This window comes from Enterobacter vonholyi, assembly GCF_008364555.1.
Classification (GTDB): domain Bacteria; phylum Pseudomonadota; class Gammaproteobacteria; order Enterobacterales; family Enterobacteriaceae; genus Enterobacter; species Enterobacter vonholyi.
Map to the genome: position 1 here is coordinate 1 of NZ_VTUC01000014.1, position 54,111 is coordinate 54,111.

Genomic DNA, 54,111 nt, shown 5'->3' on the forward strand with positions numbered 1-54,111 from the left:
AGCGTTCAATCTGAGCCATGATCAAACTCTTCAATTTAAGTTTGATGCTCGTGAATTAAACTTCGTAATGAATTACGCATGTTCACTCAGAGACTTGGTATTCATTTTTCGTCTTGCGACGTTAAGAATCCATGTCACTTTGAGTGCCCACACAGATTGTCTGATAAATTGTTAAAGAGCAGTGCCGCTTCGCTTTTCGCAGCGGCGCGGGGTGTGCATATTACGCTTTCCCGCTTCAGAGTCAAGCGTTTATTTACGCTGTTCTCTGCTGACCCGGCGGCGTGTGTGCCGTTGTTCCGTGTCAGTGGAGGCGCATTATAGGGAGTAATTCTGAACCTGCAAGGATAAAGTGAAATTTATTTACTGACTGCTCACTTTCCAGGCAAAACCAACTCCAGACCTCAATTTTCGCCTGGTTTTTAAACAAAAACGAGCCGCAAGCGGCTCGTTTTTGCGTTTTGTGACTTACTGCACTGCCACAATGCGATCGTCGTTGGCTTCCAGACGGATAACTTTGCCAGGAACCAGCTCCCCGGAGAGGATCTGTTGCGCCAGCGGGTTTTCGATCTGCTGCTGGATAGCGCGTTTCAATGGACGCGCACCGTACACCGGATCGTAACCGTTCTTACTCAGCAGCTTCAGCGCATCGTCGGAGATGTGAATTTCATATCCACGTTCTTCCAGACGTTTGTACAGACGCTGCAGCTGGATCTGCGCAATCGACGCAATGTGTTTCTCACCCAGAGGATGGAATACCACCACTTCATCAATACGGTTGATGAACTCCGGACGGAAGTTATGGCTTACCACACCCAGCACCAGATCCTTCATGTGGCTGTAGTCCAGTTCACCGAAACGTTCCTGAATCAAATCGGAACCCAGATTCGAGGTCATAATGACAACCGTATTACGGAAGTCGACCGTTCTCCCCTGCCCGTCGGTCAGACGACCATCATCCAGCACCTGAAGCAGGATGTTGAACACATCCGGATGCGCTTTTTCCACCTCATCCAGCAGGATGACGGAATAAGGACGACGGCGCACCGCTTCCGTCAGGTACCCACCTTCTTCATAACCCACATATCCCGGAGGCGCCCCGACCAGACGCGAGACGGAGTGTTTCTCCATAAACTCGGACATGTCGATACGCACCATCGCATCGTCGCTGTCGAACATAAAGTTAGCCAGCGCTTTGCACAGCTCGGTTTTACCGACACCCGTCGGCCCCAGGAACAGGAACGAACCAATCGGGCGGTTTGGATCGGACAGCCCTGCACGGCTACGACGAATAGCGTTCGATACCGCCTCAACCGCTTCGTTTTGACCAATCACACGATTGTGGAGATCGTTCTCCATGCGCAGCAGTTTTTCACGCTCGCCTTCCAGCATGCGCGCCACGGGAATACCGGTCCAGCGCGCCAGGACTTCCGCGATCTCGGCATCCGTCACTTTATTACGCAACAGACGCATCGTTTTACCTTCTGACTGCGTCGCTATCTCAAGCTGTTTTTCCAGCTCAGGAATTTTGCCGTACTGCAGTTCAGACATCCGAGCCAGATCGCCCACGCGTCGCGCCTGCTCAATGGCAATTTTTGCCTGTTCGAGTTCAGCTTTAATGGTCTGCGTACCGGAAAGGGAGGCTTTCTCGGCTTTCCACTCTTCTTCCAGCTCAGAATACTGGCGCTCTTTATCGTCCAGCTCTTCATTGAGCATATCGAGGCGTTTCTTACTGGCTTCATCAGACTCTTTCTTCAGCGCCTGCTGTTCCAGCTTGAGCTGAATGATGCGTCGGTCGAGTCGGTCCAGCTCTTCCGGCTTCGAGTCAATCTGCATACGAATGCTCGACGCCGCTTCATCAATCAGGTCGATCGCTTTATCCGGCAGCTGACGGTCAGCAATATAACGATGCGAAAGCGTCGCCGCCGCAACGATGGCCGGGTCAGTGATCTGCACATGGTGGTGCAGTTCATAGCGCTCTTTCAGACCACGCAGGATCGCGATGGTATCTTCAACGCTTGGCTCGGCAACAAACACTTTCTGGAAACGACGTTCCAGCGCAGCATCTTTCTCAATGTACTGACGGTACTCATCCAGCGTAGTGGCGCCAACGCAATGAAGTTCACCGCGCGCCAGCGCAGGTTTCAGCATGTTTCCGGCATCCATCGCGCCGTCAGCCTTACCGGCACCGACCATCGTGTGCAGCTCATCGATAAACAGGATAACGTTGCCTTCCTGCTTCGCCAGGTCGTTAAGCACGCCTTTAAGGCGCTCTTCGAACTCGCCGCGGTATTTCGCACCGGCCACCAGCGCGCCCATATCCAGCGCCAGTACGCGGCGGCCTTTCAGCCCTTCCGGCACTTCACCGTTCACAATACGCTGCGCCAGTCCTTCAACAATCGCGGTTTTACCAACACCCGGTTCACCTATCAGTACCGGGTTGTTCTTGGTACGACGTTGCAGTACCTGAATGGTACGACGAATTTCTTCATCACGGCCGATCACCGGGTCAAGTTTGCCCTGTTCAGCACGCTCGGTCAGATCGACCGTAAATTTCTTCAAAGCCTGACGTTGGTCTTCGGCTCCCTGATCGTTCACGCTTTCACCTCCGCGCATGTTCTCAATCGCCTGAGTCACATTGGCGGTGGTCGCACCGGCAGATTTCAGCAGGTCGGTCAAGGTACCGCGTGATTCAAGCGCCGCCAGAACAAACAGCTCTGACGAAATAAAGTTGTCCCCACGTTTTTGCGCCAGCTTGTCGCAAAGGTTCAGGACGCGTACCAGATCCTGCGACGGCTGAACGTCGCCGCCGGTCCCTTCGACCTGCGGTAAACGGCTCAGCGCCTGATCGATAGCGGTGCGTAACTGGCCAGCATTAATGCCAGCGGACGTTAATAAAGGACGTACCGATCCCCCTTCCTGATTCAGCAAGGCGCTCATTAAATGAAGAGGTTCGATAAATTGGTTGTCGTGCCCCAGTGCGAGGGACTGGGCATCGGCGAGAGCAAGCTGGAATTTATTAGTAAGACGATCCAGACGCATAACTCCTCCCATAACAGGTCAAATTTGCTACTGGAGATTAAATGAGGTCATCCCTCAATTATTCAAGGTTAATGACCTGAATTATGTGAAAAGAAAACGGCACGTGCCGGATCGTCTTGATTCTTTAGGTTATATCAGCCAAATGAAACTTGCCATACGCCCCGTCGTCTTGTCGCGGCGATAAGAGAAAAAATCACCCTTTTCGGTGAATGTACAGCGATCACCGCCGAAGATCTGCGTTATGCCGACGCTGTTCAGGCGCTGACGAGCAAGCTGGTAAATATCGGCCAGATATTTATCTCCAGAAGGCAGGAAGGCGTCCACCGCTTGCGGATCTTTATCCATAAAGGCTTCGCGAACCTCCGGCCCCACTTCAAAAGCGCGAGGACCAATGGCCGGGCCAAGCCAGGCCATAATATTGGCGGGCTCATCCTTAAAGCAGGCAACTGTCTCTTCCAGCACGCCTTCACACAGTCCACGCCAGCCCGCGTGTGCTGCAGCCACCTCAGTGCCTGAACGGTTACAGAAAAGCACCGGCAGACAATCTGCGGTCATCACGGCACAAACGGTTCCCGGAGTATTGCTGTAAGAGGCATCAGCGCGTTTAGAAGCAAAGGGTTCCTCCGTCAACTTCAGCACCGCCTTGCCATGAACCTGTTCCAGCCAGACCGGTTTCGACGGCAGGTTCCCCGCAGCAAACAGACGTCTGCGGTTCTCTTCAACATGTTCCAGGTTATCGCCACAGTGAGCGCCGAGGTTCAACGACTCCCACGCGCCCTGGCTAACACCGCCAATACGTGTTGAACTGCAGGCGGCCACGCCGGCAGGCAATGGCCACTCCGGGACAATCAGTTTGGTCATAACCAGTCCACTTGATCCTTATGTTCTTCGAAATCAGTACGCATCGCGTCAATAAGGTCCACCATATCCTGCGGGATAGGCGCATGCCACTCCATCTGAATACCGGTGATCGGATGGTAAAGGCGCAGCATGGTCGCGTGCAGCGCCTGACGATCGAATTTACGCAATACGCTGATGAACTCATCCGACGCGCCCTTAGGCGGACGTGGACGACCACCGTAGACCTGATCCCCCACCAGCGGATGGGTAATGTGGGCCATATGCACGCGGATCTGGTGAGTACGTCCGGTCTCCAGACGCAGACGCAGGCGCGTATGAATACGGAAGTGCTCCATAATGCGGTAATGCGTCACCGCCGGTTTACCCATCGGATGCACCGACATATGGGTACGCTTGGTTGGGTGACGGCTGATAGGCTCTTCTACCGTACCGCCTGAGGTCATATGCCCAATGGCTACCGCCTCATATTCACGGGTGATTTCGCGCAGCTGTAACGACTCCACCAGACGTGTCTGAGCAGGAACGGTCTTCGCCACCACCATCAGACCGGTAGTGTCTTTATCCAGACGGTGCACAATGCCCGCGCGCGGAACATCCGCGATCGGCGGATAGTAATGGAGAAGCGCGTTAAGTACCGTACCGTCAGGATTCCCCGCGCCCGGATGAACAACCAGGTCACGCGGCTTGTTGATTACCAGAATGTCATCATCTTCATAGACGATGTCCAGTGGGATATCCTGCGGCTCGAAGCGGATTTCCTCTTCGATTTCAGCATTGATGGCGACAGCTTCCCCACCTAAAACTTTCTCTTTTGGTTTGTCCCAGATCTTGCCGTTTACCATCACGCGCTGGTCAAGGATCCATTCTTTTATGCGTGAACGCGAATAATCAGGGAACAATTCGGCCAAAGCCTGATCTAAGCGTTGACCGAGCTGATTTTCGGAGACTGTTGCGGTGAGTTCTACTCGTTGTGCCATAAACTGCTTCTTCGTTTAACGTTGGGTTTTACGGCTTTGCCGTTTAATATAGTGTGCTATTGTAGCTGGTCTTAATCGGGAGCAGGAACAGAGTTTCTCCCGGACAAACATTTGAGGAAAGTCAAAACGTCATGACGCGCATGAAATATCTGGTGGCAGCGGCCACGTTGAGCCTGGCTTTGGTGGGCTGCTCCGGTTCAAATGAACAGGTCCCTGACAATCCGCCGAATGAAATCTATGCGACTGCACAACAAAAGTTGCAGGACGGTAACTGGAAACAGGCGATAACGCAACTGGAAGCGTTGGATAATCGCTATCCATTTGGTCCGTATTCGCAGCAGGTACAGTTAGATCTCATCTACGCATACTATAAAAATGCCGATCTGCCGCTGGCTCAGGCAACCATCGATCGTTTCATGCGTCTGAACCCGACTCATCCTAACATCGACTACGTCATGTACATGCGCGGCCTCACCAACATGGCTCTGGACGACAGTGCGCTGCAGGGCTTCTTCGGCGTGGATCGTTCTGACCGTGACCCGCAGCATGCGCGTGATGCCTTCAATGACTTCTCCAAGCTGGTGCGCGGCTATCCGAACAGCCAGTACGTGACTGACGCTACCAAACGTCTGGTGTTCCTGAAAGATCGTCTGGCGAAATATGAATACTCCGTGGCGGAATATTATACCCGCCGTGGCGCATGGGTTGCCGTGGTTAACCGCGTAGAAGGTATGCTGCGCGATTACCCGGATACTCAGGCAACGCGCGACGGCCTGAAGCTGATGGAAAATGCTTACCGTCAGATGCAGATGACCGCTCAGGCTGAAAAAGTGGCGAAAATCATCGCCGCGAACAGCAGCAACACCTGATTTTGCCTCAATGCAAAACGGCAGCCCGCTGGCTGCCGTTTTTTTATTCGTTTCTGAGCGTCGCTGAAGCGCGTTAGCCTCAACACATCTTGTCAACTATGGCCCCAATTTATGCCTTCTACAAGGTAAATCTCACCTCTTCCTGCCCTGCCTCACAAAAAAGATTCCCTGACAAAAACCGACAAAATAACGTGATCTAAATCACACATTTTGACATTGGGTCGGGTATGCTGGAATCACCAAGACGGAAAGACAAGAGGTAAAATTTATGACAATGAACATTACCAGTAAACAAATGGAAATTACTCCGGCAATTCGCCAGCACGTCGCAGACCGTCTCGCCAAACTGGATAAATGGCAAACTCATTTGATTAATCCACATATCATCCTGTCCAAGGAGCCGCAGGGTTTCATCGCTGACGCAACTATCAATACTCCAAACGGCCATCTGGTCGCCAGCGCAAAACATGAGGATATGTACACCGCTATTAACGATTTGATCAACAAGCTGGAACGGCAGCTCAATAAAGTGCAACACAAAGGTGAAGCCCGTCGCGCCGCAACGTCGGTGAAAGACGCCAGCTTCGCGGAAGAAGTTGAAGAAGAGTAATCCTTTAAATTGAGTGTACCGCCAACGCGCCTTCGGGCGCGTTTTTTGTTTTTTATTGACAGGGTGAAAACAGTACAGGTACTTTAACGGTATCAATCGCAGGATGACTTTATGAAACTTACGCCGTTCTTCTTCGCATTCTTTTTTACCTTCCCCTGAACGGGAGGCGTTTCGTCGTGTGATAAAGAATGCGAAGACGAACAACAAGGCCTCCCACACCGGGGGGCCTTTTTTATTGATAACGATAAAATGAGACAGGCAACACTATGACACCGGAAAACCCGTTACTGGATCTGCGCGTAAAAATCAGCGCGCTGGATGAGAAACTGCTGGCGCTGCTGGCCGAACGCCGCGCCCTTGCCGTTGAAGTAGGCAAAGCCAAGCTGGACTCCCATCGTCCGGTCCGTGATATCGACCGCGAGCGGGATCTTCTGGAACGTCTCATTCAGCTCGGCAAAGCGCATCACCTCAATGCCCACTACATAACCCGGTTGTTCCAGCTCATCATTGAAGACTCCGTTCTGACCCAGCAAGCGTTACTCCAGCAGCACCTCAATAAAACCAATCCACACTCTGCGCGTATCGCCTTCCTGGGACCGAAGGGCTCTTATTCTCACCTGGCCGCACGTCAGTACGCTGCACGCCATTTCGAAGAATTTATTGAGAGCGGCTGCGCGAAGTTTGCCGACATTTTTAACCAGGTCGAGACCGGCCAGGCGGATTACGCCGTGGTGCCGATTGAAAACACCAGTTCCGGCGCCATCAACGACGTCTACGATTTGCTGCAGCACACCAGCCTGTCGCTGGTCGGCGAGCTGACGATCCCTATCGATCACTGCGTGCTGGTATCCGGCTCAACGGACCTGAACACGATCGAAACGGTTTACAGTCATCCGCAGCCGTTCCAGCAGTGCAGCCAGTTCCTGAACCGCTATCCGAACTGGAAAATTGAGTACACCGAAAGCACCTCGGCGGCGATGGAAAAAGTGGCGCAGGCTAATTCCCCCACCGTCGCGGCGCTCGGCAGCGAAGCGGGCGGCGCGCTGTATGGCCTGCAGGTGCTGGAACGCAACCTGGCAAACCAGACGCAAAACATTACCCGCTTCGTGGTGCTGGCCCGCAAGGCAATCAATGTGTCTGACCAGGTACCGGCCAAAACCACGCTGCTGATGGCAACTGGCCAACAGGCCGGTGCGCTGGTTGAAGCCCTGCTGGTGCTGCGTAATCACAACCTGATCATGACCAGGCTGGAATCACGCCCAATCCACGGTAACCCGTGGGAAGAGATGTTTTACCTCGACATCCAGGCCAACCTGGAGTCCGCTTCCATGCAGAAAGCTCTCCGCGAGCTGGGCGAGATCACGCGTTCCATGAAGGTGCTGGGCTGCTACCCGAGCGAAAACGTCGTGCCGGTCGATCCAATCTAACGTTCGATAAAGCGGCTTTTCTTCATCCCTGCCACGCCCACCGGCAGGGTGAAGATGGCCCCGGAAAGCGGATATTTCGCCACCTCCTCCGCCTCCATATTCTCCCGCGTGGTGGTAATAAACAGCGTTTTCATGTCATCGCCGCCAAAGCAGACCATCGTCGGGCAACGCACCGGCATGCGATACTCTTCCAGCTGCTCCCCTTGCGGTGAAAAACGCGCGATGCGCCAGCCGTCAAACAGCGCGCTCCAGTAACAGCCTTCCACATCCATCGCCGCGCCGTCCGGTATCCCCTCGCCCTCTTTAAACTGACGAAACACCTCTCGCTTACCCGGCTCGCCCTGCTCATCAAGCGGGGTACGGTAAATAACACCGTTGGGCGTGTCTGAGGAAAACATCCACTGCTTATCCGGGCTAAACGCTAAGCCGTTATGCCCGTGGATATCGCACTGGATCACCTTCGGCGTCAGGTCGTTGTCGATGCGCATCAGCAGGGCGCCGTTGTAATCTCCCGGCCCCCAGAACGTGCCCGCATAGAAGCGGCCCTGGTGATCGGTACCTCCATCGTTAAAACGCGCCAGCTGCGGGTTAGAGGGGTTATCACACACCTTGCGGCGCAGCAGGCCGTGTTTATCGGTCAGCCAGATACCCGTTCTCATCGCAACGATAAAACCACCCTGCTCGCGCAACGCGAAACAGCCCACCTCCTCGTGGAAAGAGAGTACGGTGTGTTCCGCCGTCGGCAGATGGTAGCGGTGGATCTCTCCTTCCAGAATATCGGCCCAGTAGAGTGCCTGCTCTTCGGCGCTCCAAGTCGGGCATTCAGGCAAATGCCCGGTGTAATTCAACAGCAGCTGCGGTTCGGCCATGACAGTTCCCCAAAATGAAAAAAGCCAGCATTGCTGGCTTTCAGTATATACATCATCGCATTACTGGCGACTGTCATTTGCCTGGCGCAATAAAGTCCGACTCTCATTCTGGAAACGCTGCGCGTAATCGCCAAACCAGTGCTCGACCTTGCGGAAGCTATCGATAAACGCCTGCTTGTCTCCGTGCTCCAGCAGCGTAATGGCTTCACCAAAGCGCTGATAGTAGCGCTTGATCAGCGCCAGGTTGTTCTCGGAGGACATAATAATGTCCGCGTAAAGCTGCGGATCCTGCGCAAAGAGACGCCCGACCATCGCCAGCTCCAGACGATAGATAGGTGAAGAGAGCGCCAGAAGCTGTTCAAGCTGTACGTTCTCTTCCGCCAGATGCAGACCGTAGGCAAACGTGGCAAAGTGGCGCAGCGCCTGAATGAACGCCATGTTCTGGTCGTGCTCAACCGCGCTGATGCGGTGCAGTCGTGCCCCCCATACCTGAATCTGTTCCAGGAACCACTGATAGGCTTCCGGCTGACGACCGTCGCAGTAAACCACCACCTGCTTAGCCAGGCTGCCGCTGTCCGGGCCAAACATCGGGTGCAGACCCAGCACCGGACCCGTATGAGCAGCCAGCATTGCCTGCAGCGGACCATTTTTGACGGAGGCCAGATCCACCAGGATGCAATCTTTCGGTAAAGGAGGCAGCTTCCCGATGATTTGCTCCGTCACGTGGATCGGCACGCTGACGATAACCATCCCTGCATCTTTCATGAGTTCCGGAGCATGCGCCCAGTCCTCTTTTTCCAGAATGCGCACCTGATAGCCAGAAAGCGTAAGCATCTTTTCAAACAGGCGCCCCATCTGCCCAGCACCGCCGACAATCACGACCGGACGCAGGGAAGGACAGAGAGTTTTAAAGCCCTTGTCGTTTTCGCTGGAATAGGACTCCCGCATCACGCGACGCAGAACATCCTCAATCAAATCCGGCGAAACGCCCAGCGCCTGCGCCTCTTTACGGCGGGAGGCGAGCATAGAGGCTTCGCGCTCCGGGACGTAAATCGGCAGGCCGTATTTGCTTTTCACCTCACCGACTTCGGCAACCAGCGCCATGCGGCGCGCCAGCAGATCCAGCAGCGCCTTATCCACTTCATCAATTTGATCGCGCAGTGCGGTCAATTCAGCAACCATAACTACCCTCTTAAGCCAGACGCGTCGCCAGCTGGCCGTTTAAATCTTTATGGATCTCACGCAGCAGTGCATCGGTCGTCTCCCAGCTGATGCAGGCATCCGTCACGGAGACGCCGTGCTTCATGGCGCTGCGCGGTTGTTCAGATGATTGATTGCCTTCATGAATATTGCTTTCAATCATCAGACCGATAATCGAACGATTGCCATCTTTGATCTGTGCGACCACGGATTCCGCAACCGCAGGCTGGCGACGGTAATCTTTATTCGAGTTACCATGACTGCAATCTACCATCAGTGCCGGGCGCAGTCCCGCCTGCTCCATCTCTTTTTCACACTGGGCCACGTCCGCCGGGCTGTAGTTAGGGGCTTTACCGCCGCGCAGGATCACGTGGCCGTCCGGGTTACCCTGCGTTTGCAGGAGGCATACCTGGCCTGCCTGGTTGATACCGACGAAACGGTGCGGCATGGCGGCAGCGCGCATGGCATTAATCGCCGTCGCCAGGCTGCCATCGGTACCGTTTTTAAAGCCAACCGGCATCGACAGGCCAGACGCCATCTCGCGGTGGGTTTGCGATTCCGTGGTACGCGCGCCAATCGCGGACCAGCTGAACAGATCGCCCAGGTACTGCGGGCTGTTCGGATCCAGCGCTTCGGTTGCCAGCGGCAGCCCCATGCTGACCAGCTCCACCAGCAGGCGACGCGCAATCTTCAGGCCTGCTTCCACATCAAACGAGCCATCCATGTGCGGATCGTTAATCAACCCTTTCCAGCCGACGGTAGTACGTGGCTTCTCAAAATAGACGCGCATCACCAGATAGAGGCTATCGCTGACCTCCTCCGCTAATGCTTTAAATCGACGAGCGTACTCAATGGCGGTTTCAGGATCGTGAATGGAGCAAGGACCACACACCACCAGCAGGCGCGGATCGCGGCCGGCGATGATATTTGAGATGGTCTGACGCGAGTGCTCAATCTGAGCCTCCTGCGCGACGCTCAGCGGAAATTCTGCTTTCAGTTGATCCGGGGTAATTAAAACCTGTTCGTCAGTGATATGTACGTTGTTCAGCGCGTCTTTTTGCATGATGGCGATCCTGTAAAGCTCGTTTGCGATAGTTGTTTTCCTCAATGAGGTGAAACCACGATACCATAAAAAGTAAACATTTCAATCCAAAATACGTACACATTACTTTACATAAGCCAATTTATTGCAAAAAACAGCCGCCAAAAACGTAAACTTTAAATTACAGACATATATTCTTAAGCCAGGCTATGCTGAAGAAAAAAGGAGAATGGCTATGCGTTCAATTGCTCTCATGCTGTTGTCGCTGTTTTTAACGGGCTGCCAGATCAATCCTTATACCTTTCAGCCCGACTGGACCAGTCCCTCCTGGTTTGATGCAGGTAAAGAAGACGCCATGAATGGCCTGCCGGTTAAAGATAACCAGACCCTGGCCGATAGTTTTAACGACACCCACGTTGATCGTAGTGAATATCTTCGCGGCTACGCTGACGGCCAAAAGAAAGTCTGCGAAGAAGGGTTTATTCACGCCTGGGGATTAGCGGGCAAATCTTTCCCTGCCAGTTGCGATACTGCCGAAAACGCGGCAAAACTGCGTGCGTCATGGCAGGAAGGGATGGATGAAAGTATGCGTTCCAGCAGACTTAATTAAGTCTATTTTTATCCACCGAAAAATAAACAACTGTAGGATTTAGCTTAGATTGGCCTGATGCTATTTCTGACATAATGACGGCTCTGATAAACAATGGTATTCTGCCCGCAACTCTCAAGGACATCTATTTCCGGAGCGATGTGGCGGATTCTGGTGAGAAATTTATTCTTGATCTCTTTTTTCCGACTCACTCTGGTGTTAATGCTGTTCCTTATGGTGGGCCCTGCGGCGGCAGGCACGCTTACGGAAACGGATAAATCGGTACGCTCGATTGTCTCAGGCATTGTGAGCTATACGCGATGGCCGTCACTTTCCGGGCAGCCTAAACTTTGCGTCTATGCCACTTCTCACTATACGCACGCGCTCAGCGGCGACGAAGGGCACAACGAGTTACCCTATACTCCCGTTATTGTACGTAACGATCAGGAAGCTCTGGCCGCGACGTGTGATGCGATTTATTTCGGGTCTGAATCACCGGCAAAACAACTTGAATTAATAAGTCAATATCAGGGCAGAGCGTTGCTATTAATCTCAGAGCAAAATCCGGAATGTGTAATTGGCAGTGCCTTTTGCCTGATGATCGATCGCGGCCAGGTACGGTTTTCCGTCAACCTGGATGCGTTGACGCGCAGTGGCGTAAGAGTCAATCCGGATGTATTAATGCTGGCACGGAATAAGCAGCATGGATAAAGATTTCACTTCAACGCCACGTCCGACGTTTAAAAGAACGTTGAGGCGAAACAGCATGATAAGCGTCATTATCACAATGACGTTAATATGGCTGTTGCTCTGTTTTGCTTCCGTCGTGACGTTAAAACAATATGCGCAAAAGAACCTCGAATTAACCGGCGCCACAATGAGCCACAGCCTGGAAGCCTCGCTGGTTTTCAACGACTCGCTGGCGGCAAACGAAACGCTTGCAGCCCTGGGCAAACAGGGGCAGTTTGCCGCGGCGGAGGTGATTAACGCGCATAAAAAGCGGTTTGCCTACTGGTCCTGGAACCCGGAAGATAACAACGACACGCTGGGCGCACTGGTCAGCCGCTGGCTTTTCCCCGTACCGGTTGCGCAGCCCATCATGCATAACGGCTTAAGGATCGGCGAAATCCGCCTTACCGCGCGTGACAGTTTGATCAGCCACTTCATCTGGACGTCGTTTGCCGTACTTACCGGCTGCATTCTCTTTGCCGCCGTCGTCGCGCTTATCATTACCCAGTCTTTGCATCGTGGGATGGTTATGGCCCTGCAGAACATTACCGACGTCGTGCATGACGTACGCACAAACCGCAACTTCTCCCGCCGGGTGAAAGACGGGCGTATCGAAGAGTTTCACCAGTTTGGCGAAGACTTCAACAGTCTTCTGGATGAAATGGAAGAGTGGCAGCTGAAACTCCAGGCGAAAAACGCCCAGCTGTTGCGGACCGCCATGCACGACCCGCTCACCGGTCTTGCCAACCGCGCAGCGTTTCGTAACAGCATTGCGGCCTTAATGAACGACCCTTCAGCCAGAACAAACTCGGCCCTGCTCTTCCTCGACGGTGATAACTTTAAGTTTATTAACGACACCTGGGGCCACGCGGCAGGAGACTGCGTGCTGATCGAAGTCGCCAGCAGGATGATGGAGTTTGGCGACAAACGTCATCAGTCTTACCGTCTTGGCGGTGACGAATTTGCCATGGTGCTGTACGGCGTTCACTCTGAGCTTGAGGTTCAACACATTTGTGCTGCGCTTTCGCAGCAGTTTATTCGTCCGTTTGATCTTCATAACGGGCAAAAAGCATCGATGTCACTCAGCATTGGCTTTGCTCTGGCGTGGGAAAATGCTTCCGTGGAAGCATTACTGGAGAGGGCTGACCGCAATATGTACCAGGTTAAAAACCAGCGTACGAAAACAATAAGTTAGAAAGGATACACTATGTTAAAACGTTACTTCGCGCCGTTAGTACTGGCCTCACTGGTTCTGGCAGGCTGTCAGTCGCCGCCGGAAGGCAAATTCACTCCTGAGCAAATTGCGGCGATGAAGTCTTACGGTTTTAACGAACTGAACGGTGACTGGTCGCTTGGCATGTCGGACACCATCCTGTTTGATAAAAATGACGCCAGACTGCGTTCTGAGAGTGAAACGCAGATCCAGTCCATGGCCTCTCGCCTGGCGGAAACCGGCCTGACCCATGCGCGAATGGACGGTCACACGGATAACTACGGGGAAGAAAGCTACAACGAAGCGCTGTCGTTAAAACGCGCCAACGCCGTGGCCGATGCCTGGGCGAAGGGTGCAAATATCCCGCGCAGCAATCTCACCACGCGAGGATTAGGTCAAAAATACCCGGTGGCGAGCAACAGTACCCCGCAAGGGCGCGCTGAAAACCGCCGCGTCGCAGTGGTGATCAGCACGCCATAGGGTTATTTAGCGGATGATTCGGCGAGCGTCACCCTGGTTGCCGCTCGCCAGCGCAGCCAGTCCACCAGAATAAACAGCGCCAGACTCACGCCCATCACCGGCAGGGCCAGCCCCAGCAGTACGCTGATTATCAGCGTAACCCCTCTTCCCCATCCTGACAGCGCCAGCCAGCTCTGACAAAGCGTCTGTACCGGACTCACTGCCGATTGCGCAGGACGACGCATCCACCACATCCGGTATCCCCAGATAATGAGCACGCACAGGGCGAGGCCGAACGCCACGAGCAGCAGCTGATTCACCAGGCCGAATAAGATCCCCATATGGAAATCCACGCCCCAGCGGGTCAGTTTTGCCATTAACGGGAAATCCTCGAATCGGGTTCTGTCCAGGACCTGCATCGTATGGGGATCTACCGCAACGGCGTCCACCTGAGTCGGCCAGCTGCGATCGATTTCCGTTACGGTCCAGGCACGATCCATTGTTTTCGCCGGGCGGATCTCCAGCTTGCTGGCATCAATCCCCGCGTTACGCGCCGCGCTTAATACCCCGTCAAACTGCGTCAAATCCATCGCCATTTCCGGCATCATCATCCCACCGTGATGACCGCGATGGTCGGCATGTTCATCCATAACCTCATGTTGGCCGGATAGCGTCGTGTTCACCTGCGGGGTGAGCCAGTTCATCTCTGCACGCAGCTTATCCACGTTCCCGCCAGCCCACTGGGACCAGGTCAGGCCGGTTGCGGAGAACAGCAGCATTCCACCCAGCAGAACCCAGCCCAGCGTCACGTGCACCCGACGCCGGTTCTGGAAGCGATTGTTGATCCGCCGTTTGGGTCGGGTATAAAACCACAGGGCAATACCGCCCAGCGCGGCAACCCACATCCAGGAGGCTGCAAGCTCGCTGTAGAGCCTCCCCACGTCGCCCAACATCAGAGAGGTGTGGAGGTAATCAATGGTCTGACGCAGCGGTAAAATCCCGCTGGTGCCGTATACCGTCATATCTCCCAGTACCGTCAGGCTTACCGGATCCACGAAGATAGCGCGGTTCTCCGATGGCCCAAGTTTCGGGTCAGCGAACATCACGCGGGTGGTTTCGCCTTCAGCCAGCCCCGGACGAACGGCGTGCAAACGTAAATCTGATCCAACGGTTTTTTCCGCCACGGCGATTTGTTCGGCCAGAGGCTGCGGCTCGCCCACGGAATCCGCGTGGAGCGCGTGTCGGTAGAGCGCATTCTCCAGCTGCGGGGTCGCCACATACAGCGTCCCGGTCAGCGCGGCGAAGAAGATAAACGGGCCGACAAACAGCCCAACGTAGAAATGAAGGCGACGCAGCAGGTTTCCCCATGCCGCGCGCGAGGTGCAGGTAGTCATACTTTTCCTTTTTAAGGCAAAAAGTTATCGATTTTGTTTTTAAAGGGAAAAAGCAGACTGCCGCGGCGGCGCGCGGGTATCCGGGTAAAGCCAGGGGAAGAAGTGCCAGTGGTTGACCGCCTGACGCGGCGGCTTAACGCGAAGCCTCTGCAGCACCACGCTGAGCAGGACGATGAGCGCCAGCATCACGCCAGGGACATGCGCTAACAGCACGCAGTAGCCACAGGCTTCCGCATGGTCGACAGGCATCGTGTGCGGCATATCAACGTGATGCTCGTCCATCGACATCATGCTCATGTCATGATGCATACCCGGCATGGCGCTCATGGGATCTTTCTGCAATGAGACGGAGATCAGCGGCGCCACCACGATCAGCAGGATCGCAAACAGCGCGATCAATGCCGCTGCGCGTTTCCGGTCAGGCTGATGCAGTACGTTATCCACTTCCCCTCCACTCAAGAGGCAAGCATTGTAAATGATTTATGAAGAAAGGGTTAACTCGAGAGGTGCGATGGGATAAAAAAAGGGCCAGCCTTTCGGCCAGCCCTTTCTAACAGGATGTCGCTTAAGCGAATCTTAGTTCAGACGCTCCTAATAACACCCTTTCAAAAACATATACTTACCATAAAAAACAACTAGTTAAGTTAATTTTTAATGCAGCGAATTGTAGTGTTATGCAACCTCTGCCGCCATATTGCCGCCAACATAGAGAGAAAGAGGATTGAGAGAGACGGCTTGCTCTAAATGGTCAGGAGCAAAGTGCGCGTATCTCATTGTTTCGCGAATGTTGGAATGTCCGAGGATTTTCTGCAGTACCAGTATGTTTCCGCCGTTCATCATAAAATGCGCACCAAATGTATGCCTCAGGACATGCGTCTTTTGCCCTTCAGTTAGCTCGATATTCGTGAGTTTGAGCATCTTTTTAAACTCCTGATAGCAGGGCTTGAACATTCTGCCCTGACGTTCGGCTAGCTCGTCATACAACCATTTAGGAATGGGAACGGTGCGATTTTTCTTACCTTTGGTTTTTGTGAAAGTCAGTTTGCAGGGAGAGAGTTGAGGCCGCGTCAATCTCTCGGCCTCCCCCCATCTTGCGCCGGTTGCAAGACAGACTTTGACAATCATCGTGAGATCCTCTTTGCCGTATTGCTCGCAGGCTCTAAACAGCTCAGGGATTTGAGAAAGAGTTAGCCAGGACATTTCTTTCTCGGCTTCTTTGAATACGCGTACCCCTTCCAGTGGGTTGGGTAAACTCCACTCCCCTAACCGCCGCAGCTCATTAAACACAGCTATAAGATATTGCTGCTCACGATTCACGGTTATTGGTTTGGCGACCCATTTCGCCGGGTCTTTATGATATCCGTTGTCTATTTCCCCACGGAGTCGACGGTCGCGGTAATGAGCCCAATCTTTAGCGGTAAAGCGGGATGCAATTGGGTCGCCCAAACCGTTACACACAATTTGCAGCTTTGCTAACCGCGACTTACTGGCGACTAAAGCTTGTCCGTGCAGGTTATGCCAGAGTTGAATCAACTCGCTTAAGCGTCGGCGATCTTCTTTCTTGCCGAGCCAAGGCTTGTCCTCACTTTCATTCTTCGTAAATGTTTCGAATGCCTCGGCCTCACCTTTTGTATTGAAATGCCGACGAATACGCCGCCCTTCCCTACCGTTTGGATAAAGCTCGCATAACCATTTACCGTTTTTTTGCTTACTAACTGTCATAGCTACACCGAGGCCAAATATTTTTATTCACAAAGCGCAATGGCTTCACTGAAAACAGGAGCAATATCAGCTCGTTCTAATGGATCGTTAGGGTCTTTTTTCAGAACTTCTTTTAAATCTCGCCCTTCCATTTTTCCAGACTTGACGGCGTTCTTAGCCATGCCGCTTAAGGGATAGCGTTCATCCGTATCAGTGTCATAAACAAAAACGTAGTGACTATTTACACAGGATACTTTTGCATGCTCAAAGGTAAGCGGCCATTTATCACCAAGAGATTTACTATCAATCTCTTTAAATTTCTCAGCGGCTAAGGCTGAGGAAGAAAGCGCGATACCGGCCATCAAAAATAATAACTTTTTCATAACTGCTCCTTAAACATGCTTTTCCAAAGTAAAAATCACTGCACCTGATGGTGTGATGTCTGAAAGATTACATTCAAACTCCGCAGACTTATTTGAAAGCCTGACCTTTCCACCTGGTAACCTGATGACATCAAAAACATCGAGCGCACCATCAATGCCAATAAGCCAACGACCATTACCGATCTTTGAGTTAGAACAATCAACAAGCCAAGATGCGCCTACTCCATCAATAAAGATCAATTCATCAATATTTTCAGGAACCATTGTAAGGTCTGGAGTCCAACGCCCAATATCTTTAAGCTCGCCAGCTTCAAGGCGACATTTTCTTACTGTTAAGGCGCTAAGAGATTCACTTTCCCTGCCGTCTCGCATCTTGCCTTTGCCTGTAGAAAGCCACTCCAACGAAACGCCAGTGTCAAGTGCGCAGGTCACCACCACATCGCCCGGGAAAAAGTCACGCCTGACCCAAGTGCTTATAGTGCCGGAAGAAATACCCAATAAATCACCAAGCTCTTTTTGCATCGTAAACCCATAAGCATCAAGAATTCTGCGCAAAACGGTTTTGCCCCCGTTCGTCATGATCTCGTCATAGAGTTCTTTGCCCTTTAGCTTGCAACCGACTCGCTCATGTTTTGCATTTGCAAGCTCACCACTTACAAGCCAATTGATATCAGCACCCGTATCAAGACAACACCTAACTATGACATTGCCGGGTATTGCATCGCGTTGAACCCAGCCACTAACGCTGTGTTTAGCGATGCCCAACAGGTCAGCTAAATCCTTTTGCATCTTGACGCCATAGGCTGACATTACGCGCTCTAACACGCCATTTGATGCACCTATACGCCACTGAACATCGAGTTCAGAACTCATAAAAACCCCTACAGATAATTTTATGGGTGTTTACAGATAACTTTTTACGATCTATAGTGGCGCTTATCGACCAAGATGCACACCACTGCACCACATTTCAAACAACAGGAGATAATGCGATATGTCAGATGCAAAATCAATCTCGATGCACGACTCGCAAAACTCACAAAATCAAACTGTGCTGTTAGACCCGACTCAGTTTGACGCCATCGTTACAGCAATGCTGCCAGCCCTGCAGACAATGATTCGCTCTGCAATGTCCGACACCATGACAGTGAAAGACTTTGCCGCCACTCGCGGCGTTAGCGAGCGTCTGGTCTGGCAATGGCTTGATGAGGGCATTCTTCTTAAAGCTCCGACCAAAGACTTTTCCAACAAAGAGGAAGCCGGTAAACGAAGCCGCACCCTCGTAAACGTAAAAGCATGGCGCGACAAACTGACTCAACAAGCGATTGATTGTCGCTACATCGACCAGCGCACCGCTCTTAACTGAATTTGATTATGCAAGTTAGAGGGAACTTAACCATGTTTGATTTTCAGATTTCCAAACATCCCCATTATGACGATGCGTGTCGTGCTTTCGCTCAACGTCACAACATGACGAAGCTTGCCGAACGTGCGGGAATGAATGTTCAGACGTTACGTAACAAGCTCAACCCGGAACAGCCTCACCAGCTCACCCCACCTGAGTTATGGCTGCTGACAGACCTGACCGAAGACTCAGCCTTAGTTGATGGTTTTTTGGCTCAGATTCATTGCCTGCCATGTGTACCGGTCAACGAGCTGGCAAAAGACAAATTACAGTCTTACGTCATGCGTGCTATGCGGGAACTCGGCGAACTGGCGAGCGGCGCGGTCTCTGATGAGCGTCTGACCTCTGCCCGTAAGCACACCATGATTGAAAGCGTTAACTCCGGTATTCGCATGTTGTCTTTGTCGGCACTGGCGCTGCATGCACGTTTGCAGACCAATCCAGCAATGACGAGTGTTGTCGATACCATGAGCGGTATTGGCGCGTCATTCGGTCTGATTTGAGGTGCTCATGCTGAAAAATGAACCGTCATTCGCGTCTTTGCTCGTTAAGCAAAGCCCCGGCATGCACTGCGGCCACGGCTGGATTATTGGTAAAGACGGCAAGCGCTGGCACCCGAGCCGCTCACAGGCTGATTTACTGGCTGGCCTGACCACCAAAAAACAGGGGGAATCATGGCTATCGAAGCTGTTTCCGCGAATGTTCCGCTAAAGGCAGGCGCGCGTCTGGCTGGTCTCAACCACGTAGCTGAATTACGTGCGAGATATTGGGGTGATAGCTGGAAAGAGGTTGAGCGTTTTGTCGATGATATGCGCGATAAACGCGATCCACAATTTGAAGAAAATACTCGGGCGCTGGCCGCTATTTTCTTTCTGGCAAAAATACCGGCGGCTCGTCATGAGCTCGAATTAAGTGAGCTGACTACTGACGAGAAAAAGGCATTGATTACAGCGATGAATCATTTTCGTGCAGTAGTGAGCTTATTTCCAAAACGGCTAACCATGCCGAATTAATCCAAACAGAAAGTTAATGGCGTAAACCCGCCGGGCTTCTTATTGCCCGAAATCAGGAGAGTCAATTATGCGTAATACCGAAACCCGCAGCTTTCACACCGATAGCGATGCACTGGCCGTACTGCTGACCGATGCCAAAAAAGAAGAGCGTAAAGACCGAGCTCTGGCCGTTTCCATGCGTCTTGAGGCGCTGGCTATCCATATTACCAAAGAGGGTATGAGCGGCACCGAAGCCGCCGAACTGCTGCGCCGTGAAGCAACCCGCTTTGAGAATGAATCACAGGAGCTGCACTAATGGCCGACGCAATGGATTTAGCACAACAGCGTGAGCAGGAAGACCGCGAGCGTCACATCAGCAACGCGCGCAGCCGTATCGCTGCGCCCTCTCGTTTCATATGCGAAGAATGTGAAGCACCAATCCCGGAAGCGCGCCGCATTGCGATTCCGGGCGTGGCTTTATGCGTGACCTGTCAGCAAATCGCCGAACTTAAATCGAAGCACTACATGGGGGCGATATGACAATCAAAAATTTGACCGAGGAAAGCCGTTTAACCAAAGAGCAGTTAATAGCGCACATCACCCAAAGGCTGGCGCGGATTAAGCCACATTCACAGGTTAACGATAACCTCCGCAATGAAGCACTGATGAATAAGCGCGTATTGGAAATCGCACTGGCAGCGCTGACCGCGCCGGACTACATCCCGCCTCACGTACTGGACGCGATGAGCAATATGTGTGACGGAGGCTTTAACGCGAAAGGAATTTGGGATTTATGCCGGGAGTCAATTTTGCCCCCTGAGCCTTGCCCTCGTTGCGGGACAGTATCAAGCAGACCAGACGGTGCTCATTATTGCCATGCCGCTGATGCATAACACTACGGTTGCTTATGCTTATCCGTGGAATGCCCCACGGTCGGCAATAGCCAGCCCGTATCTTACTTATGACCAACAGCATCGCCGCGATCGTATGTTCGCGGCTTTGCTGCATGCGAGAAAGGTGCTTTCTCTGCAGCCTGAGTGCGTGCGTTTTGATGTATACCGCACCGCTGCGGTGTTGGAACAAAATCAGGGCAGTCAACGAGCCAATGCTTTTTTAATCAGCTTCTGCAAAAAGGCATTGCCGCGTCTGGAACTGGTCGCAAAAAAATACGAGTGCACGGGCATCGACAGCAAAGTGTCAGCCGCTGTTTTCGGTGGTCATTTCGATACTGAACTCATGCAATATCTGGCGTCACGTATGGTAAATATGGTTGCCAGATATAACCGCCTCCCTGATATGTCGCGTGCCGATATTGACCTGCTGGCCGCTGATATCGCTAATTTCATTCGCGCTGAACTGGCTGACAATGATGACGCTGAGTTTAGCGAGCTTAAAACGCTGTATACCTGGTATATGCGCGCCGGTTTTATTTCACTGCAATTTAACGTTACCCCGCCGCATTGGGAGCGCGTGACAAAAAAGTATGTCGGTCAGGATGAGATAGCACCGGCAGTAATGCGCATGTTTAATGAGGCTTGGTGGCGTGGCCGTCTGCGACGCATTGCTGCGTCATGGCGGGAGCATCTGCAAATTGCAGTCGGCAACGTCAGCAAGAAACGACACGCCTATGCGAGTAAAAACTGCGTGACCGACTGGCGTGAGCAGAAGCGCCGCACGCGTGAATTTCTCAAGGGGCTGGATCTCGAAGACGAGGACGGCAACCGCATTAGCCTTATCGAAAAATACGACGGGTCTGTCGCTAACCCTGAGATACGTCGCTGCGAGCTGATGACCCGCATCCGTGGGTTTGAAAATATTTGTAATGAGCTCGGTTATGTCGGGGAGTTTTACACCCTGACCGCGCCGTCTAAATATCACGCCACAACTAAAGCAGGCTACCGTAACAGCAAATGGAACGGAGCCAGCCCGTCGGACACACAAAGTTATCTCACCGGTCTTTGGGCGCGCATCCGTGCAAAACTGCACCGCGAAGAAATTCGTATTTTCGGGATACGTGTTGCCGAGCCTCATCACGACGGAACCCCACACTGGCACATGCTGATGTTCATGTTGCCGGAAGACGTTGAGCGCGTGCGATTAATCATCCGAAATTATGCATGGGAGGAAGACCTCAACGAACTTAAAAGTGATAAGGCTAAAAAAGCCCGCTTTCATGCCGAAGCTATCGACCCGGAGAAAGGCAGTGCCACGGGTTATGTTGCTAAATACATTTCTAAAAACATTGACGGCTATGCTCTCGATGGTGAAACCGACGACGAAAGCGGTGAACTACTGAAAGAGACGGCGCCCGCTGTTTCAGCATGGGCGGCTCGCTGGCACATACGTCAGTTTCAGTTTATCGGCGGTGCTCCTGTGACGGTATATAGGGAGCTTCGAAAAATGGCTGACCCAGAAACAGCAAGAGCGCTTAGTGTTGAATTCGCCGAAGTACATGATGCTGCTCATTTTGGCCGCTGGACTGACTATGTTAACGCTCAGGGCGGACCTTTCGTCCGTCGGGACGAATTACAGGTGCGTATTCTTTACGAGCCGCGAACAGAGCTCAATCAATATTGTGAGGAAATTGTCTGTATCAAAGGTGTGTACGATTCCGCCATTGGCGCAGGCACTCCGATTTTAACCCGGCTTACGCAGTGGAAAATTGTTCCTAAGCGTGTCGTTGATTTGGCCGTTGACCTTCAGGACGGCTTCGCCGTCCCTCGGAGTTCTGTCAATAACTGTACGGGAAGCGAAAGCGATCCACCGATATTGGATTTAACAAAACCGCTGAGTCGTCGTGAAAGACGAGAGCTGGCGAACCGACTGAGGAAGCAAAAACCATCAACACGACGAAAATTCATCCATGGAACGGACGAACAAAAAGCAGCTTTGTCGAAAACTATCGACGAGGTACAGCTCACAACCGGCATCACCATCAGCCGGGGCGAAGCCCTGCACCTTATGGCAGGTGGTAAGAGTTGCTTTAACGGTAAATGGTTGCGCGGAACGGCTAAGGGAGAAGTATTTTCCGCAGCGCCATCGCATCAGGCTCAAGCCAAGCGAATACTAAGACGCGTTGCGGCTTTAGCGGGAGCAGTAACAAACAATGGCACTTAATATTCATCCATATCATGCACATACAACATTCACACGTTTTTTTTCTCTTCCCATCTTTTGCTAATACGTGATACTGTACAAACATACAGTAAAAACTCTATGGGAGGGATTTCATGGTTGGCGAACATTTCAGCCGAACTCAGCAAAAGTGGGCATGCGTGCAATTTATTGCCGAGGTATCTCTGATTGCAAACTGCAAACCAACAGACTTAAAGCTCGCGCTCACTCTCATTGCGGATCTTGCAAACAGCGAAAATAACGAAACCGAAGATGATATTTTTTATAAGGCTGAATAGTTTATGAGAATCAATATCACGCTGGATAAAGAGCAAAAAATTAGCCAAACGACGTTGGATGCACTTGAGGCTGAGTTGTACCGCAATCTTCAACCTATTTACCCAAAGACTGCGATCCGCATTCGCAAAGGTTCTGCAAATGGTGTTGAGCTAAGCGGTTTGAAACTGGACGAAGATAAAAAGCGAGTAATGGAAATCATGCAGCAGGTATGGGAGGACGATAGCTGGCTGCATTAACAAACTCCGCCGATGCTGAAACTTGCTTTCAGTGCCGGTGGCGTTGAACAACGAGCCCGGCGAGGCGTTAGCATTTCTGGAGGGGTTATGGCGGGTCATGACTTAGATTTTCAGGTGGTCTATCGGGGTAAGACCTTAGAGTATTACCGCCCCGGAGGGTGGGTTTTCTTCCAGCGGCCTAAAGATTGCGGCGGCGGGTACTGGCTGGGGCGCACTTATGATGGCATTTTTATGATTGAGTACGAGCGACCGGTATCGCTAAATGATGGTATGGACTTTCTGGCCTCAATGAAAAAAGTAGAGGCAAAAAGCGAGGAGTTTGACCCGAATTATTCACTTTTTTAGCGGCGCATGCATCAGGTGCATGAGTTTGCATTCGTTTTTGATTCCAGTATTTGCGAGCCAGCGCCAGCGCTGGCGCGGCTCGGGGCTCCTGATGCACCTGCATTTAAAGCGACCCGTTAAGCGGGCAGGCGAGGCGGGGATAGCACTGCGCGCCAGGCGTGGAGACAGGATTTATTTTGCGCGTCTGTGCGCGTCGTGGCGGCGCGCTGTGAGGTGAGGTTTAATCGTGGGCGGTGACGGGATTGCGTGGCGTGTGCGGCGTCTGGTGAGGTCTGAGGGTGTACCGCCCGTAGGCGGCATTTTGGGCGGGGTTACTCGGTATCGATGCTGTAATCCTTAAAGCGGATCACCTCCATTCCTAACCAGTCGTTTATCTCTTTAAACCGCTCCTGCAGCGGCGTCAGCTCGTTACGTACAAACACCCGCGCCACCTTCTCGATATCACCCATCGAGCCGATATTTTCAGGCTTGCCGCCCATGAGCTGGAACGGCACGCGGTGCGCATCGAGCAGGTCAGCGGCGCTCACCTTCTTGATGTTAAAAAAATCATCCTTCGTGGCGACTTCACTCAGCGGAATAATCTTGATCCCGTCCGGTTTACCGTTAGGAGCATGGAGGAAAATATTTTTAAAATTCCCCATACCCTTCGAGTTAGCCATGGCTTTTCTAATTGCTTCAATGTCGGTGCTGTTTTGAGCCGCATCGGTCACATACATGATGTAGCCCGCGTGTGCGCCGTTCTGGTAATACTTTCGACGATACAGCGTAGCGGATTCATTCAGCCAGGCGGAATTGAGCGCGCTCAGGTATTCCGGCATCCCGTAGAGCTCCTGATTGATATCCGGCTCAAGCAGATGGCACACCGAACCGGGGGCGAACTGGTGCGGGTGTGTGTAGTCCGACACGTACCAGTAAACCCCCTCCTCTACTCCCCGGCGGGTGTATTTGGCCGGGGAAGTTTCCAGTTTAAAGAGCTGGCCGGTAACGCTCATTCGCTTTTCAAGGTAGCCGTTAGCAAACACCAGATAATCGAGCACAAGGCGGCTGAAGTCCTGACGAGACAGCAACGGGTGCGGAATAAAGGTGCTGGTCAGAATGTTGCGCTTGACGTAAATCGGGGAGCTGTGGTGTACGGCTGCGCGCAGGCTTTTTGCCAGTCCCGAGAAGTTGACCGGCGGCTCGTACCATTTGCCGTTATTGATGCATTCGACATAGTCGAGGATGTCGCGGCGATCCAGAACGGGCGACGGCTCACCAAAAGTGAAGGCCTCCATTTTCTGCGGCGCGCTGACAGTCATGCTGGTTTGTTTTGGCTGTTTCTTTTGGCTTTTTTTCATCAGTAGTTAATATCCAGAATTGTAGTTGATTGCATACCGCTACCGGCTGATAGCGGCTCGTTTACCAACGCATGCATGGTCGCCCACGCGACATCCGCGTGGCTGGATTCCTCGCTGCGGCTGGCTTCATAAGTGGCGCTGCGGCCACTGCTGGTCATGGTTTTGCGGATAGCCATAAATGACTGCGTGATGTCGGTCGCACCGGCGTCGTATTCCAGACACCCGCGCCTGATGGTGTCTTTCGCTTTCAGCACCATTGCGGTTTTCATTTCCGGCGTGTAGCGGATAGCGCGCGCCGCCGGGAAGAATGAGCGCACGAGCTGGTAAACACCCTGGCCGATGCCGGTCGCATCGATGCCGATATAGTCGACGGTGTACTTCTCGGTCAGCGCCCGGATGGCCTCGGCCTGTGCGGCAAAGTCCATGCCTTTCCACTGATGACGCTCAAGGATGCGGAACTTGCCACCGGCAATGAGCGGCGGAGCCAGTACCGCGCACCCGGCGCTGTCGCCGGTGTGTGACGGGTCATAGCCAATCCAGACCGGGCGCCAGTTAAACGGACGGTCGGCGAACGGCTCGAAGTCCTCCCATTCTTCCATCGCATCGACCATGCAGCGCTGCAGCTCCTCGAACGGGAATACCGACGCCTTATCGTCGACGAACTCGCACATAAACAGGTTACGGAAGTCATCCGCGCTGTTTTCCTGCCTGAGCTGGTCGAGGTTAAACAGGGTGCAACCACCGGCGAGCGCGTCCTCAATGGTGACAATCTGCCGCCACTGGCCGTCTCCGCACAGCACGCCACCGGCAAGCGCCTGATGACTGATATCAATGTCGACACGTTCGTCGCGGTTGCTGCGGCCACGGTTAAACAGCTCGCCTGACCAGAACGGGTAAGCGCCATGAGCCAGCGTCGACGGCGTCGAAAAATAGGTTGTACGGAGGTGTGACTGCGAGGCCATACCGGAGGCTACTTTGCGCAGCTTCTGGAAATTGGGGATCCAGAAAATTTCATCGACGTACAGGTCGCCGTTGTGGCTCTGCGCGGTGTTGGAATTGGTCCCGAGAAAAATCAGCTCAGCGCCATTGTTGCCGATGACGATCGGGTCGCCTGACAGGTCGACGTCAACCAGACGGGCAAAGGCGATGATGTACTTACGGAAAACGTAAGCCTGCGTTTTACTGGCCGACAAAAATATCTGGTTTTGCCCGGTCTTAAGCGCGCGCAGGAGGGACTCACGGGCAAAGTAGAACGTCGCGCCAATCTGGCGCGATTTCAGGATGTGGCGGATGCGGTGCTCTAACCCTGCTTTATGCCATCGGAGCTGATACTCAAACGACTGGTCGAAGAAAATCTCTTCCAGTTTCTCTATGGCCTCCTCGCTGAAATAATTACGTTTCGGCTTTTTGCGATCGCCTTTGTTGCGGCTGGCGATATTAGGGTTTAAATCCACCTCGTTTCCGGTCTGGCCGTAGCGGTTAACGCGCGCGAGCCGCTCCATCTGGCGCGACAGAAAATCAGCGACTTTGAAGTCATGCGCGGTCAGGTCTGGCTTTGCGTAGAGCTGGATAAGCCGCGCCTCCAGCGTCGATTCCACGCGGTTAATCGGCGCGGTTTCTTCCCATCCATCGCGCTGTTTCCAGCTCTGTACGGTCGGGCGCTTGAGCTGCAGCATGTCGCAGATTTGCGGCACGGCGAACCCCTGCCAGTACAACAGGCGCGCCTGTCGTCGCGGGTCATTGAGCAGTGAAAGGTCAGTTGAAATGGTCATGCTTGCCTCGTTTTTGGTGTTACGTGGCAAGGCTAAGGAAATGGGGTGTTATAAGCGCTAAGTGCCTGTTGTGTCACATCTAATCAGATCGTAAGCGGTGGCTGATACGGGTCAGAGTCGGGAAACTAAACCCGACCCGAAAACCCAACATCAGGACACCTGAACAATGGCAAAGAAAGTCTCTAAATGGTTTCGCATCGGCGTCGAGGGTGACACCTGCGATGGCCGCGTCATCAGCGGCGATGATATTCAGGATATGGCCGACACGTTCGACCCGCGCGTCTACGGCTGCCGCATTAACCTCGAACATATCCGGGGGCTGATGCCCGACAGTCCGTTTAAACGCTATGGCGATGTGACCGAGCTTAAGGCGGAGATTATCAGCGATGGCTCTGCGCTCGAGGGCAAAAAAGCGCTGTACGGCAAAATCCAGCCGCTCGACGAGTTGGTCAGCATGGTTAAGGCCGGGCAGAAGGTTTACACCTCCATGGAGATCCGCCCGAACTTTGCCAACAGCGGCAAGTGTTACCTCATCGGGCTTGCCGTCACCGATGACCCGGCAAGCCTCGGCACCGAATACCTCGAATTCTGCAGCCGCGCCGCGCAGAACCCGCTCGCCGGTAAAAAAGACCAGCCGGACGACGTTTTTTCTGTGGCCTCACTGGCTGAGCTGGAGTTTGAGGACGTCCCCGACACCAGGCTCAACAGCCTGACCGATAAGGTTAAAGCCATTTTTGGCCGTAAGCAGGCCAGCGATGACGCGCGTCTCGCTGATGTGCATGAGGCGGTGACCACCGTCACCGAGCAGGTGCAAACCAATCTCAACGCTACCGACCAGCGCGTCACCGAGCTGGAGACCGCTTTTGCACAGCTTAAGCAGGACGTGAACAGCAAAGTCGATGAAAACGCGCAGGCGTTCACCTCCCTGAAAAGCTCTCTCGACAGCACCGAAAGCCAGCGCCAGCCGCGCCGCGAGCTTTCAAAAGGCGGTACGGGCGACGAGCTGCTGACCAACTGCTGATAACACGCCGGGCGCGTTGCCCGGTCTCAACCTTTTTACCCGAACAGGAAACACCATGCGTAAAGATACCCGCTTTAAATTTAATGCCTACCTGTCCCGCGTCGCGGAGCTGAACGGCGTTTCCACCGATGACGTGGCGAAAAAATTCACCGTCGAGCCGTCGGTCACGCAAACCCTGATGACCACCCTGCAGATGTCATCTGCGTTTCTGACCAAAATCAACATCGTGCCGGTCGACGAGCTGAAAGGCGAAAAAGTCGGGGTAGGCGTTAACGGTACGATTGCCAGCACCGCCGACACCGCCGGTGATGATGAGCGTACGACCGCTGACTTTACCGCGCTGGAGTCGAATAAATACGAGTGCGCGCAGATTAACTTTGACTTCCATATCCGCTACAAACAGCTCGACCTGTGGGCGAGATTCCAGGACTTCCAGACCCGTATCCGTGACGCGATTATCAAGCGCCAGTCACTCGATTTCATCATGGCCGGTTTCAACGGCATCGAGCGCGCGGCGACCTCCGACCGTAAAAAGAATCCGATGCTGCAGGACGTGGCGACGGGCTGGCTGCAGAAGTACCGCAATGAAGCACCAGCGCGCGTGATGTCGAAAATCACCGCCGAGGACGGTACGGTTATTTCTGAAGTGATCCGCGTGGGTAAAAACGGCGACTATGCGAACCTCGACGCGCTGGTCATGGATGCCACCGGTAACCTGATTGACGAGATTTATCAGGATGACCCGGAGCTGGTCGTCATCACCGGCCGTAAGCTGATGGCTGATAAGTATTTCCCGATCGTCAACAAAGACCAGGAAAACACCGAGTCGCTGGCCGCTGACATCATCATCAGCCAGAAGCGAATCGGCAACCTGCCAGCCGTGCGCGTGCCTTACTTCCCGGCAGATGCGCTGATGGTCACGCGTCTCGATAACCTGTCGATTTACTTCATGGATGACGCACACCGCCGCGCCATTATCGAAGAGCCGAAGAAAGACCGCGTAGAAAACTACGAGTCAATGAATATTGACTACGTGGTTGAGGCTTACGCCGCCGGTTGCCTGATTGAAAACATCAAGCTCGGTGACTTCACCGCACCTGCAGCACCGGAAAGCGGAGAGTAAACCATGACGAGTCCCGCAGCGCGTCACATGATGCGGGTCTCGGCCTCTGAAACAGCGCAGCGGGCTGCTGTCCCGCTGCGTAATGCAACTGCCTATGAGCAGATGCTCGTTAAGCTGGCCGCAGACAACCGCACGCTAAAACAAATCAGCTCCAAAGAGCGCAAAGCTGCGAAAAAGCGCGAGCTGCTGCCGTTCTACCTGCCGTGGGTCGCTGGCGTCCTCGCAAACGGCAAAGGCGCGCAGGATGACATCGTCATGACGGTGATGCTCTGGCGTCTCGATGCTGACGATATCGCCGGGGCGCTGGAAATCGCCCGCTATGCGATGACCTACGGCCTGACCATGCCGGTCGGTCGCCGTCCGACGCCGTGCCTGCTGGCCGAAGAAGTGGCACTGGCCGCGCAGCGCCTGCTCACGGCAAAACAGCCGGTCAATCTGGCGAACCTGCTTGACACTATCGCGCTGACCGAGCGCGCGGATATGCCCGATATCGTGCGTGCGAAGCTGCACAAAATCACCGGCTACGTGCTGCGTGATGCGGAGCAACTGCCGGAGGCGATGGCACACCTGCAGCGTGCGATCCAGTTAGAAAGCACTATCGGGGTGAAAAAGGATATCGAGCAGTTAGCGCGCCAGCTCAGGCCAAAACCCGAACCGGCGCCGAAAACCAAAACGACTCAACCGCGCACGCGCAAACCTGCCGCCAAACCGGCGGCACGGCGCGGGCGTCCACCAAATGCGGCAAAAGCCGCAGGTTAAACGAGCGCTCCCCGAGCCGGGCGGCACGCCGGTCAATGCGGGTATCAATTGCCCTGACTGCGACCGGCGTCCACCGCCCACCCATTACCCGAGGTTGTCATGACGACACTGATTATTGAGCCAAAAAAAGAGCCGCAGGATGTGCCGGGCGTGGTGATACCGCCGCCGGGCGTGAGCGAGCCGGTAATCAAAAACACCCCGTTTTTTCCTGACGTTGATCCGAAGCGCGTGCGCGAGGAAATGCGTTTAGAGCAGACCGTTTCCCCCGTGCGCCTGCGCCGGGCGATTAAAAACGCGATCGCGGAGACAAACGCGGAGCTGAGCGACTGGCGCGAAAGTCAGCTCGATGCCGGTTACGCCACGCTGGCGGATGTCCCGACCGACGAGCTCGACGGCGAGAGCGTGCGCGTTTTCCACTACTTCAACGCCGTGTGCTCGATGACGACGGCCACGCTATATGAGCGTTTTCGCGGCGTGGATGCGACCGCCAAAGGAGACAAAAAGGCTGACAGCATCGACAGCACCATCGATGAAATGTGGCGGGACATGCGCTGGTCTGTGGCGCGCATCCAGGACAAAGCGCGCTGCATTGTGGGGCAAATCTGATGAAAGCGTATGCGCTGCAGGGCGACACCCTCGACGCGATTTGCGCCAGGTACTACGGGCGCACTGAGGGCGTGGTCGAAACCGTCTTAGAGGCTAATCCCGGCCTGTCTGAGCTCGGCGTGATCCTGCCGCACGGCACGGCAGTTGAGCTGCCCGAGACCGAAAGCGCGGCCAGAACAGAAACGGTGAATCTATGGGACTGAGTATGGAAAAAATCACCACGTTTATTGCCTACTGGCTGGCCGTGGGGCTGGCGTATGTCGGGGCAATGTCCCCCGAAAAGATGGCGCTTTACGTGGGCGGCGGATGCGCCATTTTTACCGCGCTGACGAACTACTGGTTTAAGCGCAAGACGTACCTCTATCTGACATCGCTCGGACTCGATAAAGGGGCTATTCGTGAAATCAATCGTTAAAAAATGCAGTGTGGCCGCCGTGCTGGCGCTGGCAGCGCTGATGCCTGACTTTCGTCTGCTTAACACCTCGCCCGGGGGGCTGGCGCTGATTGCCGACCTCGAAGGCTGTCGCCTGACGCCTTACCAGTGCAGCGCGGGAGTGTGGACATCGGGCATCGGCCACACTGCAGGCGTCGTGCCAAAGGGGGAAATCACCGAGCGGCAGGCGGCGGCGAATCTCGTCGCGGATGTGCTGAACGTCGAGAAACGTCTGGCCGTATGCGCGCCGGTGAAAATGCCGCCGCAGGTTTACGACGCGCTGGTCAGCTTCTCATTCAACGTGGGAACCGGCGCGGCCTGCCGGTCGACGCTGGTCTCGTTTATCAAACGCCAGCAATGGCCGCAGGCGTGCGACCAGCTCACCCGCTGGGTTTACGTGAACGGTGAAATTAACAAAGGGCTGGAAAACCGCCGCGCGCGCGAGCGTGCTTACTGCCTCAGGGGGATTCAATGAAAGTGATGTTGTTTTTACTGGCCGCGCTTATTGCGGTTGTGCTCTGGCAGCGTCATGAAAACGGCAACCTGACGCGCTCGTTTGAACGGGCGAACAGGGTCGCCACGGAACAAAAAACCGCGATCGGCATGCTGAAAAATCAGCTTTCCGTTTCGCAGGGAATTGCCAGGCGAAATGAAACCGCACAGGTCAGTTTACGCGGCGAACTGCTGGCCGCAGGTGCAATGGCCGTGCGACGTGAACAAACCATTACGAGGCTGATTAATGAGAATGAAACACTACGCCGCTGGTATGCCGATAAGTTGCCTGATGTTGTGCGCAGGCTGCACACCCGCGCTGGTTGCGCCTCCGCCGGTCATTGTTTACAGCGCCTGCCCGAAGGTGAGCTATTGCCCGATGCCGGGAAGCGACCCGGGCACTAATGGCGACCTGAGCGCCGATATTCGCAGGCTTGAGCACGCGCTCGCCGCCTGCGCGCTGCAGGTTGAAACCGTCAAAGACTGTCAGGATAAACTCGATGAAGAAAGCACGCAGCCTGCGCGAAGCTCTGATTAAAGCCGTTCCGCAGCTTGAAACAAATCCCGAAATGATGCGCATCTTTGCCGATGAGGGGAATATCGATGCGCGTCTCGCGGCCTCGCTGTCGCACGAGAAAATTTATACCCTGAATGTGATCGTGTGTGACTTTGTGGGCGACCCTGACCTGATTTTCGTGCCTGTGGCCGCATGGCTAAGGGAAAACCAGCCGGATATCTGCACGCTCGATGACGGGCGCAAAAAGGGCTACCGTTTCCAGATGGATTTGAACGACGGGGACAGCGTCGATATCAGCATCAGCCTGCAGCTCACCGAGCGCACCATCATAAGGGAGGAAAACGGCGCGCTGCACGTGAGCTATGCACCTGAGCCTCCGCTGCCGGAGCCAGTAACCCCACCAAAAGAGCTCTATCTTGACGGAGAGCTGGCGAGTAAATGGGATGAGTGAATTTAAGCCCTTTGATGACCGGCTCAATAGTCTGATTGCTGCCCTGTCACCTGCTGCACGCCGTAAGCTTGCCGGAGAGATAGCAAAGGAGCTGCGCAAGTCGCAACAGCAACGTATCAAGCTGCAGAAAGCACCGGACGGCTCACCGTATCAGGCGCGAAAGCGTCAGCCGCTCAGGGCTAAAACCGGGCGGATTAAACGGGCGATGTTCCAGAAGCTCCGAACAAGCCGCTACATGAAAGCCACTGGCCGCGAAAACAGCGCGGTGGTCGAATTCACCGGCAAAGTGCAGCGTATAGCGCAGATACACCAGTACGGACTAAAAGACAGACCAAACACACATGGTAAGGAGGTTCAGTACGCGGAACGTCCGTTACTTGGTTTCAGTTTTGAAGATGAAATACTCATTCGAGATTTGGTAATTAATAGCTTTAATTAACAATTTTATTACTTGAAGTGGGTGTTTGGAAATATTACAAACACCCATTTGCTATGATGTTCTTTGTGATGTTGTCTATTTTTTAAATGATATCCAAGGTGAGTTATAAGCAATTATCGTTTTATCTTTATACTTGCAATAGAGTTTGCCGATAATTTCAAGGCAAAATATTCCATCCAAATGGTAGTTTTCATATATATAATTGCAAAAACCCTCTGTAGAGAACGTTCGGCCTCTTGAAGTTCTAAAATATTCCATCATGTCAATCAACTTCGGATCGAAAAAACTAAGACTGTTTGTTTTTTTATTTTCTAAGACTGGGAAGTCAAAGGCGAATACATTATTCATTTTTGAAAAGGTATCGTAATCAATATCGATCACCTTGCCTTCTCCTATGTAAATATCCAATTTCATCTCATCGAGAAGAGCATTCATTTTTATATTGTTATGTGAGGCTGATATCATTTTTGCAAAATGCTTTTCCGTGATGCCTAACTTTTTAAATGCTAAACATGTAAGTAGTAATGCTAATTTGTTTAGCAATATATTTATCTTGCTGGGGGAGTTGTCCTTTCCTTTATCTGATGTGAACTCTATAGGTATGCCATGTGCAGCAGCATCTCTAATTTTTTTTATTGTGATGAAGTCCTGCTCTGTGAAGTTTATAATCTCCAATAAATCATTATCGATGGTTTTTAAAGCGTATTGATATCGCTCTTGAAAATTTGGCGTGATGGTGTTTTTGAAGTTTATTATATGCTTGCTGAGCGAGTCTAATATTATCTTGTTAGTGGGGTTATTCAGATCCAAAAGTTTTGCTTTTTCATCCAGTAAAGAAATTAGATCGTTTTTTATCTCTTTCATTTTGGATGGAGGGATTCTAACTTTTGCACTGCTATCAACTAGTTGTTGGCTGTAAACATCTAGAATGCTTGCGAGTCCCAGTATTTTATATTCCCAGTAACCATTGTAAGAATGCATGCTAACGAGTCTAGCCCATACATTTTGAAATTCAGATGAATTTTCATCTGAAAAATAATTTTTAAAAATTAAAGCCCACTGTTCATTGGTTATGTTTAATGGGTGGGTTATTAATGCCTTGGCTTGATAGGTTATATTGTTAGCGTCTGAATATCGATATGGGAAATAAAAAGGAGAGTAAATGTTATTCTCACTACCTAGTGAAACGTATTTAATGGAGAGGCCCGCACCCAAGATTAGTGAGAAAAAATTAACCATCAGTATTGATAGTTTCTGTGCTTCTTCAAGGGATAGTGTACCATTATTTTTTTCAATGCAAACTGTTGAATCCTCAGATATTGTGGTGTCATTTTCATTATGGGAGATAGAAAAACTGTGGGAGATAGTTAGTTCGTACTCTGCTTTATTATGTTTGAACTTTGTATTAAGAAATTCACTTTTTATTTTCTTGCTCAGACAGTCGTTTTCTGCATGAAATCCATTTAGACCATTAAAGAAAGTAAATAGACCTGGTATGGATATGTATATTTTGGAATACGAGTGATGAGCATTGTTTTTAATGATGAATTTAGGGTATATGCAGTTGGAATGTATGCTGCATGAGTGCAGGAGAAAGACATCATTTTTGTGAGAGCAGCTTATCACTGATTCGGTACCTTTAAAGCTCTTGGTTCTTTTTAATTCAAGCATCCCTGGAAAATCAATGCTTAAAAAAGGTACAGCGTTGCTCTTTATAATAAATACACCTTTGGTGATGAAGTTATCATCAATGTAAACATCAACATCTAGCTCTATGTTTTCAGAAAAATGTAATTCATCATTTTGCATGCATATGTCCTTGTAAGTTTAAATATTGGTAAGATTTGATAATGCTTGTTACCAATTAAAAGAAGAGTTGAATGTATCAATATTAACGAATGATCTTTTAAAAGATCAAGATGAGTTTTTACTGGGTGAGATATCGACATTGGAAAAATTGCAACGCTTTAGTAAAAATTTCGGATTTGACTTTTTTAGGGGGGATAGTGATGGCGCTTCGTTGTAGGAGCGTTCAAAGAACTCTTGTACGTAGTCAGAATTCTTGCTCTTCGTCATCATTTCCCCATGAATAATCTAAATTCTCTGCAGGAAATCGCTCGCGCGATCCGCAACCTTATCCGCACCGGCATCGTCACCGACGTCGACCACTACGAGGGGCTTTGTCGTGTCCAGACCGGCGGCATGGAAACCACCTGGCTGAACTGGCTTACCAGTCGCGCCGGTCGATCACGCGTATGGTGGGCTCCGTCCGTTGGTGAGCAGGTGCTTTTACTGGCGATAGGCGGCGAACTCGATACGGCCTTTGTTCTGCCCGGCATTTTCTCGGATGACAATCCTGCGCCGTCTGCCTCCCCTGATGCGCTTCATGTTTCCTTTCCTGACGGGGCGGTCATCGAGTACGAACCCGAAAACGGGGCGCTCACCGTGTCAGGCATCAAAACCGCTGACGTCACCGCATATGATTCCATTACGGCCACCGTGCCGGTGGTGCTGGTGAAAGCGTCGAGCCGCATCACGCTCGATACGCCGGAGGTGGTATGCACCAACAAGCTGACGACCGGCACGCTCGAAGTGAAGAACGGCGGGGAGATGAGCGGGAACATCGAGCACACCGGCGGGACACTGAAATCAAACGGCGTGCAGGTGGATAACCACGACCACGGCGGCGTCGAACGGGGCGGAAGCTGGACGGAGGGCATCAAATGACGGTGCGTTATCTGGGAATGAACAGCCAGACCGGCCTCAGTATCTCTGAGGTTGAGCATATCCGGCAAAGCGTGCGCGACATTCTGGTAACGCCGGTAGGCTCGCGCGTCATGCGTCGTGAATACGGCTCGCTCCTGTCGCAGATGATTGACCAGCCGCAGAACCCGGCGCTGCGCCTGCAGATTATGGCCGCGTGCTATTCCGCAATCCAGAAGTGGGAGCCACGCGTAGACCTCGCGACCATTACCTTTGAACGGTCGGAGACCGACGGCGGGCTGTATGTCGACATCACCGGCACCCGTTCGACCGGCGGCCAGCCATTTTCCATCACCATTCCACTGAGCTAATCACTATGGCAACCGTTGACCTGAATCAGTTACCCGTTCCCGATGTGGTGGAAGAACTGGACTTTGAAACCATTCTTGCCGAACGCATCGCGACGCTAATATCGCTTTATCCCGAAAATCAGCAGGAGGCTATCGCCCGGACGCTGGCACTTGAGTCAGAGCCGATTGTGAAGCTGCTGCAGGAAAACGCCTACCGTGAAGTTATCTGGCGTCAGCGTGTGAATGAAGCCGCGCAGGCGGTAACGCTGGCCTATTCAACCGGTCACGATCTTGACGTCGTGGCCGGGAACAACAATACCGCGCGACTGACCATCACCCCGGCGGATGACACTACCATCCCGCCGACGCCTGCTGTTATGGAGTCCGACACCGACCTCCGTCTGCGTACGCAACAGGCATTTGAAGGCCTGAGCGTGGCGGGTCCGGTCGGTGCTTATGAGTATCACGGCCGCAGCGCCGACGGGCGGGTCGCTGACGTCTCGGTCGAAAGCCCGTCGCCCGCCTGTGTGACGATTACCGTTTTATCGCGCGAGGGTGACGGCACCGCGAGCCCTGAATTACTGGCGATTGTTGATAAGGCGCTGAATGCCGAGGATGTGCGCCCGGTGGCCGACCGGGTAACCGTCCAGTCAGCTGAAATTGTGCCGTACCAGATTGACGCGACGCTCTACGTTTACCCCGGTCCCGAATCTGAGCCCATCAGGCAGGCATCAGAGCAGAGGCTTCAGAGCTATATCAGCGCGCAGCACCGCCTCGGGCGTGATATCCGGCTGTCAGCCATTTACGCGGCGCTGCATGTTGAGGGGGTGCAGCGTGTCGAGCTGGCATCACCGCAGGCCGATATTGTGCTGAGTAAGTCGCAGGCGTCGAACTGTACCGAGTACCAGATAACTATCGGGGGCTCGGATGAGTGACCGGCTGTTACCCGTCGGCTCGTCGCCGCTGGAGGTTGCCGCCGCTGCCGCGCTCGCTGAGATTCAGCGCGTGCCGGTACCGCTGCGCACCCTGTGGAACTGGCGCACCTGCCCGGTAAACCTGCTGCCGTATCTGGCGTGGGCGCTGTCGGTCGACCGGTGGGATGAGAAGTGGCCGGAGGCGACAAAGCGCAGCGTCTGCGCGTCGTCGTTTTTCGTCCATCAGCACAAAGGCACCATCAGTGCATTGCGTCGGGTGGTCGAGCCGCTCGGCTTTCTGATTGAGGTGCGCGAGTGGTGGCAGCTCAATGAGGAGCCTGGAACATTCCGCCTCGTTGTCGGCGTGCTCGACAGCGGCATCACTGACGAAATGTATCAGGAGCTCGAGCGCCTGATTGAAGACGCCAAACCGGCAAGCCGCCACCTGACGGGGCTTGCTATCAGCCTGAGTGCGACCGGTGAGCTGTATGTCGGCGCGGGATGCTACGACGGCGACGCGCTCACCGTTTACCCCTACACCCCCGAGGAAATTGTCGTCGGCGGTGAATATTACCCGGCCTCGGCCATCCATTTGATTGATAACCTGAGAGTGAACGCATGACCGCAAAATATCTTGCCATTCTGACCAATCAGGGCGCGGCGCGGCTGGCGAACGCGGCGGCACTCGGTACCAGACTAAACCTGACGCAGATGGCCGTCGGTGATGCGAATGGTACGCTGCCGACCCCTGACCCGGCGCAGACGAAGCTCATTAACCAGAAGCGCATCGCGCCGCTGAACCAGCTGAATGTTGACCCGGCCAATACCAGCCAGATTATCGCGGAACAGATTATTCCCGAGAATGAGGGCGGTTTCTGGATACGCGAGATTGGTCTCTACGACGATGAGGGGATTCTGATTGCTGTGGCAAACTGCCCGGAGACCTACAAGCCGCAGCTGCAGGAGGGGAGCGGCCGCACGCAGACCATCCGAATGATTCTGATTGTATCGAGCACGTCGGCCATTACCCTGAAAATCGACCCGTCGGTGGTGCTGGCAACGCGGCAGTATGTCGACGACAAGGTTATCGAGGTGAAAGCCTATGCTGATGATTTGCTTAAAAAGCATGTCGCGGGAAATAACCCACATGCACAATACCTGATGATTGCGAACGCATTAAAAGAAATGGCCGACGCCGGTTTGGTTGGTGAAGTTCTAAAAAACCTCGGTTTGCAATACTCCATTAGCGAACCCGATGCAGAAACAGTTGTTTACACGCTGCCCGGCGGTTATAAGCTCATGGCTTTTAACCGATTGGTGAATAACTCAACTACCGTTGGGACGGGAGTTACAACTCCAATAACGTTTCCTCAGTCGTTCCCTTTGAGATTGATTGCTGTGTTCGCTACCAAGAAAAACTATGTTCAGGCGGCTGTGAGCTGCGAGAACCACTCGCTGACTGGCTTTGATGCTGTGGTCACGCTGATAACAACTATTGCGGGTGGTATTACAAGCACTCGCGCAATGTTTTTCGCTATTGGGAAATGACCATGAAATATTTCTACAGCGCTAAAAATAATGCGTTTTATTACTTCGGCTGGAAAGATGAATATGATGCTGCTGGTACATGGCCAGATGATGCAGTTGAAATTTCTGATGAGATTCATGAAAAGTACTCGACTGACGCGCCGAAAGGTAAAATTTTAACTGCTGGCGCTGACGGTATGCCTACATGGGGCGATGTCCCACCACCGACTCACGAAGAAATTGTGTGTCAAGCGAGCGTTGAAAAACAGAACCGAATTGATGCTGCAAACAACTATATGAGCGCTAAGCAGTGGCCAGGCAAGGCCGCGATTGGCCGTCTGAAGGACACTGAAAAAAGTCAGTACAACGAGTGGTTAGACTATCTTGATGAGCTCGAAGCCATAGATACGTCCATCGCGCCGCATATTGAGTGGCCGGAAAGACCAGAATAAACGAAGCCCTCCACCCGGAGGGCTTTTTTGTATGTTGTGTTATCCCTCCACCAACGGCATTGCATCGCGCCTGCGCGACACACAACAGAAAATAGTCGCACCCCCTAACCACGGAGTTAAACAGATGGGCGACTATCATCACGGCGTCGAGGTCATCGAGATTAACGATGGCACGCGCACCATTTCCACCGTCTCGACGGCCATCATCGGCATGGTCTGCACGGCCAGCGATGCTGACGACAAGACGTTTCCTCTTAACGAGCCGGTGCTGATTACCAGCGTGCAAACGGCTATCGGTAAAGCCGGTAAAAAAGGCACGCTGTCAAAATCCCTGCAGGCCATCGCCGACCAGTGCAAGCCGGTCATTGTGGTGGTGCGAGTTCCCGAAGGTACCGACGACCCGTCAGACCCGGAAGCGGCGCAGAAAGAAACCATTTCCAACATCATCGGCACGACGGACGAAAACGGCAAATACACCGGGCTGAAAGCGCTATTAACGGCGAAAACCGTCACCGGCGTTAAGCCGCGCATTCTCGGCGTGCCGGGGCTGGATACGCAGGAAGTGGCGACCGCACTTGCGTCGACCTGCCAGAGCCTGCGCGCGTTTGGCTATGTTAGCGCGTGGGGCTGCAAGACCATTTCCGACGCCATCAAATACCGTGAGAACTTCAGCCAGCGCGAGCTCATGGTCATTCATCCTGATTTTCTGGCATGGGACACCACGGCGAACGAAACGGATATTGCATGGGCGACCGCCCGCGCGCTCGGCCTGCGTGCCAGAATCGACCAGACAATCGGCTGGCACAAAACGCTGTCCAACGTCGGCGTGAATGGCGTCACCGGCGTAAGCGCCTCGGTCTCATGGGATTTGCAGGAGCAGGCTACCGACGCCAATCTGCTGAATCAGGCCGGGGTGACAACGCTCATCCGCAACGATGGCTTTAAGTTCTGGGGCAACCGCACCTGCTCGGACGATCCGTTATTCGTGTTTGAAAACTACACCCGCACGGCGCAGGTGCTGGCCGACACGATGGCGGAGGCGCACGCGTGGGCGATGGATAAGCCGGTTTCTGCAACGCTCATCCGCGACATCGTCGCCGGTATCAATGCCAAATTCCGCGAGCTGAAAAATAACGGCTATATCGTTGACGGCTCATGCTGGTACGACCCGGAGTCAAACAGCGTGGAAACACTGAAAGCCGGGAAACTGTATATCGATTACGACTACACCCCCGTCCCGCCGCTGGAAAACCTGACCCTGCGCCAGCGCATCACCGATACCTATCTGGCAGACCTGTCAGACTCGGTCAACAGCTAAGGAGCTCAGAGCATGGCGTTACCACGCAAACTGAAATACCTGAATATGTTTAACGACGGTCTCAGCTACATGGGCGTCGTTGAATCCGTCACCCTGCCAAAGCTGACCCGCAAGCTTGAGAAATATCGCGGCGGCGGGATGCCGGGCTCGGTGTCGATTGACCTCGGCCTCGACGACGACGCGCTGTCGCTTGAGTGGACGCTGGGCGGTCTGCCTGACGTTGAGTTGTGGGCGCAGTACGCGTCACCGGGTGCCGACAGCGTGCCGCTGCGCTTCACCGGCTCATTCCAGCGCGATGACACCGGCGCAATTTCTGCCGTTGAGGTGGTCATGCGTGGCCGTCACAAGGAGTACGACGGCGGCGAGAACAAGCAGGGCGAAAGCGGCACGACCAAAATCGCGACCGAATGCTCGTATTACCAGCTCACGATTGACGGCAAAGAAGTCATCGAGATTGACGTCGTCAATATGGTGATGAAAGTCGACGGCGTCGACCGTCTCGCAGAGCACCGCCGGGCGATTGGCCTGTAACCCGTTAACCGGTCAGCGAGGCTGGCCGGTCACTTACTCATATTCAAAGAGAGCAACATCATGGAAAACATCAACGAAATCACCACCACCGAAACCGAAAACCCAAACATTGTGATCCTCGATAATCCCGTCATGCGCGGTGAGCAAAAAATCGAACAGGTGACCGTGACCAAACCCAACGCCGGTACTCTGCGCGGTGTGAGTCTGGCCTCGCTGGCAAACTCTGATGTCGATGCGCTGATTAAGGTGCTGCCGCGCATGACATACCCGGCGCTGACCGAACCCGAGGTCATGCGTCTGGAAGCGTCAGACCTGATTTTGTTCGCCGGTAAGGTGGTCGGTTTTTTGTCACCATCTTCGGCTCGCTGACCTTCCCGGATAACCTTTCGGTCGATGACCTGATGGCGGATATCGCGGTGATATTTCACTGGCCGCCATCAGAGCTGAATTCCCTGAGCGTGACCGAGCTCATCACATGGCGCGAAAAGGCGCTGCAGCGAAGCGGACACCACCATGAGCAATAACGTCAGACTTGAGGTACTGCTGAACGCAGTTGACCGGGCAAGCCGACCGCTTAAAGCTATCCAGACTGCCAGCAAGACCCTTGCTGGCGATATCCGCACTTCTCAAAACAGCCTGCGCGATCTGAATGCGCAGGCTGGCCGAATTGACGGATTCAGGAAAGCGAGCGCACAGCTTGCCGTGACAGGCCAGTCGCTTAACAAGGCGAAACAGGAAGCCGCCGCGCTGGCCGTCCAGTTTAAAAATACGCAGAACCCCACAACCGCGCAGGCGCGCGCGATGGAGGCGGCAAAGAAATCCGCCGCTGACCTGCAGCTCAAATACAACAGCCTCAGGCAGTCGGTACAGCGCCAGCGCACCGAGCTCGCGCAGGCCGGGATTAACACCCGTACTCTCTCGGCGGATGAGCGCCGCCTGAAAACCAGCATCAGTGAAACGACTGCGCAGCTAAACCGGCAGCGCGAGGCACTGGCGCGGGTCAGTCAACAGCAGGCGCGACTGAGTCGCGTTAAAGAGCGTTATCAGGCCGGTAAATCCCTTGCCGGAGGCGCTGCTGCGGCAGGCGCGGCGGGTGTAGGATTCGCCACGGCGGGAACGATGGCCGGGGTGAAGTTGATGATGCCGGGCTATGAATTTGCACAGAAAAACTCTGAGCTGCAGGCCGTGCTCGGCGTCGATAAACAGTCACCCGAAATGGAGGCGCTGCGCAAACAGGCGCGCCAGCTCGGGGACAATACCGCTGCGTCTGCAGACGATGCGGCGAGCGCGCAGATTATCATTGCGAAAAGCGGCGGGGATGCCGCAGCGATTCAGGCGGCGACGCCGGTCACGCTGAATATGGCGCTGTCTAACCGGCGCTCGATGGAAGAAAACGCCGCGCTGCTGACGGGTATGAAATCCGCGTTTCAGATGTCTAACGACCAGATCGCGCACATCGGCGACGTGCTGTCGATGACCATGAACAAAACGGCCGCTGACTTTGACGGGCTGAGCGACGCGCTGACGTATGCTGCGCCGGTGGCAAAAAATGCCGGGGTCAGTATCGAGCAGACAGCCGCAATGGTCGGCGCGCTCCATGACGCCAAAATCACCGGCTCGATGGCGGGGACGGGCAGCCGTGCCGTCCTGAGTCGCCTGCAGGCTCCGACCGGTAAGGCATACGAGGCCATTAAAGAGCTCGGCGTTAAAACGTCTGACAGCAAGGGCAACACGCGCCCGATATTCGCCATTCTGAAAGAAATGCAGCGCAGTTTTGAGAAAAACAATCTCGGAACAAGCCAGAAAGGCGAGTACATGAAAACCATCTTTGGTGAGGAAGCCAGCTCGGCGGCGGCGGTACTGATGACCGCTGCCTCAAGCGGCAAACTCGACCAGCTCACGGCGGCGTTTAAAGCCTCGGACGGGAAAACCGCTGAGCTCGTTAAAATCATGCAGGACAACCTCGGCGGCGACTTCAAAGAATTCCAGTCAGCCTATGAGGCCGTCGGTACTGACCTGTTTGACCAGCAGGAAGGGTCACTGCGTAAGCTCACCCAGACTGCCACGAAATATGTGTTAAAGCTCGACGGCTGGATCCAGAAAAATCAGGGGCTGGCGCAGACCATCGGCATCATAGCAGGCGGCGCACTGGCAATTATTGGTATCCTCGGGGCAATTGGTCTGGTCGCCTGGCCGGTCATTACCGGCATTAATATTTTAATTGCCGGTGCGTCGCTGCTCGGGACGGTTTTCTCTGTGGTGGGCGGTGCCATTATGACCGTGCTCGGGGCGCTTACCTGGCCGATTGTGGCTATTGGCGTTGTCATCATCGCCGGTGCGCTGCTCATCCGCAAATACTGGGAGCCAATAAGCGCATTTTTCTCAGGCGTAATGGAGGGGATAAAGCAGGCTTTTGCCCCTGTAGTGGAGTTATTCGAACCGTTAAAGCCGGTTTTTGACTGGCTGGGTGACAAACTTAAAGCGGCGTGGCAGTGGTTTAAAGACCTGATCGCACCGGTTAAGTCGACGCAGGAGACGCTCGACAGCTGCAAAAATGCGGGTGTGATGTTCGGTAAGATGCTGGCCGAAGCGCTGATGTTACCGCTCAAAAGCTTTAATACATTGCGTACCGGCGTTAACTGGTTACTGGAAAAGCTCGGGGTTATCAATAAAGAATCGAGCGACCTTGACCAGAAGGCTGCTAAAGCCAGTGCCGCCACCGGCTCGCAAAATGGGTCTTATATTCCGGCAACCTCAGCATATGGCGGTTATCAGGCATATCAGCCGGTAACGGCACCCACGGGTAAGACTTACGTCGACCAGAGCAAGCCTGAATACAACATTAATCTGAATGGTGGCATCGCGCCGGGCAGCGACCTTGACCGGCAACTCCGCGAGGCTGTCGATAAATTCGACCGTGAAAACCGTGCGCGTCAGCGCTCAAGTATGCGCCATGACTGAGGGGGATAAAGCATGTTAATGGTTTTAGGTTTGTTTGTGTTTGAGCGCCGTACGCTGCCCTATCAGTCTATGCAGTATTCGAAGGATTACCGCTGGGCGTCAAACGACCGTATCGGCAAGCCACCGGCTTACCAGTATCTTGGGGAAGGGGAAACCACGCGCACGCTGTCGGGCGTGCTCTATCCCGAAATTACCGGCGGACGTCTGTCACTGACCGCCATCGAGCTGATGGCAGACGAGGGGCGCGCGTGGCCGCTGATTGACGGAACGGGCATGATCCACGGCATGTATGTCATCGACAAAGTGACGCATACGCACACCGAGTTATTCAGCGACGGAGCGGCGAGAAAAATCGAGTTTAGCCTTTCTCTTAAGCGGGTCGATAAATCGCTGGCAGCCATTTATGGCGACCTGAAAACGCAGGCCGACAATCTGGTCACGTCTGCCGGTGACTGGCTGGGAGGGCTGGCAGGATGATTACAGGAATGGATATTCAGGCCGGGGCGAAGATTGCCCCGGCGTTTATGCTTAAGCTGGATAACGATGATATCACGCAGGATTTTAGTGACCGTCTTATCAGTCTGACCATGACCGATAATCGCGGATTCGAGGCCGACCAGCTCGATATTGAGCTTGATGACACTGACGGTCAGATAGCTTTGCCACCGCGCGGCGCATCCCTGACACTGTGGTTAGGCTGGAAGGGTGCAGCGCTGATAAAAAAAGGGACGTTCACGGTCGACGAAATCGAGCACAGGGGCGCGCCTGATACGCTGACCATCCGGGGGCGCAGCGCCGATTTTCGCGGGACGCTGAACTCGCGCCGGGAACAGTCATGGCATGACACTACGCTCTGGCAAATTGTGGAGACGATTGCGGCACGCAATAAGCTGACGGCCAGCGTGGCCGACACGCTGAAAGCCGTCGCCGTGCCTCACATTGACCAGTCGCAGGAATCCGACGCGGTGTTTCTGTCCCGCCTGGCTGACCGGAACGGGGCGTCGGTTTCGGTAAAAGCGGGAAAACTGTTATTCCTGAAAGCGGGGAGCGGTAAGACGGCCAGCGGAAAGCCCATTCCGCAGATGACGCTTGAGCGCGGGGACGGCGATCGTCATCAGTTTGCCATTGCTGACCGGGAAGCCTACACCGGCGTGACGGCAAAGTGGCTGCACACCAAAGACCCGAAGCCGCAAGAGCAAAAGGTGAAGCTCAAGCGTAAGCCAAAAGAGAAGCACCTCCGCGCGCTGCAGCACCCAAAGGCTACCAAAGCCCCGGCGAATGCCAAAGCCAAAAAAGAGCAGGAAGCGCGCGAGGGTGAGTATATGGCCGGTGAGGCTGACAACGTGCTGGAGCTTACGACCATTTACGCGACAAAGGCGCAGGCCATGCGCGCCGCGCAGGCGAAGTGGGACAAGCTGCAGCGAGGTGTCGCGGAGTTTTCAATCTCGCTGGCGATCGGCCGGGCAGATTTATTTCCTGAAACGCCAGTCGCGGTGAAAGGCTTTAAGCGCGTTATAGACGAGCAGGCATGGATAATCAGCCGGGTGGTGCATAACCTCAACGGGAACGGCTACACGACGAATTTAGAGCTTGAGGTTAAGATTTCGGATGTTGAGTACGAGCAAGCGAACGATTAAACAATACAAATTTTGTCTTGCAAATGCAAATTTGAGGTTTATCATCCCGACTAGGCCATGAGAGGGGGATATAATTATGATGCACTGTCCATTATGCCAGGACGCTTCACACGCAAGGTCAAGCCGGTATTTAAGCACTGAAACAAAAGAGCGTTATCACCAGTGCCAAAACATAAACTGTGGCTGTACTTTTGTAACACACGAAACACTTGCAAGGTACATAGTTAAGCCAGGTGAAGTGGTGCCAGCCCCGCCCCACCCCTCAAAATACAATCAGGGTAGTCTGTGGCTTTGAACCTGCTCCGGCAGGTTTTTTTATTTCTATCGCCAAAGCGTTAATCTCTGCCGCCAATTTGCCGCCATCGCCAATAAAAAAGGGGTTAGCATTACGCCAACCCCTTGTTTTCTACAAGCTTTCGGATGTTGCGAAAGCGCGTTATTAGTTCAGACGCTCTTTAATACGAGCAGACTTACCAGTACGCTCACGCAGGTAGTACAGTTTAGCTTTACGTACAGCACCACGACGTTTAACAGCAATGCTGTCAACTACCGGAGAGTGAGTCTGGAAGACACGCTCAACGCCTTCGCCGTTGGAAATTTTACGAACAGTGAATGCAGAGTGCAGACCGCGGTTACGAATAGCGATAACCACGCCCTCGAATGCCTGCAGACGTTTTTTGGAACCTTCAACAACCCATACTTTCACTTCCACGGTGTCACCTGGACGGAAGGAAGGTACGTCCTGCTTCATCTGCTCTTGTTCAAGTTGCTTAATAATGTTGCTCATAATTTAATCTCTTATCCTGGGTAAACTGATATTCGGGAGCGTATTACGCATTCCCATCATGTTCATGCTGCTGGTGCGCGTGTTCATTTTTGAACTCGGCCAGCAACTTTGCTTGCTCTTCAGTCAGAGCCAGGTTTTCCAGAAGTTCAGGTCTTCTATGCCAGGTTCGGCCCAGCGACTGCTTCAAACGCCAGCGACGTATCTCGGCATGGTTTCCAGACAGTAACACTGCCGGAACTTCCATCCCTTCTAACACTTCAGGACGAGTATAGTGTGGACAGTCCAGCAACCCGTCGGCAAAGGAATCTTCCGTTGCCGAAGCTTCATGGCCCAGAACACCCGGAATAAACCGGGCGACGGAGTCAATCAGCGTCATTGCCGGTAACTCACCACCGCTGAGAACGTAATCGCCGATAGACCATTCTTCGTCAATCTCGGTTTGAATTACGCGCTCATCTATCCCTTCGTAGCGCCCACAGACCAGAATCAGCTTTTGATTCGTCGCCAGTTCGCTCACGCCCGCTTGATCAAGCTTGCGTCCCTGAGGTGACAGATAAATCACCTTTGCGCCTTCACCTGCCGCGGCTTTTGCTGTGTGAATGGCGTCCCGTAAGGGTTGCACCATCATTAGCATCCCCGGTCCGCCGCCGTAAGGACGATCGTCCACGGTACGGTGCCGGTCATGAGTAAAGTCACGAGGACTCCAGCTCTGGATGCTCAGCAGGCCATTCTTTACTGCCCGGCCAGTTACCCCGTAATCGGTAATCGCGCGGAACATTTCAGGAAACAGGCTAATTATGCCAATCCACATAGCGCCGTCTTTTACCGTTTATCCGGAGAATTTAAAAACCAGGATCCCAATCTACTTCAATGGTTTGAGTAGTGAGATCGACTTTCTTGATAACCTGTCCATCGAGGAACGGGACCAACCGCTCCTTGATGCCAAATGCATCTTTCAGGTTTGCCTTAATGACGAGAACGTCATTTGACCCGGTTTCCATCATATCGATGACTTTCCCCAGGCTGTAGCCTTCGGTAGTGACCACCTGGCAACCCATAAGGTCTTTCCAGTAGTAGTCGCCCTCTTCCAGCTTTGGCAACTGCGACGAATCCACGACAATTTCACAATTAGTCAGCGCATTCGCGGCATCACGATCGTCAACGCCTTTCAGCTTGATGATGATGTCCTGATTGTGGTGACGCCAGCTTTCCAGCTCGACCTCTTCCCACTTACCGCCTTTCTGGATGAACCAGGGCTGGTAATCAAAAATGCTATCAGCGTCTTCAGTGGAGGAAAACACTCTGAGCCAACCACGGATACCGTAGCAAGAACCCATTTTTCCCAATACGATCGGTTCAACAGGTGCTTTACTGCTCATCATGACCACCGTGACAGATTAAGCTGCTTTGTTTGCTGCTTTGATCAGCGTAGCAACGCGATCGGAAACAGTAGCGCCCTGGCCAACCCAGTGAGCGATACGATCCAGATCCAGACGAGTTTCTTCTTCCGCGCCAGCGGCCAGTGGGTTGAAGAAACCAACACGCTCGATGAAGCGACCGTTGCGTGCATTACGGCTGTCAGTCACAACAACCTGGTAGAACGGACGCTTTTTAGCGCCGTGACGTGCTAAACGAATAGTTACCATAACATCCTCTTGTGTGAATAAAACAACCGGGCCCCATCGAGGAACGGAGCCCGGGTGTCATATTAAAAGCCCGAAAATTTTACTCATTTTCGGGCAAAAAGCAATCTCAAAAGCGATTAACGCCCTGGAAAACCGGGAGGCATCATGCCTTTCATCCCGCGCATCATCTTCGCCATGCCGCCTTTCTTCATTTTCTTCATCATGCGCTGCATGTCGTCGAACTGTTTCAGAAGGCGGTTAACGTCCTGCACCTGCATGCCGCAACCGGCTGCGATACGGCGTTTACGGGAACCTTTGATGATGTCCGGGTTAGCGCGCTCTTTCAGCGTCATCGAATTGATGATCGCCTCCATACGCACCAGCACCTTGTCATCCATCTGCGCTTTCACGTTGTCAGGGATCTGGCCCATGCCCGGCAGTTTGCCCATCAGGCTGGCCATGCCGCCCATGTTTTTCATCTGACGCAGCTGCTCAAGGAAGTCGGTGAGATCGAACCCGTCTCCTTTTTTCAGCTTGCTGGCGAGTTTCTCAGCCTGCGCGCGGTCAACCTTGCTCTCGATATCTTCGATCAGCGACAGCACGTCGCCCATGCCGAGGATACGGGAGGCAATACGGTCCGGGTGGAACGGCTCCAGCGCTTCAGTTTTCTCGCCCACGCCGAGGAATTTGATCGGCTTGCCGGTGATGTGGCGAATCGAGAGGGCCGCACCGCCGCGGGCATCACCGTCCACTTTGGTCAGCACGACGCCGGTTAACGGCAGCGCTTCATTAAACGCTTTCGCGGTATTCGCCGCATCCTGACCGGTCATGGCGTCGACAACAAACAGGGTTTCTACCGGATTGATAGAGGCATGCACCTGCTTGATCTCGTCCATCATCGCTTCGTCAACGTGCAGACGACCGGCGGTATCCACCAGCAGCACGTCGTAGAATTTCAGCTTCGCTTCTTTCAGCGCGGCGTTAACGATGTCGACAGGCTTCTGCGCCACGTCGGACGGGAAGAAATCCACGCCAACCTGCTCAGCCAGAGTTTCCAGCTGTTTGATCGCCGCCGGGCGATAGACGTCCGCAGAGACCACCAGCACTTTCTTCTTGTGCTTTTCGCGCAGGAATTTACCCAGCTTACCGACGCTGGTGGTTTTACCCGCCCCCTGCAGGCCCGCCATCAGCACCACGGCCGGTGGCTGAGCGGCCAGGTTAAGCACCTGGTTCTCTTCGCCCATCGCTGAAACCAGTTCATTACGAACGATTTTGACGAACTCCTGACCCGGAGTCAGGCTCTTGTTAACTTCATGACCAACCGCCTTCTCTTTTACGCGGTTGATAAAATCACGAACAACCGGCAACGCGACGTCTGCTTCCAGCAGCGCCATGCGCACTTCGCGCAGCGTTTCCTTGATGTTCTCTTCAGTAAGGCGTCCGCGGCCGCTGATGTTGCGCAGCGTGCGCGACAAACGATCGGTTAAATTATCAAACATTGTCTCTCGCCTGAGTAGAAACGTTGGGCCGCATTGAGCGACACATACACAGAATTTTGCCGGAGTATAACATGAAGGCGCCTTTGTTGTTATGCAACGGTTGGAGCAGGCGTCACGTAACGTTATACTGCTTCTCTTTCTTATTAAGACAACTGTCGATGCCTATATGCCTGTTTTCGCACTGATCGCCCTTGTTGCCTACTCTGTCAGCCTCGCGCTGATTATTCCCGGACTGCTGCAAAAAAACAGCGGCTGGCGGCGCATGGCTATTCTTTCGGCGGTGATCGCACTGATTAGCCACGCCTTTGCGCTGGAATCACGCATCATCCCCGGTGACGGCAGCGTGCAAAACCTGAGCGTCCTCAACGTCGGCTCGCTGGTCAGCCTGATGATCTGTACGGTAATGACCATCGTCGCGTCTAAAAATCGCGGCTGGCTGCTGCTGCCAATTGTCTACACCTTCGCGCTGATCAATCTGGCCCTCGCCACCTTTATGCCTAATGAGTTCATTACGCATCTGGAGGCGACGCCGGGGATGCTGGTGCATATCGGCCTGTCGCTCTTTGCCTACGCGACGCTGATTATCGCCGCGCTTTACGCCATGCAGCTCGCCTGGATTGACTACCAGCTGAAAAACAAAAAGCTGGCCTTTAACCATGAAATGCCGCCGCTGATGGTCATTGAGCGTAAGATGTTCCACATCACCCAGGTGGGGGTGGTGCTGCTGACGCTCACGCTCTGCACGGGGCTGTTTTACATGAAGAACCTGTTCAGCGTGGAGAATATCGATAAAGCGGTGCTCTCCATCATCGCGTGGTTTGTCTATATTGTCCTGTTATGGGGCCATTATCATGAAGGCTGGCGCGGTCGTCGCGTGGTCTGGTTCAACGTCGCGGGTGCGGGCATTCTCACCCTTGCCTATTTTGGCAGCCGCTTCATACAGCAATTTGCTGGCTAAGAAACAAAGGAGTTCCCCCTGGAACACATCTCTACCACCACGCTGATCGTTATCCTGATCGTCATGGTGGTCATCTCCGCCTATTTCTCGGGCTCGGAAACCGGCATGATGACCTTAAACCGCTACCGGTTACGTCATCGTGCTAAACAGGGTAACCGCGCCGCACGTCGCGTTGAAAAGCTGCTCCGCAAGCCGGATCGCCTGATAAGCCTGGTGCTCATCGGCAACAACCTCGTCAACATTCTGGCCTCTGCCCTCGGCACCATCGTCGGGATGCGCCTCTACGGCAATGCCGGGGTGGCGATTGCCACCGGCGTGCTGACGTTCGTGGTGCTGGTGTTTGCCGAAGTGCTGCCGAAAACCATCGCCGCGCTTTACCCTGAGAAAGTCGCCTACCCGAGCAGCTTCCTGCTGGCGCCGCTGCTGATCCTGATGATGCCGCTGGTCTGGCTGCTGAACATGGTGACGCGCGTCCTGATGCGGATGGTGGGAATTAAAGCCGATGTCACCATCAGCAGCGCACTCAGCAAAGAGGAGCTGCGCACCATTGTGAATGAATCCCGCTCGCAGATCTCCCGACGCAATCAGGACATGCTCCTGTCGGTGCTGGATCTGGAAAAGGTGAGCGTGAACGACATCATGGTGCCGCGTAACGAAATCGTCGGTATCGACATCAATGACGACTGGAAAGCCATCGTTCGCCAGCTGACGCACTCCCCGCACGGGCGCATTGTGCTCTATCGTGATTCACTGGATGACGCCATCAGCATGCTCCGCGTGCGCGAAGCCTACCGTCTGATGACCGAGAAAAAAGAGTTCACCAAAGAGGTGATGCTGCGCGCCGCCGACGAAATTTACTACGTGCCGGAAGGAACGCCGCTCAGCACGCAGCTGGTAAAATTCCAGCGAAACAAGAAGAAGGTCGGCCTGGTGGTCAACGAGTACGGCGATATCCAGGGGCTGGTGACGGTCGAAGATATTCTGGAAGAGATTGTCGGGGACTTTACTACCTCAATGTCGCCTTCCCTCGCAGAAGAGGTCACCCCGCAAAACGATGGCTCAGTGCTGATTGACGGCAGCGCGAACATTCGTGAACTCAACAAAGCCTTTAACTGGCATTTACCGGAAGATGAGGCTCGCACCATTAACGGGATGATTCTGGAAGCGCTGGAAGAGATCCCGGCAGCGGGCACACGGGTGCGCATTGAGCAGTATGATATTGATATCCTGGACGTGCAGGACAATATGATTAAGCAGGTGAAAGTCCTGCCCGTAAAACCCCTGCGCGAAAGTATCGCGGAGTAAGGTTGTAGGCCGGGTAAGGCGAACGCCGCTACCCGGCACTACGGATAGCGAATTACGCTTTCGCTTTCGCCACGGTCACCATCGCCGCGCGAATGGTACGGCCGTTCAGGGTGTAACCTTTCTGCATTACGCCCAGCACTTTACCGGCTTCAATCTCTTCAGATTCAACCATCGCAATCGCCTGGTGAACGTTTGGATCCAGCGGAACGTCGGTATCGGCAATCACTTCCACGCCAAACTTACGCACCACGTCGAGCATGGATTTCAGCGTCAGTTCGATGCCTTCGATCATCGCCGCGTTGTCCGGATTCGCTTTGTCAGCCACTTCCAGCGCGCGATCGAGGCTATCGATCACCGGCAGCAGTTCGTTGACGAATTTCTCCAGCGCGAACTTGTGCGCCTTCTCAACGTCCTGCTCGGTACGACGACGCAGGTTTTCCATTTCCGCCTTGATGCGCAGAACACTCTCGCGCTCGCGATTCTGTGCTTCTACCAGTTGGGCTTCCAGATTCGCAATTTTTTCATCGCGCGGGTCCACCTGCTCAGCAGATGCGTCTGGCTCTACAGCCTCAACTTCATCGTGCTGTTCCGTGATAATTTCTTCAGGGGCTTGCCCCTCAGGCGTTTTCTGTTCTTTACTACTCATGAATTTCTCCGCGTTTTTCTGCATTCATCTCGCTAACTTCGCTTATTATGGGGATCAGTTTCCGGGATTCAAGGGAACAAGACAGATTGTCATCATTCATCAGGCACAAGGACCTCCAGAAAATGAATAATCATTTCAGGTGTATTGGGATCGTCGGGCATCCGCGTCACCCTACCGCACTAACGACACATGAAATGTTGTATCGCTGGTTGTGTAGCAAAGGCTATGAAGTGATGGTCGAGCAGCAGATTGCTCAGGAGCTGCAGCTGAAGAGCGTCAAAACCGGCACGCTGGCGGAAATTGGCCAACAGGCCGATCTCGCCGTGGTGGTGGGCGGCGACGGCAACATGCTAGGCGCGGCACGCACGCTGGCGCGTTATGACATCAAGGTCATAGGCATCAACCGTGGCAATCTCGGTTTTTTAACCGATCTCGACCCGGACAATGCCCAGCAGCAACTGGCCGACGTGCTGGAAGGCCACTATATCAGTGAAAAACGCTTTTTACTGGAGGCGCAGGTGTGCCAGCAGGACTGTCAGAAGCGCATCAGCACCGCGATTAACGAGGTCGTGCTTCATCCCGGAAAAGTGGCGCACATGATCGAGTTTGAAGTCTATATCGACGAGATCTTTGCCTTCTCCCAGCGTTCTGACGGGCTGATTATCTCCACCCCGACCGGCTCAACCGCCTACTCGCTGTCTGCCGGCGGCCCGATCCTGACGCCATCGCTGGATGCCATTACCCTGGTGCCGATGTTCCCGCACACGCTCTCCGCCCGCCCGCTGGTCATCAACGGCGACAGCACGATTCGTCTGCGCTTCTCGCACCGCCGTAACGACCTGGAGATCAGCTGCGACAGCCAGATAGCGCTGCCAATTCAGGAAGGTGAAGATGTGCTTATTCGCAGGTGTGATTACCACCTGAACTTGATTCATCCGAAAGATTACAGCTATTTCAACACATTAAGCTCAAAGCTAGGCTGGTCAAAAAAATTATTCTGATTTTGCATCCAGCACTTTACTGTATATAAAACCAGTTTATACTGTATGAAAACACAGTTATGGTTTTTCATACAGGAAAACAATTATGCTGGCACAACTGACCATCAGCAACTTTGCCATTGTTCGTGAGCTTGAGATCGATTTCCACAGCGGCATGACGGCGATCACCGGGGAAACCGGTGCAGGTAAATCCATTGCCATTGATGCCCTCGGCTTGTGCCTTGGCGGCCGCGCCGAGGGGGACATGGTGCGCATGGGCGCAAACCGTGCCGACCTGTGCGCCCGCTTCTCCCTGAAAGACACCCCTGCCGCCCAGCGCTGGCTGGAACAGAACCAGCTTGAAGATGGACGTGAGTGTTTACTTCGCCGCGTGATCAGCAGCGACGGTCGCTCCCGCGGCTTTATCAACGGCACGGCGGTCCCGCTCTCCCAGCTTCGTGAACTCGGCCAGCTGCTTATTCAGATCCACGGTCAGCACGCGCATCAGCAACTCGTCAAACCCGAACAGCAGAAAGCGCTGCTGGATGGCTATGCGGGTGAATACGCGCTTACTCAGCTTATGGCCGAGCACTATCGCCAGTGGCATCAGAGCTGCCGCGAGCTCGCTCAGCACCAGCAGCAAAGCCAGGAGCGTGCCGCCCGCGCGGAGCTGCTGGAATACCAGCTCAAAGAGCTGAATGAATTTAACCCGCAGGCGGGTGAATTTGAGCAAATCGACGAAGAGTACAAACGCCTGGCGAACAGCGGGCATCTGCTCTCAACCAGTCAGAATGCGCTCAACCTTCTGGCGGATGGCGAAGACGTGAACCTGCAGAGCCAGCTGTATAACGTCCGCCAGCTGCTTACCGAACTGGTCGGTATGGATAGCAAACTGTCTGGCGTCCTGGATATGCTGGAAGAGGCGGCCATTCAGATCTCTGAAGCCGGTGACGAACTGCGCCACTACTGTGAGCGTCTGGATCTCGACCCGAACCGTCTGTTTGAGCTGGAACAGCGTATCTCCCGTCAGATCTCGCTGGCGCGCAAGCACCACGTTACGCCGGAAGAGCTGCCGTGCTACTATCAGTCTCTGCTGGACGAGCAGCAGCAGCTTGACGATCAGGCTGACTCGCTGGAAACCCTCTCCCTGGCGGTGAGCCTGCACCATGAACAGGCGCTGGCCACAGCGCAAAAGCTGCATGAAATCCGTCAGC

General features: G+C 53.7%; 68 protein-coding genes and 1 other annotated feature (1 of these 69 only partly in view). Of the genes, 48 read left to right on the forward strand and 20 right to left on the reverse strand.

The genetic code is table 11. The annotated features are described in order from the left end of the window. Window positions 1-465 precede the first annotated feature (465 nt). From clpB to rluD, 3 genes are all read right to left on the reverse strand, one after another. Window positions 466-3,039, reverse strand: a complete 2,574-nt coding sequence (gene clpB / locus F0319_RS17070) for an ATP-dependent chaperone ClpB (protein ID WP_045909253.1) — start codon at window positions 3,037-3,039, stop codon at window positions 466-468. A 129-nt stretch (window positions 3,040-3,168) separates the two neighbouring features. Further along, window positions 3,169-3,900: a purine nucleoside phosphorylase YfiH gene (yfiH, locus tag F0319_RS17075; RefSeq protein ID WP_149367418.1), complete on the reverse strand. Its 732-nt coding sequence runs from the start codon at window positions 3,898-3,900 to the stop codon at window positions 3,169-3,171. Further along, window positions 3,897-4,877: a 23S rRNA pseudouridine(1911/1915/1917) synthase RluD gene (gene rluD, locus F0319_RS17080; protein WP_149367419.1), complete on the reverse strand. Its 981-nt coding sequence runs from the start codon at window positions 4,875-4,877 to the stop codon at window positions 3,897-3,899. Before rluD ends, yfiH begins: the two co-directional genes overlap by 4 nt. 131 nt (window positions 4,878-5,008) lie before the next feature. Here rluD and bamD point away from each other — a divergent pair, with 131 nt between their 5' ends. From bamD to pheA, 4 genes are all read left to right on the forward strand, one after another. Then, on the forward strand, window positions 5,009-5,746 hold the full coding sequence (bamD, locus tag F0319_RS17085; RefSeq protein ID WP_023308867.1) for an outer membrane protein assembly factor BamD: 738 nt from the start codon (window positions 5,009-5,011) through the stop codon (window positions 5,744-5,746). A 268-nt stretch (window positions 5,747-6,014) separates the two neighbouring features. After that, entirely contained in the window at window positions 6,015-6,356 is a 342-nt protein-coding gene (raiA, locus tag F0319_RS17090; RefSeq protein WP_003863162.1) for a ribosome-associated translation inhibitor RaiA, read from the forward strand. Between the two features lie 110 nt (window positions 6,357-6,466). Further along, window positions 6,467-6,592 (forward strand) — a sequence feature (Phe leader region). Continuing rightward, complete coding sequence (gene pheL, locus F0319_RS17095) at window positions 6,468-6,515, forward strand: pheA operon leader peptide PheL (protein WP_100249759.1); 48 nt, start codon at window positions 6,468-6,470, stop codon at window positions 6,513-6,515. It overlaps the preceding feature by 48 nt. A gap of 30 nt (window positions 6,593-6,622) precedes the next feature. Then, entirely contained in the window at window positions 6,623-7,783 is a 1,161-nt protein-coding gene (pheA, locus tag F0319_RS17100; RefSeq protein ID WP_149367420.1) for a bifunctional chorismate mutase/prephenate dehydratase, read from the forward strand. Here the strand turns inward: pheA and F0319_RS17105 are convergent. Genes F0319_RS17105 through aroF form a run of 3 tightly spaced genes read right to left on the reverse strand, consistent with a single transcriptional unit; the run spans window position 7,780 to window position 10,915 of the window. After that, window positions 7,780-8,652: an SMP-30/gluconolactonase/LRE family protein gene (locus tag F0319_RS17105; RefSeq protein ID WP_149367421.1), complete on the reverse strand. Its 873-nt coding sequence runs from the start codon at window positions 8,650-8,652 to the stop codon at window positions 7,780-7,782. The two genes, pheA and F0319_RS17105, sit on opposite strands and share 4 nt — an antisense overlap. Window positions 8,653-8,712: 60 nt before the next feature. Continuing rightward, a complete protein-coding gene (tyrA, locus tag F0319_RS17110; RefSeq protein WP_111964898.1) occupies window positions 8,713-9,834 on the reverse strand; it encodes a bifunctional chorismate mutase/prephenate dehydrogenase in 1,122 nt (373 codons plus the stop codon). A 10-nt stretch (window positions 9,835-9,844) separates the two neighbouring features. Beyond that, the gene (gene aroF / locus F0319_RS17115; RefSeq protein ID WP_111964897.1) at window positions 9,845-10,915 is read right to left on the reverse strand and encodes a 3-deoxy-7-phosphoheptulonate synthase AroF; all 1,071 of its coding nucleotides are present in this window, start codon (window positions 10,913-10,915) and stop codon (window positions 9,845-9,847) included. A 214-nt stretch (window positions 10,916-11,129) separates the two neighbouring features. Here aroF and F0319_RS17120 point away from each other — a divergent pair, with 214 nt between their 5' ends. The 4 genes from F0319_RS17120 (at window position 11,130) to F0319_RS17135 (ending at window position 13,905) form a co-directional block, all read left to right on the forward strand. Next, entirely contained in the window at window positions 11,130-11,504 is a 375-nt protein-coding gene (locus tag F0319_RS17120; protein ID WP_111964896.1) for a DUF2799 domain-containing protein, read from the forward strand. A 138-nt stretch (window positions 11,505-11,642) separates the two neighbouring features. Continuing rightward, a complete protein-coding gene (gene yfiR / locus F0319_RS17125) occupies window positions 11,643-12,194 on the forward strand; it encodes a regulatory sequestration protein YfiR (protein WP_223580273.1) in 552 nt (183 codons plus the stop codon). Next, a complete protein-coding gene (gene dgcN / locus F0319_RS17130; protein ID WP_115876095.1) occupies window positions 12,187-13,407 on the forward strand; it encodes a diguanylate cyclase DgcN/YfiN in 1,221 nt (406 codons plus the stop codon). Before yfiR ends, dgcN begins: the two co-directional genes overlap by 8 nt. A gap of 12 nt (window positions 13,408-13,419) precedes the next feature. Then, complete coding sequence (locus tag F0319_RS17135; protein WP_115876096.1) at window positions 13,420-13,905, forward strand: OmpA family protein; 486 nt, start codon at window positions 13,420-13,422, stop codon at window positions 13,903-13,905. Between the two features lie 2 nt (window positions 13,906-13,907). Here F0319_RS17135 and F0319_RS17140 read toward each other — a convergent pair whose 3' ends face one another. The 5 genes from F0319_RS17140 to F0319_RS17160 all read right to left on the reverse strand — a co-directional run bounded on the left by F0319_RS17140 (window position 13,908) and on the right by F0319_RS17160 (window position 18,235). Next, entirely contained in the window at window positions 13,908-15,278 is a 1,371-nt protein-coding gene (locus F0319_RS17140) for a PepSY-associated TM helix domain-containing protein (RefSeq protein WP_149367422.1), read from the reverse strand. A 39-nt stretch (window positions 15,279-15,317) separates the two neighbouring features. Continuing rightward, window positions 15,318-15,722 (reverse strand): DUF2946 domain-containing protein, encoded by a 405-nt coding sequence (locus F0319_RS17145; protein WP_149367423.1) that lies wholly within the window; start codon window positions 15,720-15,722, stop codon window positions 15,318-15,320. A gap of 228 nt (window positions 15,723-15,950) precedes the next feature. Beyond that, complete coding sequence (locus tag F0319_RS17150; protein WP_149367424.1) at window positions 15,951-17,000, reverse strand: site-specific integrase; 1,050 nt, start codon at window positions 16,998-17,000, stop codon at window positions 15,951-15,953. 23 nt (window positions 17,001-17,023) lie between these two features. Then, window positions 17,024-17,362, reverse strand: a complete 339-nt coding sequence (locus F0319_RS17155) for a DUF2511 domain-containing protein (protein WP_063960132.1) — start codon at window positions 17,360-17,362, stop codon at window positions 17,024-17,026. A 9-nt stretch (window positions 17,363-17,371) separates the two neighbouring features. After that, entirely contained in the window at window positions 17,372-18,235 is an 864-nt protein-coding gene (locus F0319_RS17160; protein WP_063960134.1) for a phage repressor protein CI, read from the reverse strand. A 121-nt stretch (window positions 18,236-18,356) separates the two neighbouring features. Here F0319_RS17160 and F0319_RS17165 point away from each other — a divergent pair, with 121 nt between their 5' ends. The 11 genes from F0319_RS17165 to F0319_RS17215 all read left to right on the forward strand — a co-directional run bounded on the left by F0319_RS17165 (window position 18,357) and on the right by F0319_RS17215 (window position 23,754). Next, window positions 18,357-18,728, forward strand: coding sequence for a hypothetical protein (locus tag F0319_RS17165; RefSeq protein WP_008502484.1), 372 nt, complete (start codon window positions 18,357-18,359; stop codon window positions 18,726-18,728). Between the two features lie 32 nt (window positions 18,729-18,760). Continuing rightward, the gene (locus F0319_RS17170) at window positions 18,761-19,270 is read left to right on the forward strand and encodes a phage regulatory CII family protein (protein WP_038421067.1); all 510 of its coding nucleotides are present in this window, start codon (window positions 18,761-18,763) and stop codon (window positions 19,268-19,270) included. Between the two features lie 7 nt (window positions 19,271-19,277). After that, window positions 19,278-19,478: a phage filamentation protein Fil family protein gene (locus F0319_RS17175; protein ID WP_023338694.1), complete on the forward strand. Its 201-nt coding sequence runs from the start codon at window positions 19,278-19,280 to the stop codon at window positions 19,476-19,478. After that, the gene (locus tag F0319_RS17180; RefSeq protein ID WP_038421066.1) at window positions 19,442-19,780 is read left to right on the forward strand and encodes a DUF5347 domain-containing protein; all 339 of its coding nucleotides are present in this window, start codon (window positions 19,442-19,444) and stop codon (window positions 19,778-19,780) included. Before F0319_RS17175 ends, F0319_RS17180 begins: the two co-directional genes overlap by 37 nt. A 67-nt stretch (window positions 19,781-19,847) precedes the next feature. Then, window positions 19,848-20,075 (forward strand): DUF2732 domain-containing protein, encoded by a 228-nt coding sequence (locus tag F0319_RS17185; RefSeq protein ID WP_088544919.1) that lies wholly within the window; start codon window positions 19,848-19,850, stop codon window positions 20,073-20,075. Next, window positions 20,075-20,299, forward strand: a complete 225-nt coding sequence (locus F0319_RS17190; RefSeq protein WP_038421064.1) for a TraR/DksA family transcriptional regulator — start codon at window positions 20,075-20,077, stop codon at window positions 20,297-20,299. Before F0319_RS17185 ends, F0319_RS17190 begins: the two co-directional genes overlap by 1 nt. Beyond that, window positions 20,296-20,652 (forward strand): hypothetical protein, encoded by a 357-nt coding sequence (locus tag F0319_RS17195; RefSeq protein ID WP_149367425.1) that lies wholly within the window; start codon window positions 20,296-20,298, stop codon window positions 20,650-20,652. Before F0319_RS17190 ends, F0319_RS17195 begins: the two co-directional genes overlap by 4 nt. After that, window positions 20,645-22,876, forward strand: a complete 2,232-nt coding sequence (locus F0319_RS17200; RefSeq protein WP_149367459.1) for a replication endonuclease — start codon at window positions 20,645-20,647, stop codon at window positions 22,874-22,876. The genes F0319_RS17195 and F0319_RS17200 overlap by 8 nt, the downstream gene beginning before the upstream one ends. Before the next feature lie 113 nt (window positions 22,877-22,989). After that, on the forward strand, window positions 22,990-23,172 hold the full coding sequence (locus F0319_RS17205) for a hypothetical protein (RefSeq protein ID WP_023209082.1): 183 nt from the start codon (window positions 22,990-22,992) through the stop codon (window positions 23,170-23,172). A 3-nt stretch (window positions 23,173-23,175) separates the two neighbouring features. Further along, entirely contained in the window at window positions 23,176-23,409 is a 234-nt protein-coding gene (locus F0319_RS17210; protein ID WP_023278476.1) for a DinI family protein, read from the forward strand. A gap of 87 nt (window positions 23,410-23,496) precedes the next feature. After that, entirely contained in the window at window positions 23,497-23,754 is a 258-nt protein-coding gene (locus F0319_RS17215) for a hypothetical protein (protein ID WP_149367426.1), read from the forward strand. A 311-nt stretch (window positions 23,755-24,065) separates the two neighbouring features. Here F0319_RS17215 and F0319_RS17225 read toward each other — a convergent pair whose 3' ends face one another. Next, entirely contained in the window at window positions 24,066-25,091 is a 1,026-nt protein-coding gene (locus F0319_RS17225; protein WP_149367427.1) for a phage portal protein, read from the reverse strand. Next, on the reverse strand, window positions 25,091-26,863 hold the full coding sequence (locus F0319_RS17230) for a terminase ATPase subunit family protein (protein ID WP_149367428.1): 1,773 nt from the start codon (window positions 26,861-26,863) through the stop codon (window positions 25,091-25,093). The genes F0319_RS17225 and F0319_RS17230 overlap by 1 nt, the downstream gene beginning before the upstream one ends. A 166-nt stretch (window positions 26,864-27,029) precedes the next feature. Here F0319_RS17230 and F0319_RS17235 point away from each other — a divergent pair, with 166 nt between their 5' ends. The 11 genes from F0319_RS17235 (at window position 27,030) to F0319_RS17285 (ending at window position 32,704) form a co-directional block, all read left to right on the forward strand. Beyond that, the gene (locus F0319_RS17235; RefSeq protein WP_149367429.1) at window positions 27,030-27,884 is read left to right on the forward strand and encodes a GPO family capsid scaffolding protein; all 855 of its coding nucleotides are present in this window, start codon (window positions 27,030-27,032) and stop codon (window positions 27,882-27,884) included. Between the two features lie 55 nt (window positions 27,885-27,939). Beyond that, window positions 27,940-29,007, forward strand: a complete 1,068-nt coding sequence (locus F0319_RS17240; RefSeq protein WP_149367430.1) for a phage major capsid protein, P2 family — start codon at window positions 27,940-27,942, stop codon at window positions 29,005-29,007. Window positions 29,008-29,010: 3 nt separating this feature from the next. Then, window positions 29,011-29,766, forward strand: a complete 756-nt coding sequence (locus F0319_RS17245; protein ID WP_149367431.1) for a phage terminase small subunit — start codon at window positions 29,011-29,013, stop codon at window positions 29,764-29,766. Window positions 29,767-29,865: 99 nt separating this feature from the next. Next, window positions 29,866-30,372 carry a head completion/stabilization protein gene (locus F0319_RS17250; RefSeq protein WP_149367432.1) on the forward strand — a complete coding sequence of 169 codons (507 nt, stop codon included), beginning with the start codon at window positions 29,866-29,868 and terminating at the stop codon, window positions 30,370-30,372. Continuing rightward, entirely contained in the window at window positions 30,372-30,575 is a 204-nt protein-coding gene (locus tag F0319_RS17255; RefSeq protein ID WP_023333101.1) for a tail protein X, read from the forward strand. The genes F0319_RS17250 and F0319_RS17255 overlap by 1 nt, the downstream gene beginning before the upstream one ends. Beyond that, window positions 30,566-30,787, forward strand: coding sequence for a hypothetical protein (locus F0319_RS17260; protein WP_001354073.1), 222 nt, complete (start codon window positions 30,566-30,568; stop codon window positions 30,785-30,787). The genes F0319_RS17255 and F0319_RS17260 overlap by 10 nt, the downstream gene beginning before the upstream one ends. Next, complete coding sequence (locus tag F0319_RS17265) at window positions 30,771-31,280, forward strand: lysozyme (RefSeq protein ID WP_047634706.1); 510 nt, start codon at window positions 30,771-30,773, stop codon at window positions 31,278-31,280. Before F0319_RS17260 ends, F0319_RS17265 begins: the two co-directional genes overlap by 17 nt. Further along, entirely contained in the window at window positions 31,277-31,702 is a 426-nt protein-coding gene (gene lysB / locus F0319_RS17270) for an Rz-like lysis system protein LysB (RefSeq protein WP_149367433.1), read from the forward strand. The genes F0319_RS17265 and lysB overlap by 4 nt, the downstream gene beginning before the upstream one ends. After that, on the forward strand, window positions 31,590-31,835 hold the full coding sequence (lysC, locus tag F0319_RS22400; RefSeq protein ID WP_240168108.1) for an Rz1-like lysis system protein LysC: 246 nt from the start codon (window positions 31,590-31,592) through the stop codon (window positions 31,833-31,835). The genes lysB and lysC overlap by 113 nt, the downstream gene beginning before the upstream one ends. Continuing rightward, window positions 31,798-32,265: a phage tail protein gene (locus F0319_RS17280; protein ID WP_126328742.1), complete on the forward strand. Its 468-nt coding sequence runs from the start codon at window positions 31,798-31,800 to the stop codon at window positions 32,263-32,265. Before lysC ends, F0319_RS17280 begins: the two co-directional genes overlap by 38 nt. Beyond that, window positions 32,258-32,704, forward strand: coding sequence for a phage virion morphogenesis protein (locus F0319_RS17285; protein WP_149367435.1), 447 nt, complete (start codon window positions 32,258-32,260; stop codon window positions 32,702-32,704). Before F0319_RS17280 ends, F0319_RS17285 begins: the two co-directional genes overlap by 8 nt. 75 nt (window positions 32,705-32,779) lie before the next feature. Here F0319_RS17285 and F0319_RS17290 read toward each other — a convergent pair whose 3' ends face one another. Then, a complete protein-coding gene (locus F0319_RS17290; protein WP_149367436.1) occupies window positions 32,780-34,513 on the reverse strand; it encodes a HEPN domain-containing protein in 1,734 nt (577 codons plus the stop codon). A gap of 276 nt (window positions 34,514-34,789) precedes the next feature. Between F0319_RS17290 and F0319_RS17295 the strand changes: the two genes are divergently transcribed. From F0319_RS17295 to F0319_RS17360, 14 genes are all read left to right on the forward strand, one after another. Beyond that, window positions 34,790-35,431 (forward strand): phage baseplate assembly protein V, encoded by a 642-nt coding sequence (locus F0319_RS17295; RefSeq protein ID WP_149367437.1) that lies wholly within the window; start codon window positions 34,790-34,792, stop codon window positions 35,429-35,431. Then, entirely contained in the window at window positions 35,428-35,778 is a 351-nt protein-coding gene (locus F0319_RS17300; protein WP_149367438.1) for a GPW/gp25 family protein, read from the forward strand. Before F0319_RS17295 ends, F0319_RS17300 begins: the two co-directional genes overlap by 4 nt. Before the next feature lie 5 nt (window positions 35,779-35,783). Then, the gene (locus tag F0319_RS17305) at window positions 35,784-36,692 is read left to right on the forward strand and encodes a baseplate assembly protein (protein WP_149367439.1); all 909 of its coding nucleotides are present in this window, start codon (window positions 35,784-35,786) and stop codon (window positions 36,690-36,692) included. Then, window positions 36,685-37,293 carry a phage tail protein I gene (locus F0319_RS17310; protein ID WP_149367440.1) on the forward strand — a complete coding sequence of 203 codons (609 nt, stop codon included), beginning with the start codon at window positions 36,685-36,687 and terminating at the stop codon, window positions 37,291-37,293. Before F0319_RS17305 ends, F0319_RS17310 begins: the two co-directional genes overlap by 8 nt. After that, window positions 37,290-38,219 carry a phage tail protein gene (locus F0319_RS17315; RefSeq protein ID WP_240168109.1) on the forward strand — a complete coding sequence of 310 codons (930 nt, stop codon included), beginning with the start codon at window positions 37,290-37,292 and terminating at the stop codon, window positions 38,217-38,219. The genes F0319_RS17310 and F0319_RS17315 overlap by 4 nt, the downstream gene beginning before the upstream one ends. 2 nt (window positions 38,220-38,221) lie before the next feature. After that, window positions 38,222-38,650, forward strand: a complete 429-nt coding sequence (locus tag F0319_RS17320; RefSeq protein ID WP_149367441.1) for a tail fiber assembly protein — start codon at window positions 38,222-38,224, stop codon at window positions 38,648-38,650. Window positions 38,651-38,774: 124 nt separating this feature from the next. Beyond that, a complete protein-coding gene (locus F0319_RS17325; protein ID WP_149367442.1) occupies window positions 38,775-39,968 on the forward strand; it encodes a phage tail sheath protein in 1,194 nt (397 codons plus the stop codon). A 12-nt stretch (window positions 39,969-39,980) separates the two neighbouring features. Beyond that, window positions 39,981-40,499 carry a phage major tail tube protein gene (locus tag F0319_RS17330; RefSeq protein ID WP_023333115.1) on the forward strand — a complete coding sequence of 173 codons (519 nt, stop codon included), beginning with the start codon at window positions 39,981-39,983 and terminating at the stop codon, window positions 40,497-40,499. Between the two features lie 60 nt (window positions 40,500-40,559). After that, window positions 40,560-40,868, forward strand: a complete 309-nt coding sequence (locus F0319_RS17335) for a phage tail assembly protein (RefSeq protein WP_149367443.1) — start codon at window positions 40,560-40,562, stop codon at window positions 40,866-40,868. Continuing rightward, a complete protein-coding gene (locus tag F0319_RS17340) occupies window positions 40,865-41,023 on the forward strand; it encodes a GpE family phage tail protein (RefSeq protein WP_240326290.1) in 159 nt (52 codons plus the stop codon). The genes F0319_RS17335 and F0319_RS17340 overlap by 4 nt, the downstream gene beginning before the upstream one ends. Next, on the forward strand, window positions 41,013-43,460 hold the full coding sequence (locus F0319_RS17345; protein ID WP_149367444.1) for a phage tail tape measure protein: 2,448 nt from the start codon (window positions 41,013-41,015) through the stop codon (window positions 43,458-43,460). The genes F0319_RS17340 and F0319_RS17345 overlap by 11 nt, the downstream gene beginning before the upstream one ends. Before the next feature lie 12 nt (window positions 43,461-43,472). Then, window positions 43,473-43,937 (forward strand): phage tail protein, encoded by a 465-nt coding sequence (locus tag F0319_RS17350; protein ID WP_023333118.1) that lies wholly within the window; start codon window positions 43,473-43,475, stop codon window positions 43,935-43,937. After that, window positions 43,934-45,097 carry a phage late control D family protein gene (locus tag F0319_RS17355; protein WP_149367445.1) on the forward strand — a complete coding sequence of 388 codons (1,164 nt, stop codon included), beginning with the start codon at window positions 43,934-43,936 and terminating at the stop codon, window positions 45,095-45,097. Before F0319_RS17350 ends, F0319_RS17355 begins: the two co-directional genes overlap by 4 nt. Window positions 45,098-45,173: 76 nt before the next feature. Then, window positions 45,174-45,392, forward strand: coding sequence for a DNA-binding transcriptional regulator (locus tag F0319_RS17360; protein ID WP_071847085.1), 219 nt, complete (start codon window positions 45,174-45,176; stop codon window positions 45,390-45,392). A 144-nt stretch (window positions 45,393-45,536) separates the two neighbouring features. Here F0319_RS17360 and rplS read toward each other — a convergent pair whose 3' ends face one another. From rplS to ffh, 5 genes are all read right to left on the reverse strand, one after another. Beyond that, entirely contained in the window at window positions 45,537-45,884 is a 348-nt protein-coding gene (gene rplS, locus F0319_RS17370) for a 50S ribosomal protein L19 (RefSeq protein ID WP_002914145.1), read from the reverse strand. A gap of 43 nt (window positions 45,885-45,927) precedes the next feature. Then, window positions 45,928-46,695, reverse strand: coding sequence for a tRNA (guanosine(37)-N1)-methyltransferase TrmD (gene trmD / locus F0319_RS17375; protein WP_149367447.1), 768 nt, complete (start codon window positions 46,693-46,695; stop codon window positions 45,928-45,930). Between the two features lie 31 nt (window positions 46,696-46,726). Next, the gene (gene rimM / locus F0319_RS17380) at window positions 46,727-47,266 is read right to left on the reverse strand and encodes a ribosome maturation factor RimM (RefSeq protein ID WP_164850638.1); all 540 of its coding nucleotides are present in this window, start codon (window positions 47,264-47,266) and stop codon (window positions 46,727-46,729) included. A gap of 15 nt (window positions 47,267-47,281) precedes the next feature. Then, window positions 47,282-47,530, reverse strand: a complete 249-nt coding sequence (rpsP, locus tag F0319_RS17385) for a 30S ribosomal protein S16 (RefSeq protein ID WP_003863133.1) — start codon at window positions 47,528-47,530, stop codon at window positions 47,282-47,284. A gap of 116 nt (window positions 47,531-47,646) precedes the next feature. Further along, complete coding sequence (ffh, locus tag F0319_RS17390; RefSeq protein WP_014884878.1) at window positions 47,647-49,008, reverse strand: signal recognition particle protein; 1,362 nt, start codon at window positions 49,006-49,008, stop codon at window positions 47,647-47,649. Between the two features lie 166 nt (window positions 49,009-49,174). Between ffh and F0319_RS17395 the strand changes: the two genes are divergently transcribed. Both F0319_RS17395 and F0319_RS17400 read left to right on the forward strand, forming a co-directional pair. After that, window positions 49,175-49,966: a cytochrome C assembly family protein gene (locus tag F0319_RS17395; RefSeq protein WP_032623031.1), complete on the forward strand. Its 792-nt coding sequence runs from the start codon at window positions 49,175-49,177 to the stop codon at window positions 49,964-49,966. A gap of 18 nt (window positions 49,967-49,984) precedes the next feature. Continuing rightward, window positions 49,985-51,271: an HlyC/CorC family transporter gene (locus F0319_RS17400; RefSeq protein ID WP_039263458.1), complete on the forward strand. Its 1,287-nt coding sequence runs from the start codon at window positions 49,985-49,987 to the stop codon at window positions 51,269-51,271. Between the two features lie 52 nt (window positions 51,272-51,323). Here F0319_RS17400 and grpE read toward each other — a convergent pair whose 3' ends face one another. Beyond that, on the reverse strand, window positions 51,324-51,917 hold the full coding sequence (grpE, locus tag F0319_RS17405; protein WP_136195203.1) for a nucleotide exchange factor GrpE: 594 nt from the start codon (window positions 51,915-51,917) through the stop codon (window positions 51,324-51,326). 122 nt (window positions 51,918-52,039) lie between these two features. Between grpE and nadK the strand changes: the two genes are divergently transcribed. Continuing rightward, window positions 52,040-52,918 carry an NAD(+) kinase gene (gene nadK, locus F0319_RS17410; RefSeq protein ID WP_008502500.1) on the forward strand — a complete coding sequence of 293 codons (879 nt, stop codon included), beginning with the start codon at window positions 52,040-52,042 and terminating at the stop codon, window positions 52,916-52,918. A gap of 85 nt (window positions 52,919-53,003) precedes the next feature. Beyond that, window positions 53,004-54,111, forward strand: partial view of a DNA repair protein RecN gene (gene recN, locus F0319_RS17415; RefSeq protein WP_149367448.1) — the 5' portion only. 554 nt of this gene lie beyond the right edge of the window; the window shows 1,108 of its 1,662 coding nt (coding positions 1-1,108); its start codon is at window positions 53,004-53,006; its stop codon lies beyond the right edge, outside the window.

What these genes read in the sequence shown, in the direction of transcription:
- clpB (WP_045909253.1), bottom strand. Translation starts at nt 3,039, where the DNA reads ATGCGTCTGGATCGTCTTACTAATAAATTCCAGCTTGCTCTCGCCGAT.
- yfiH (WP_149367418.1), bottom strand. Translation starts at nt 3,900, where the DNA reads ATGACCAAACTGATTGTCCCGGAGTGGCCATTGCCTGCCGGCGTGGCC.
- rluD (WP_149367419.1), bottom strand. Translation starts at nt 4,877, where the DNA reads ATGGCACAACGAGTAGAACTCACCGCAACAGTCTCCGAAAATCAGCTC.
- bamD (WP_023308867.1), top strand. Translation starts at nt 5,009, where the DNA reads ATGACGCGCATGAAATATCTGGTGGCAGCGGCCACGTTGAGCCTGGCT.
- raiA (WP_003863162.1), top strand. Translation starts at nt 6,015, where the DNA reads ATGACAATGAACATTACCAGTAAACAAATGGAAATTACTCCGGCAATT.
- pheA (WP_149367420.1), top strand. Translation starts at nt 6,623, where the DNA reads ATGACACCGGAAAACCCGTTACTGGATCTGCGCGTAAAAATCAGCGCG.
- F0319_RS17105 (WP_149367421.1), bottom strand. Translation starts at nt 8,652, where the DNA reads ATGGCCGAACCGCAGCTGCTGTTGAATTACACCGGGCATTTGCCTGAA.
- tyrA (WP_111964898.1), bottom strand. Translation starts at nt 9,834, where the DNA reads ATGGTTGCTGAATTGACCGCACTGCGCGATCAAATTGATGAAGTGGAT.
- aroF (WP_111964897.1), bottom strand. Translation starts at nt 10,915, where the DNA reads ATGCAAAAAGACGCGCTGAACAACGTACATATCACTGACGAACAGGTT.
- F0319_RS17120 (WP_111964896.1), top strand. Translation starts at nt 11,130, where the DNA reads ATGCGTTCAATTGCTCTCATGCTGTTGTCGCTGTTTTTAACGGGCTGC.
- yfiR (WP_223580273.1), top strand. Translation starts at nt 11,643, where the DNA reads ATGTGGCGGATTCTGGTGAGAAATTTATTCTTGATCTCTTTTTTCCGA.
- dgcN (WP_115876095.1), top strand. Translation starts at nt 12,187, where the DNA reads ATGGATAAAGATTTCACTTCAACGCCACGTCCGACGTTTAAAAGAACG.
- F0319_RS17135 (WP_115876096.1), top strand. Translation starts at nt 13,420, where the DNA reads ATGTTAAAACGTTACTTCGCGCCGTTAGTACTGGCCTCACTGGTTCTG.
- F0319_RS17140 (WP_149367422.1), bottom strand. Translation starts at nt 15,278, where the DNA reads ATGACTACCTGCACCTCGCGCGCGGCATGGGGAAACCTGCTGCGTCGC.
- F0319_RS17150 (WP_149367424.1), bottom strand. Translation starts at nt 17,000, where the DNA reads ATGACAGTTAGTAAGCAAAAAAACGGTAAATGGTTATGCGAGCTTTAT.
- F0319_RS17155 (WP_063960132.1), bottom strand. Translation starts at nt 17,362, where the DNA reads ATGAAAAAGTTATTATTTTTGATGGCCGGTATCGCGCTTTCTTCCTCA.
- F0319_RS17160 (WP_063960134.1), bottom strand. Translation starts at nt 18,235, where the DNA reads ATGAGTTCTGAACTCGATGTTCAGTGGCGTATAGGTGCATCAAATGGC.
- F0319_RS17165 (WP_008502484.1), top strand. Translation starts at nt 18,357, where the DNA reads ATGTCAGATGCAAAATCAATCTCGATGCACGACTCGCAAAACTCACAA.
- F0319_RS17170 (WP_038421067.1), top strand. Translation starts at nt 18,761, where the DNA reads ATGTTTGATTTTCAGATTTCCAAACATCCCCATTATGACGATGCGTGT.
- F0319_RS17175 (WP_023338694.1), top strand. Translation starts at nt 19,278, where the DNA reads ATGCTGAAAAATGAACCGTCATTCGCGTCTTTGCTCGTTAAGCAAAGC.
- F0319_RS17180 (WP_038421066.1), top strand. Translation starts at nt 19,442, where the DNA reads ATGGCTATCGAAGCTGTTTCCGCGAATGTTCCGCTAAAGGCAGGCGCG.
- F0319_RS17185 (WP_088544919.1), top strand. Translation starts at nt 19,848, where the DNA reads ATGCGTAATACCGAAACCCGCAGCTTTCACACCGATAGCGATGCACTG.
- F0319_RS17190 (WP_038421064.1), top strand. Translation starts at nt 20,075, where the DNA reads ATGGCCGACGCAATGGATTTAGCACAACAGCGTGAGCAGGAAGACCGC.
- F0319_RS17195 (WP_149367425.1), top strand. Translation starts at nt 20,296, where the DNA reads ATGACAATCAAAAATTTGACCGAGGAAAGCCGTTTAACCAAAGAGCAG.
- F0319_RS17200 (WP_149367459.1), top strand. Translation starts at nt 20,645, where the DNA reads ATGCATAACACTACGGTTGCTTATGCTTATCCGTGGAATGCCCCACGG.
- F0319_RS17205 (WP_023209082.1), top strand. Translation starts at nt 22,990, where the DNA reads ATGGTTGGCGAACATTTCAGCCGAACTCAGCAAAAGTGGGCATGCGTG.
- F0319_RS17210 (WP_023278476.1), top strand. Translation starts at nt 23,176, where the DNA reads ATGAGAATCAATATCACGCTGGATAAAGAGCAAAAAATTAGCCAAACG.
- F0319_RS17215 (WP_149367426.1), top strand. Translation starts at nt 23,497, where the DNA reads ATGGCGGGTCATGACTTAGATTTTCAGGTGGTCTATCGGGGTAAGACC.
- F0319_RS17225 (WP_149367427.1), bottom strand. Translation starts at nt 25,091, where the DNA reads ATGAAAAAAAGCCAAAAGAAACAGCCAAAACAAACCAGCATGACTGTC.
- F0319_RS17230 (WP_149367428.1), bottom strand. Translation starts at nt 26,863, where the DNA reads ATGACCATTTCAACTGACCTTTCACTGCTCAATGACCCGCGACGACAG.
- F0319_RS17235 (WP_149367429.1), top strand. Translation starts at nt 27,030, where the DNA reads ATGGCAAAGAAAGTCTCTAAATGGTTTCGCATCGGCGTCGAGGGTGAC.
- F0319_RS17240 (WP_149367430.1), top strand. Translation starts at nt 27,940, where the DNA reads ATGCGTAAAGATACCCGCTTTAAATTTAATGCCTACCTGTCCCGCGTC.
- F0319_RS17245 (WP_149367431.1), top strand. Translation starts at nt 29,011, where the DNA reads ATGACGAGTCCCGCAGCGCGTCACATGATGCGGGTCTCGGCCTCTGAA.
- F0319_RS17250 (WP_149367432.1), top strand. Translation starts at nt 29,866, where the DNA reads ATGACGACACTGATTATTGAGCCAAAAAAAGAGCCGCAGGATGTGCCG.
- F0319_RS17255 (WP_023333101.1), top strand. Translation starts at nt 30,372, where the DNA reads ATGAAAGCGTATGCGCTGCAGGGCGACACCCTCGACGCGATTTGCGCC.
- F0319_RS17260 (WP_001354073.1), top strand. Translation starts at nt 30,566, where the DNA reads ATGGGACTGAGTATGGAAAAAATCACCACGTTTATTGCCTACTGGCTG.
- lysB (WP_149367433.1), top strand. Translation starts at nt 31,277, where the DNA reads ATGAAAGTGATGTTGTTTTTACTGGCCGCGCTTATTGCGGTTGTGCTC.
- lysC (WP_240168108.1), top strand. Translation starts at nt 31,590, where the DNA reads ATGTTGTGCGCAGGCTGCACACCCGCGCTGGTTGCGCCTCCGCCGGTC.
- F0319_RS17280 (WP_126328742.1), top strand. Translation starts at nt 31,798, where the DNA reads ATGAAGAAAGCACGCAGCCTGCGCGAAGCTCTGATTAAAGCCGTTCCG.
- F0319_RS17285 (WP_149367435.1), top strand. Translation starts at nt 32,258, where the DNA reads ATGAGTGAATTTAAGCCCTTTGATGACCGGCTCAATAGTCTGATTGCT.
- F0319_RS17290 (WP_149367436.1), bottom strand. Translation starts at nt 34,513, where the DNA reads ATGCAAAATGATGAATTACATTTTTCTGAAAACATAGAGCTAGATGTT.
- F0319_RS17295 (WP_149367437.1), top strand. Translation starts at nt 34,790, where the DNA reads ATGAATAATCTAAATTCTCTGCAGGAAATCGCTCGCGCGATCCGCAAC.
- F0319_RS17300 (WP_149367438.1), top strand. Translation starts at nt 35,428, where the DNA reads ATGACGGTGCGTTATCTGGGAATGAACAGCCAGACCGGCCTCAGTATC.
- F0319_RS17305 (WP_149367439.1), top strand. Translation starts at nt 35,784, where the DNA reads ATGGCAACCGTTGACCTGAATCAGTTACCCGTTCCCGATGTGGTGGAA.
- F0319_RS17310 (WP_149367440.1), top strand. Translation starts at nt 36,685, where the DNA reads ATGAGTGACCGGCTGTTACCCGTCGGCTCGTCGCCGCTGGAGGTTGCC.
- F0319_RS17315 (WP_240168109.1), top strand. Translation starts at nt 37,290, where the DNA reads ATGACCGCAAAATATCTTGCCATTCTGACCAATCAGGGCGCGGCGCGG.
- F0319_RS17320 (WP_149367441.1), top strand. Translation starts at nt 38,222, where the DNA reads ATGAAATATTTCTACAGCGCTAAAAATAATGCGTTTTATTACTTCGGC.
- F0319_RS17325 (WP_149367442.1), top strand. Translation starts at nt 38,775, where the DNA reads ATGGGCGACTATCATCACGGCGTCGAGGTCATCGAGATTAACGATGGC.
- F0319_RS17330 (WP_023333115.1), top strand. Translation starts at nt 39,981, where the DNA reads ATGGCGTTACCACGCAAACTGAAATACCTGAATATGTTTAACGACGGT.
- F0319_RS17335 (WP_149367443.1), top strand. Translation starts at nt 40,560, where the DNA reads ATGGAAAACATCAACGAAATCACCACCACCGAAACCGAAAACCCAAAC.
- F0319_RS17345 (WP_149367444.1), top strand. Translation starts at nt 41,013, where the DNA reads ATGAGCAATAACGTCAGACTTGAGGTACTGCTGAACGCAGTTGACCGG.
- F0319_RS17350 (WP_023333118.1), top strand. Translation starts at nt 43,473, where the DNA reads ATGTTAATGGTTTTAGGTTTGTTTGTGTTTGAGCGCCGTACGCTGCCC.
- F0319_RS17355 (WP_149367445.1), top strand. Translation starts at nt 43,934, where the DNA reads ATGATTACAGGAATGGATATTCAGGCCGGGGCGAAGATTGCCCCGGCG.
- F0319_RS17360 (WP_071847085.1), top strand. Translation starts at nt 45,174, where the DNA reads ATGATGCACTGTCCATTATGCCAGGACGCTTCACACGCAAGGTCAAGC.
- rplS (WP_002914145.1), bottom strand. Translation starts at nt 45,884, where the DNA reads ATGAGCAACATTATTAAGCAACTTGAACAAGAGCAGATGAAGCAGGAC.
- trmD (WP_149367447.1), bottom strand. Translation starts at nt 46,695, where the DNA reads ATGTGGATTGGCATAATTAGCCTGTTTCCTGAAATGTTCCGCGCGATT.
- rimM (WP_164850638.1), bottom strand. Translation starts at nt 47,266, where the DNA reads ATGATGAGCAGTAAAGCACCTGTTGAACCGATCGTATTGGGAAAAATG.
- rpsP (WP_003863133.1), bottom strand. Translation starts at nt 47,530, where the DNA reads ATGGTAACTATTCGTTTAGCACGTCACGGCGCTAAAAAGCGTCCGTTC.
- ffh (WP_014884878.1), bottom strand. Translation starts at nt 49,008, where the DNA reads ATGTTTGATAATTTAACCGATCGTTTGTCGCGCACGCTGCGCAACATC.
- F0319_RS17395 (WP_032623031.1), top strand. Translation starts at nt 49,175, where the DNA reads ATGCCTGTTTTCGCACTGATCGCCCTTGTTGCCTACTCTGTCAGCCTC.
- grpE (WP_136195203.1), bottom strand. Translation starts at nt 51,917, where the DNA reads ATGAGTAGTAAAGAACAGAAAACGCCTGAGGGGCAAGCCCCTGAAGAA.
- nadK (WP_008502500.1), top strand. Translation starts at nt 52,040, where the DNA reads ATGAATAATCATTTCAGGTGTATTGGGATCGTCGGGCATCCGCGTCAC.